The sequence below is a fragment of the Methanomicrobiales archaeon genome (assembly GCA_030019205.1).
Classification (GTDB): Archaea; Halobacteriota; Methanomicrobia; order Methanomicrobiales; family JACTUA01; genus JASEFH01.
In genome coordinates, this window is record JASEFH010000011.1 from 255 (window position 1) to 56,379 (window position 56,125).

The 56,125-nt window shown below is 65.9% G+C and carries 53 protein-coding genes and 1 pseudogene (1 of these 54 running past the window's edge); 24 read left to right on the plus strand and 30 right to left on the minus strand.

What is annotated here, in order from left to right:
• Positions 1 to 223 (minus strand): annotated as a pseudogene (locus tag QMC96_07460) (DEAD/DEAH box helicase family protein).
• 375 nt (positions 224 to 598) lie between these two features.
• Between QMC96_07460 and QMC96_07465 the strand changes: the two are divergent.
• Together QMC96_07465 and QMC96_07470 are read left to right on the plus strand one after the other, a co-directional pair.
• A complete protein-coding gene (locus tag QMC96_07465; protein MDI6876591.1) occupies positions 599 to 2,080 on the plus strand; it encodes a DUF1538 domain-containing protein in 1,482 nt (493 codons plus the stop codon).
• A gap of 20 nt (positions 2,081 to 2,100) precedes the next feature.
• Positions 2,101 to 2,841: a hypothetical protein gene (locus QMC96_07470; protein MDI6876592.1), complete on the plus strand. Its 741-nt coding sequence runs from the start codon at positions 2,101 to 2,103 to the stop codon at positions 2,839 to 2,841.
• 132 nt (positions 2,842 to 2,973) lie between these two features.
• Here QMC96_07470 and uvrC read toward each other — a convergent pair whose 3' ends face one another.
• The 6 genes from uvrC to QMC96_07500 form a co-directional block, all read right to left on the minus strand.
• On the minus strand, positions 2,974 to 4,527 hold the full coding sequence (uvrC, locus tag QMC96_07475; GenBank protein ID MDI6876593.1) for an excinuclease ABC subunit UvrC: 1,554 nt from the start codon (positions 4,525 to 4,527) through the stop codon (positions 2,974 to 2,976).
• The gene (gene uvrA / locus QMC96_07480) at positions 4,524 to 7,328 is read right to left on the minus strand and encodes an excinuclease ABC subunit UvrA (GenBank protein ID MDI6876594.1); all 2,805 of its coding nucleotides are present in this window, start codon (positions 7,326 to 7,328) and stop codon (positions 4,524 to 4,526) included. The genes uvrC and uvrA overlap by 4 nt, the downstream gene beginning before the upstream one ends.
• An 89-nt stretch (positions 7,329 to 7,417) precedes the next feature.
• Positions 7,418 to 9,034 carry a putative manganese-dependent inorganic diphosphatase gene (locus QMC96_07485; protein MDI6876595.1) on the minus strand — a complete coding sequence of 539 codons (1,617 nt, stop codon included), beginning with the start codon at positions 9,032 to 9,034 and terminating at the stop codon, positions 7,418 to 7,420.
• A 135-nt stretch (positions 9,035 to 9,169) separates the two neighbouring features.
• Complete coding sequence (locus tag QMC96_07490; protein MDI6876596.1) at positions 9,170 to 9,322, minus strand: hypothetical protein; 153 nt, start codon at positions 9,320 to 9,322, stop codon at positions 9,170 to 9,172.
• Between the two features lie 546 nt (positions 9,323 to 9,868).
• Positions 9,869 to 10,435 (minus strand): type 1 glutamine amidotransferase domain-containing protein, encoded by a 567-nt coding sequence (locus QMC96_07495; GenBank protein MDI6876597.1) that lies wholly within the window; start codon positions 10,433 to 10,435, stop codon positions 9,869 to 9,871.
• A gap of 416 nt (positions 10,436 to 10,851) precedes the next feature.
• On the minus strand, positions 10,852 to 12,336 hold the full coding sequence (locus QMC96_07500) for a PAS domain-containing protein (GenBank protein MDI6876598.1): 1,485 nt from the start codon (positions 12,334 to 12,336) through the stop codon (positions 10,852 to 10,854).
• Positions 12,337 to 12,820: 484 nt separating this feature from the next.
• On the opposite strand from QMC96_07500, the gene QMC96_07505 reads away from it, so the two are divergent.
• Both QMC96_07505 and QMC96_07510 read left to right on the plus strand, forming a co-directional pair.
• Positions 12,821 to 13,318, plus strand: coding sequence for a metallophosphoesterase (locus tag QMC96_07505; GenBank protein ID MDI6876599.1), 498 nt, complete (start codon positions 12,821 to 12,823; stop codon positions 13,316 to 13,318).
• 168 nt (positions 13,319 to 13,486) lie between these two features.
• On the plus strand, positions 13,487 to 13,735 hold the full coding sequence (locus QMC96_07510) for a hypothetical protein (GenBank protein ID MDI6876600.1): 249 nt from the start codon (positions 13,487 to 13,489) through the stop codon (positions 13,733 to 13,735).
• Here QMC96_07510 and QMC96_07515 read toward each other — a convergent pair.
• On the minus strand, positions 13,732 to 14,220 hold the full coding sequence (locus QMC96_07515) for a hypothetical protein (GenBank protein ID MDI6876601.1): 489 nt from the start codon (positions 14,218 to 14,220) through the stop codon (positions 13,732 to 13,734). The two genes, QMC96_07510 and QMC96_07515, sit on opposite strands and share 4 nt — an antisense overlap.
• 226 nt (positions 14,221 to 14,446) lie before the next feature.
• Between QMC96_07515 and QMC96_07520 the strand changes: the two genes are divergently transcribed.
• Both QMC96_07520 and QMC96_07525 read left to right on the plus strand, forming a co-directional pair.
• The gene (locus QMC96_07520) at positions 14,447 to 15,508 is read left to right on the plus strand and encodes a HEAT repeat domain-containing protein (protein ID MDI6876602.1); all 1,062 of its coding nucleotides are present in this window, start codon (positions 14,447 to 14,449) and stop codon (positions 15,506 to 15,508) included.
• Between the two features lie 248 nt (positions 15,509 to 15,756).
• Complete coding sequence (locus QMC96_07525; protein ID MDI6876603.1) at positions 15,757 to 16,863, plus strand: hypothetical protein; 1,107 nt, start codon at positions 15,757 to 15,759, stop codon at positions 16,861 to 16,863.
• Positions 16,864 to 16,961: 98 nt separating this feature from the next.
• On the opposite strand, the gene QMC96_07530 is transcribed toward QMC96_07525, so the two are convergent.
• The 3 genes from QMC96_07530 to QMC96_07540 form a co-directional block, all read right to left on the minus strand.
• Positions 16,962 to 18,146, minus strand: a complete 1,185-nt coding sequence (locus QMC96_07530; protein ID MDI6876604.1) for a cation:proton antiporter — start codon at positions 18,144 to 18,146, stop codon at positions 16,962 to 16,964.
• 192 nt (positions 18,147 to 18,338) lie between these two features.
• Complete coding sequence (locus QMC96_07535; protein ID MDI6876605.1) at positions 18,339 to 18,707, minus strand: hypothetical protein; 369 nt, start codon at positions 18,705 to 18,707, stop codon at positions 18,339 to 18,341.
• A gap of 250 nt (positions 18,708 to 18,957) precedes the next feature.
• Positions 18,958 to 20,400 carry a sodium-dependent transporter gene (locus QMC96_07540; protein ID MDI6876606.1) on the minus strand — a complete coding sequence of 481 codons (1,443 nt, stop codon included), beginning with the start codon at positions 20,398 to 20,400 and terminating at the stop codon, positions 18,958 to 18,960.
• Positions 20,401 to 20,784: 384 nt separating this feature from the next.
• On the opposite strand from QMC96_07540, the gene QMC96_07545 reads away from it, so the two are divergent.
• The 8 genes from QMC96_07545 to QMC96_07580 all read left to right on the plus strand — a co-directional run bounded on the left by QMC96_07545 (position 20,785) and on the right by QMC96_07580 (position 28,611).
• Entirely contained in the window at positions 20,785 to 20,970 is a 186-nt protein-coding gene (locus tag QMC96_07545; GenBank protein ID MDI6876607.1) for a hypothetical protein, read from the plus strand.
• A 71-nt stretch (positions 20,971 to 21,041) separates the two neighbouring features.
• A complete protein-coding gene (locus tag QMC96_07550; GenBank protein ID MDI6876608.1) occupies positions 21,042 to 21,629 on the plus strand; it encodes a MarC family protein in 588 nt (195 codons plus the stop codon).
• 678 nt (positions 21,630 to 22,307) lie between these two features.
• Complete coding sequence (locus tag QMC96_07555) at positions 22,308 to 23,108, plus strand: FHA domain-containing protein (GenBank protein MDI6876609.1); 801 nt, start codon at positions 22,308 to 22,310, stop codon at positions 23,106 to 23,108.
• A 23-nt stretch (positions 23,109 to 23,131) separates the two neighbouring features.
• Positions 23,132 to 25,528 (plus strand): protein kinase, encoded by a 2,397-nt coding sequence (locus QMC96_07560; GenBank protein MDI6876610.1) that lies wholly within the window; start codon positions 23,132 to 23,134, stop codon positions 25,526 to 25,528.
• A gap of 309 nt (positions 25,529 to 25,837) precedes the next feature.
• On the plus strand, positions 25,838 to 26,017 hold the full coding sequence (locus tag QMC96_07565; GenBank protein ID MDI6876611.1) for a hypothetical protein: 180 nt from the start codon (positions 25,838 to 25,840) through the stop codon (positions 26,015 to 26,017).
• Positions 26,018 to 26,210: 193 nt separating this feature from the next.
• Complete coding sequence (locus tag QMC96_07570; protein MDI6876612.1) at positions 26,211 to 26,591, plus strand: rubredoxin; 381 nt, start codon at positions 26,211 to 26,213, stop codon at positions 26,589 to 26,591.
• Between the two features lie 268 nt (positions 26,592 to 26,859).
• On the plus strand, positions 26,860 to 28,092 hold the full coding sequence (locus QMC96_07575) for a hypothetical protein (protein ID MDI6876613.1): 1,233 nt from the start codon (positions 26,860 to 26,862) through the stop codon (positions 28,090 to 28,092).
• Positions 28,093 to 28,458: 366 nt separating this feature from the next.
• The gene (locus QMC96_07580; GenBank protein MDI6876614.1) at positions 28,459 to 28,611 is read left to right on the plus strand and encodes a hypothetical protein; all 153 of its coding nucleotides are present in this window, start codon (positions 28,459 to 28,461) and stop codon (positions 28,609 to 28,611) included.
• A gap of 110 nt (positions 28,612 to 28,721) precedes the next feature.
• Here the strand turns inward: QMC96_07580 and QMC96_07585 are convergent, their stop codons facing one another.
• The gene (locus tag QMC96_07585; GenBank protein ID MDI6876615.1) at positions 28,722 to 29,231 is read right to left on the minus strand and encodes a hypothetical protein; all 510 of its coding nucleotides are present in this window, start codon (positions 29,229 to 29,231) and stop codon (positions 28,722 to 28,724) included.
• A 427-nt stretch (positions 29,232 to 29,658) separates the two neighbouring features.
• On the opposite strand from QMC96_07585, the gene QMC96_07590 reads away from it, so the two are divergent.
• Positions 29,659 to 30,684: a DUF3821 domain-containing protein gene (locus tag QMC96_07590; protein MDI6876616.1), complete on the plus strand. Its 1,026-nt coding sequence runs from the start codon at positions 29,659 to 29,661 to the stop codon at positions 30,682 to 30,684.
• A gap of 416 nt (positions 30,685 to 31,100) precedes the next feature.
• Here the strand turns inward: QMC96_07590 and QMC96_07595 are convergent, their stop codons facing one another.
• Entirely contained in the window at positions 31,101 to 31,658 is a 558-nt protein-coding gene (locus QMC96_07595) for a HEAT repeat domain-containing protein (GenBank protein ID MDI6876617.1), read from the minus strand.
• Positions 31,659 to 31,803: 145 nt separating this feature from the next.
• On the opposite strand from QMC96_07595, the gene QMC96_07600 reads away from it, so the two are divergent.
• Positions 31,804 to 32,730 carry an AEC family transporter gene (locus QMC96_07600; protein ID MDI6876618.1) on the plus strand — a complete coding sequence of 309 codons (927 nt, stop codon included), beginning with the start codon at positions 31,804 to 31,806 and terminating at the stop codon, positions 32,728 to 32,730.
• Between the two features lie 11 nt (positions 32,731 to 32,741).
• Here QMC96_07600 and QMC96_07605 read toward each other — a convergent pair whose 3' ends face one another.
• From QMC96_07605 to QMC96_07630, 6 genes are all read right to left on the minus strand, one after another.
• Positions 32,742 to 33,932: an ABC transporter permease gene (locus QMC96_07605; protein MDI6876619.1), complete on the minus strand. Its 1,191-nt coding sequence runs from the start codon at positions 33,930 to 33,932 to the stop codon at positions 32,742 to 32,744.
• A 21-nt stretch (positions 33,933 to 33,953) separates the two neighbouring features.
• A complete protein-coding gene (locus QMC96_07610) occupies positions 33,954 to 35,153 on the minus strand; it encodes an ABC transporter permease (protein MDI6876620.1) in 1,200 nt (399 codons plus the stop codon).
• A gap of 275 nt (positions 35,154 to 35,428) precedes the next feature.
• Positions 35,429 to 36,130, minus strand: a complete 702-nt coding sequence (locus QMC96_07615; GenBank protein MDI6876621.1) for an ABC transporter ATP-binding protein — start codon at positions 36,128 to 36,130, stop codon at positions 35,429 to 35,431.
• Complete coding sequence (locus QMC96_07620) at positions 36,123 to 37,283, minus strand: ABC transporter permease (protein MDI6876622.1); 1,161 nt, start codon at positions 37,281 to 37,283, stop codon at positions 36,123 to 36,125. The genes QMC96_07615 and QMC96_07620 overlap by 8 nt, the downstream gene beginning before the upstream one ends.
• A 93-nt stretch (positions 37,284 to 37,376) precedes the next feature.
• Positions 37,377 to 38,501: a hypothetical protein gene (locus QMC96_07625; GenBank protein ID MDI6876623.1), complete on the minus strand. Its 1,125-nt coding sequence runs from the start codon at positions 38,499 to 38,501 to the stop codon at positions 37,377 to 37,379.
• The gene (locus QMC96_07630; GenBank protein ID MDI6876624.1) at positions 38,502 to 39,143 is read right to left on the minus strand and encodes a Yip1 family protein; all 642 of its coding nucleotides are present in this window, start codon (positions 39,141 to 39,143) and stop codon (positions 38,502 to 38,504) included.
• Positions 39,144 to 39,204: 61 nt separating this feature from the next.
• Between QMC96_07630 and QMC96_07635 the strand changes: the two genes are divergently transcribed.
• Complete coding sequence (locus tag QMC96_07635) at positions 39,205 to 39,369, plus strand: hypothetical protein (GenBank protein MDI6876625.1); 165 nt, start codon at positions 39,205 to 39,207, stop codon at positions 39,367 to 39,369.
• Between the two features lie 499 nt (positions 39,370 to 39,868).
• On the opposite strand, the gene QMC96_07640 is transcribed toward QMC96_07635, so the two are convergent.
• Together QMC96_07640 and QMC96_07645 are read right to left on the minus strand one after the other, a co-directional pair.
• Positions 39,869 to 40,315 (minus strand): HEAT repeat domain-containing protein, encoded by a 447-nt coding sequence (locus tag QMC96_07640; GenBank protein ID MDI6876626.1) that lies wholly within the window; start codon positions 40,313 to 40,315, stop codon positions 39,869 to 39,871.
• Positions 40,316 to 40,432: 117 nt separating this feature from the next.
• Positions 40,433 to 42,190, minus strand: coding sequence for a PAS domain S-box protein (locus QMC96_07645; GenBank protein MDI6876627.1), 1,758 nt, complete (start codon positions 42,188 to 42,190; stop codon positions 40,433 to 40,435).
• Positions 42,191 to 42,471: 281 nt separating this feature from the next.
• Between QMC96_07645 and QMC96_07650 the strand changes: the two genes are divergently transcribed.
• Both QMC96_07650 and QMC96_07655 read left to right on the plus strand, forming a co-directional pair.
• Complete coding sequence (locus tag QMC96_07650; protein MDI6876628.1) at positions 42,472 to 42,741, plus strand: hypothetical protein; 270 nt, start codon at positions 42,472 to 42,474, stop codon at positions 42,739 to 42,741.
• A 112-nt stretch (positions 42,742 to 42,853) separates the two neighbouring features.
• Positions 42,854 to 43,183, plus strand: a complete 330-nt coding sequence (locus tag QMC96_07655) for a hypothetical protein (protein ID MDI6876629.1) — start codon at positions 42,854 to 42,856, stop codon at positions 43,181 to 43,183.
• A gap of 398 nt (positions 43,184 to 43,581) precedes the next feature.
• Here the strand turns inward: QMC96_07655 and QMC96_07660 are convergent, their stop codons facing one another.
• Positions 43,582 to 44,682 (minus strand): CorA family divalent cation transporter, encoded by a 1,101-nt coding sequence (locus QMC96_07660; GenBank protein MDI6876630.1) that lies wholly within the window; start codon positions 44,680 to 44,682, stop codon positions 43,582 to 43,584.
• A 1,186-nt stretch (positions 44,683 to 45,868) separates the two neighbouring features.
• Here QMC96_07660 and QMC96_07665 point away from each other — a divergent pair.
• The gene (locus QMC96_07665) at positions 45,869 to 46,993 is read left to right on the plus strand and encodes a KamA family radical SAM protein (GenBank protein MDI6876631.1); all 1,125 of its coding nucleotides are present in this window, start codon (positions 45,869 to 45,871) and stop codon (positions 46,991 to 46,993) included.
• A gap of 39 nt (positions 46,994 to 47,032) precedes the next feature.
• On the opposite strand, the gene QMC96_07670 is transcribed toward QMC96_07665, so the two are convergent.
• The 6 genes from QMC96_07670 to QMC96_07695 form a co-directional block, all read right to left on the minus strand.
• Complete coding sequence (locus QMC96_07670) at positions 47,033 to 48,151, minus strand: DUF1646 family protein (GenBank protein MDI6876632.1); 1,119 nt, start codon at positions 48,149 to 48,151, stop codon at positions 47,033 to 47,035.
• A gap of 116 nt (positions 48,152 to 48,267) precedes the next feature.
• The gene (locus QMC96_07675; protein MDI6876633.1) at positions 48,268 to 49,404 is read right to left on the minus strand and encodes a pyridoxal phosphate-dependent aminotransferase; all 1,137 of its coding nucleotides are present in this window, start codon (positions 49,402 to 49,404) and stop codon (positions 48,268 to 48,270) included.
• Positions 49,401 to 49,808 carry a 6,7-dimethyl-8-ribityllumazine synthase gene (gene ribH, locus QMC96_07680; protein MDI6876634.1) on the minus strand — a complete coding sequence of 136 codons (408 nt, stop codon included), beginning with the start codon at positions 49,806 to 49,808 and terminating at the stop codon, positions 49,401 to 49,403. Before ribH ends, QMC96_07675 begins: the two co-directional genes overlap by 4 nt.
• A 717-nt stretch (positions 49,809 to 50,525) precedes the next feature.
• Positions 50,526 to 51,017: a hypothetical protein gene (locus QMC96_07685; GenBank protein ID MDI6876635.1), complete on the minus strand. Its 492-nt coding sequence runs from the start codon at positions 51,015 to 51,017 to the stop codon at positions 50,526 to 50,528.
• A gap of 151 nt (positions 51,018 to 51,168) precedes the next feature.
• The gene (ribC, locus tag QMC96_07690; protein ID MDI6876636.1) at positions 51,169 to 51,630 is read right to left on the minus strand and encodes a riboflavin synthase; all 462 of its coding nucleotides are present in this window, start codon (positions 51,628 to 51,630) and stop codon (positions 51,169 to 51,171) included.
• The gene (locus QMC96_07695; GenBank protein ID MDI6876637.1) at positions 51,627 to 52,754 is read right to left on the minus strand and encodes an alanine--glyoxylate aminotransferase family protein; all 1,128 of its coding nucleotides are present in this window, start codon (positions 52,752 to 52,754) and stop codon (positions 51,627 to 51,629) included. Before QMC96_07695 ends, ribC begins: the two co-directional genes overlap by 4 nt.
• Positions 52,755 to 52,802: 48 nt before the next feature.
• Between QMC96_07695 and QMC96_07700 the strand changes: the two genes are divergently transcribed.
• The gene (locus QMC96_07700; GenBank protein ID MDI6876638.1) at positions 52,803 to 53,189 is read left to right on the plus strand and encodes a 5-(carboxyamino)imidazole ribonucleotide mutase; all 387 of its coding nucleotides are present in this window, start codon (positions 52,803 to 52,805) and stop codon (positions 53,187 to 53,189) included.
• Positions 53,190 to 53,198: 9 nt separating this feature from the next.
• Here the strand turns inward: QMC96_07700 and thiC are convergent, their stop codons facing one another.
• Complete coding sequence (thiC, locus tag QMC96_07705; GenBank protein MDI6876639.1) at positions 53,199 to 54,482, minus strand: phosphomethylpyrimidine synthase ThiC; 1,284 nt, start codon at positions 54,480 to 54,482, stop codon at positions 53,199 to 53,201.
• A gap of 25 nt (positions 54,483 to 54,507) precedes the next feature.
• On the opposite strand from thiC, the gene QMC96_07710 reads away from it, so the two are divergent.
• Genes QMC96_07710 through QMC96_07720 form a run of 3 tightly spaced genes read left to right on the plus strand, consistent with a single transcriptional unit; the run spans position 54,508 to position 56,106 of the window.
• A complete protein-coding gene (locus QMC96_07710) occupies positions 54,508 to 55,110 on the plus strand; it encodes an MBL fold metallo-hydrolase (protein ID MDI6876640.1) in 603 nt (200 codons plus the stop codon).
• Positions 55,103 to 55,558: a DUF123 domain-containing protein gene (locus QMC96_07715; protein ID MDI6876641.1), complete on the plus strand. Its 456-nt coding sequence runs from the start codon at positions 55,103 to 55,105 to the stop codon at positions 55,556 to 55,558. The genes QMC96_07710 and QMC96_07715 overlap by 8 nt, the downstream gene beginning before the upstream one ends.
• Complete coding sequence (locus tag QMC96_07720) at positions 55,555 to 56,106, plus strand: flavodoxin family protein (GenBank protein ID MDI6876642.1); 552 nt, start codon at positions 55,555 to 55,557, stop codon at positions 56,104 to 56,106. The genes QMC96_07715 and QMC96_07720 overlap by 4 nt, the downstream gene beginning before the upstream one ends.
• Here the strand turns inward: QMC96_07720 and cofH are convergent.
• Positions 56,098 to 56,125 carry the end of a 5-amino-6-(D-ribitylamino)uracil--L-tyrosine 4-hydroxyphenyl transferase CofH gene (gene cofH / locus QMC96_07725; protein MDI6876643.1) on the minus strand. It continues 1,049 nt past the right edge of the window, so the window shows 28 of its 1,077 coding nt (coding positions 1,050–1,077); the start codon falls outside the window, past its right edge; the stop codon is at positions 56,098 to 56,100. The genes QMC96_07720 and cofH overlap by 9 nt on opposite strands.

Below are 56,125 nucleotides of genomic sequence, written 5' to 3' on the forward strand. Positions count from 1 at the left end.
CGTTGTAGAGCTGGGCGGCGAGCGTCTTGTTGTGGGCGACGACGAGCGTCGGCTTCTGGACCGCCTGGATGACGTTCGCCATGGTGAACGTCTTCCCCGACCCCGTGACGCCGAGGAGCGTCTGGAATCGGTGGCCCGCGCGGACCCCGGCGACCAGCTGCTCGATCGCCGCCGGCTGGGAGCCCTTCGGACGGAACTCGGATACGAGGTTGAACTCTTGCACGATGCCTATTATTGGGTGCCGGAGATCTTAACTGCTGGGGTGGCGGGGCAAAAGTGTCGCTGCGGGACGGCTGCGGGGGCGTGTGCCGGGCGGCACCAGGACCCTGTACGCCGAACACCGGGCGCAAATCCTCCCGACCCTGCGCCTGGCATCGGGGACCGCACGGGGCTCGATCGGGTGCCGGAGATCGCGGGGACGCGTGCCGCGCAGCGGCAGCCGGCAGGAGTGCGCCCGACCCGCAATCCCCGGAGAGGGGAGGGCATCGTTGAAGCCGGGCGCCTGCGCCCCAGGATATGCAGCATGGCTATTTTTATGGGATGTCGTTTCATTCGATGCCGGCAGCATCGATGTTCGCGGCATGCGGGGACGGTCTGAATGGTCAGAAATATTCTGGTGAAACTGCGGGAGGCAACGCAGTCGGTGCTGCCTGTCAGCGCCATCGTGCTCGCCCTGCACGCCACCATCGCCCCCATGCCGATCTGGACATTGATCCTCTTTCTGACGGGCGCCATTCTGCTCATTGCGGGCATGAGCGTCTTCACCCTGGGTGCGGACATCGCGATGGTGCCCATCGGCGAATCGTTCGGATCCGCACTGACGAAAACCAGAAAGCTCTGGCTGTTCGTTGCCGGCGGATTCGTCCTGGGCATGGTGCTCACGGTCGCCGAGCCGGATCTGCAGGTGCTGGCCCGGCAGGTGCCGGCAGTTCCGAGTGTGGTCCTGATCGCTGCGGTGGGGCTCGGCGTGGGATTGTTCCTGATCTTCGGGCTGCTGAGGATCCTGTTCCAGTTCCCGCTTCACGTCCTATTCGTCGCATCGTATGCGCTGGTGTTCGCGGTCGCCTCGTTCACAGCTCCAGACTATCTGGCCGTCGGATTCGACTCGGGCGGGGTGACCACCGGCCCGATCACGGTTCCCTTCATCCTCGCGCTGGGTGCCGGCATCTCGGCGGCGATTGGCGGCAGGAATACCGATGAGAACAGTTTCGGCCTCTGCGCACTCTCTTCGATCGGGCCCATCCTGGTCGTGCTGGTGATGGGGATGTTCTTCGATCCGTCGGTCTCCGCGCACGCCTTCGAACCCCCTGCCGGCATCGAGGGCGTCGGGGAGTTCTTCGCGATCCTCGGGAACGGGTTTCTCCAGTTCTCCCGCGAGGTCCTGACCGTCCTTCTCCCCATCGTGGTCATCTTCACGCTGTTCCAGCTCGTGCACCTGAGGCTGTCGAGAACCGCGCTGATACGGATCCTGATCGGTATCGTGTATACGCTCATCGGCCTGGCGGCGATCCTGACCGGTGTAAATCTCGGGTTCATGCCGGCCGGCATCTACATCGGAAACCACATCGCCGCCATGCCCTACCGCTGGGTGCTTCTGCCCCTCGGCGCAATCGTCGGCTTCTTTATCGTCTACGCGGAGCCGGCGGTGCACGTGCTCAACACGCAGGTCGAGAATATCACCATCGGCGCCATATCGAGAAGGATGATGATGGCGGCATTGTCCATAGGCGCGAGTGCCGCTCTGGTCCTCTCGATCTTCCGGGTCCTGAGCGGCATCGAGATCTGGTACTTCCTGGTTCCCGGCTACGCCGTCGCTCTGGCCCTGACATTCTTCACTCCCGCGCTCTTTACGGCGATCGCATTCGACGCCGGCGGGGTGGCATCGGGAACCATGACCGTGGCTTTCCTGCTGCCGTTTGCCGTGGGCATCTGCGAGGCCGTCGGAGGGAACGTGATAACGGATGCCTTTGGCATCGTAGCGATGGTGGCGATGATGCCTCTGATCACCGTGCAGCTCATGGGGCTGATCCACCAGTCGATACGCAGCAGGACCCGGGAGGGTAGCGGTGAGACAGATTGAACCGTATGGAGGGAGACGAATTGTTTGATGATGGAGACGATGCCACCCACTCCAACGGGGGCCGGTCGGGAGGGGTGCCGGTGCAGGATCCAGCGAAATCGGTATTCCTGAGTATTCTGGTCGTCATCGCGGACAGGGGACGGGGCGAGCAGCTCCTGGCGCTTGCCGTGGAAGACGGCGTGCCGTTCAGCCTGCTGACCCGGGGTAGAGGGACCGCGGATACGAAACTCCTCTGCTATCTGGGACTGGGGGAACCGGAGAAAGACATCCTGTACAGTCTCGTACACGCCGGGGCATCACGGAGCATCCTGGAAAAGCTTAACGCCAGGTTGCTTCCTAAAGAGGAGTACAGAGGGATTGCGTTCGCCATGCCGATCACCGCCATGGCGGATACACTACCGGACAAGCCGCTGCAGGAATCGACCTGGGAGCCAGAGATGCCAACGGAACAGCCATACGACCTGATCGTGGCGGTCACCAATCAGGGTTATGCGGATGAGGTCATGGACGTGGCGAGAGCCGCCGGAGCCCGCGGGGGCACGGTGCTGCCCGCACGGAGTATCAGCCCCGAGAAGGTCCGGGAGTTCTTCGGCGTGTCCATCCACCCGGAGAAGGAGATGCTGTTCATCCTTGCGAAGCGAGAGGCCCGCCCGCGGATCATGGCAGCGATCGCCGATAAAAAAGGGCTCCAGACGGATGCGCAGACCGTCGTCTTCTCCCTCCCGGTCAGCGGCGTGGCGGGGCTGCCGCCGGAGGCCTGAAGGTCGCGGATGCACGGCCACGCCGGCACGGTGCCGGGTGCGGGATATATGCGGCCCGATGCTCCTGCAGCGATGCCGGAGAGGGGTACGAGTCACCCAGACCCGTGCTCCTGCCGGCGCGGTCCCCCGGTCTCATCCCGTGAGCTTCTTCGAGCGCAGCAGGCGGTTGTAGGCGACGGCGACCCGGTGCGCCTCGTCCCGGATCTCCTGGAGGAAGAGGGAGGCGCGCTCCTTCTTCTGGACGGGCAGGGGGAAGCGGAGAGCGGGGATGTAGATCTCCTCCTCCCGTTTGGCGAGGGCGATGGCGGGGATGGAGAGCGAGAGCCGTTTCAGCTCGGCGAGCGCCGCGGAGAGCTGCCCCTTCCCGCCGTCGATGACGATCAGGTCGGGCAGCTCGCCCCCCTCCTTCTGCAGGCGGGCGTAGCGCCGCCGCACCACCTCGGCGATGGCGGCGGTGTCGTCCACCCCCTCGACCGAGCGGATGCGGAACCTGCGGTAGTTCCGTTTGTCCGGCTTCCCCTCGCGGAACTGCACCATCGCCCCCACGGTCGAGGTGCCGGAGAGGTGGGAGATGTCGAAGCACTCGATGACGCGCGGCAGGACGGGCAGGTGCAGGCTCTTTTTCAGCGCCTCGAGCTTGATCCGCTCCCCGAAGAACGCCGCCTCGATATTCTTCTGCACCAGCTCCAGCAGCCGTTTCTTCTCCCCCTTTGCAGGGACCGTGATCCGCACCGCCTTCCCCTTGCGGTAGGCGAGGTAATCCTGCAGGGACTCTCCCACCGCCTGCGGGAGGATCAGCTCCGACGGGGGTTCGCGGTCCGCGTAGTAGCGGGCGACGAACTCCTCCAGGAACTCCCCGCCGCCCTCGAAACGGAACCACTCCCTGTCGGTGAGCGTCCCCCGCTGCACCGCAAAGACCATCACCCAGACGCTTCCTTCGGCGGCGACGAAGTTGATGACGTCCTCGTCGTGCTTCTTCTGGCGGGCGACGTGCTGGCGCTCCCCCAGGCGCTCGATCGCCTGGATCTGCCCGCGGAGCTCCAGCGCCTTCTCGAACGCCTCCGCCTCCGCGCACGCCTCCATCTCGGCGCGCAGTGCGGAGAGCAGCTCCGCGCTCCTCCCCCGCAGGACCGCCTCCGCCCGCTTCACGCTCTCGCGGTACTCCTCCTTCCCGATCTTCCCGATGCAGGGGGCGCTGCAGGACTGCATGTGGTAGCGCAGGCACGTCTTCTTCGGGAGCCGCCGGCAGGTCCGCAGGCGGAAGGTCTTTTTCAGCACCTGCAGCACGAAGTCCCGCTCCTGGGCGGAGACGAAGGGCCCGAAGAGGGTGCCGCTCCCGCCGCCGGGCCGGCGCGCCATGCCGATGCGGGGGAACTCCTCGTCGGTGATCTGGATATAGGCGTAGCTCTTCGCGTCTTTCAGGTCGATGTTGTACTTCGGCTGGTGCCGCTTGATCAGGTTGGACTCGAGAATCAGCGCCTCGGTCTCCGTATCGGTGACCATGCAGTCGACGGAGGCGATCCTCTCCACCAGCCGCGCGGTCTTGGGATCGAGCGGCCTCTTCTGGAAGTAGCTCGCCACCCTTTTTTTGAGGTGCTTCGCCTTGCCGATGTAGAGAATCTCCCCGCCACTGTCCCGGAAGAGGTAGCAGCCGGGTTCCGCGGGTAGTTGGTCGAGTTCTATCATGCTGCCAGGATTCGTTTCAGGAACTGCCCCGTGTAGCTCTCATCGCGGTCCGCCACCTCCTCGGGGCTGCCGCAGGCGACGATGGTGCCGCCGCCCTCGCCGCCCTCCGGGCCGAGGTCGATGATGTGGTCGGCGGACTTGATCACGTCCAGGTTGTGCTCGATCACGACCACGGTGTTGCCCATCTTCACCAGGTCGTCGAGGACGCGGATCAGTTTCTTCACGTCGTGGAAGTGGAGGCCGGTGGTGGGTTCGTCCAGAAGGTAGAGAGTCTTTCCGGTCGCCTTCTTGGCCAGCTCACGCGTGAGCTTGATCCGCTGCGCCTCCCCGCCGGAGAGCGTCGTGGAGCTCTGCCCCAGCTTGATGTAGTCCAGCCCCACCCGGCAGAGCGTCTCCAGTTTGGTCCTGATGGCGGGGATGTTCTCGAAGAGGTGCATCGCCTCGAGAACGCTCATGTCCAGCACGTCGGCGATCGACTTCCCCCGGTACTTCACCTCCAGAGTCTCGCGGTTGTAGCGCTTCCCCTTGCACTCCTCGCACTCGATGTAGACGTCGGGGAGGAAGTTCATCTCGATCTTGATCAGCCCCTCCCCCTGGCAGGTCTCGCACCTCCCCCCCTTGAGGTTGAAGGAGAAGCGGCCGGGTCTGTAACCCCTGCGCTTCGCGTCGGTCGTCTCGGCGAAGACCCGGCGGATCTCGTCGAAGACCTTCGTGTAGGTCGCCGGGTTGCTCCGCGGCGTGCGGCCGATGGGGCTCTGGTCGATCACGATCACCTTGTCGATCTCGGAGCCGAAGGAGATCGCGGCGTGGGCGCCCGGCGTCACCCGGGCGTGATGGAGCTCCTTCTGCATCGCCTTGTAGAGGATGTCGTAGACGAGCGTCGACTTCCCGCTGCCCGAGACGCCCGTCACCACGGTGAGCACACCGACCGGGATGTTCACGTCGATCCCCTTCAGGTTGTTCTCCCGGCAGCCGGCGAGGGTGATGAACCGATCGCTCTTCCGCCGCGCCGCGGGGACCTCGATCTCCAGCTTCCGCGCCAGGTACAGGCCGGTCAGGGACTGTTCGTTCCTCTCGATCTCCTCGGGCGAGCCCTCCGCCACCACCTGCCCTCCGTGGATGCCGGCTCCGGGCCCCATGTCGATCACGTAGTCGGCACTGCGGATCGTCTCCTCGTCGTGCTCGACCACGATCAGGGTGTTCCCGAGATCCCGCAGCGTCCGCAGGGTCTCGATCAGCTTGCGGTTGTCCCGCTGGTGGAGCCCGATCGAGGGCTCGTCCAGGACGTAGAGCACGCCCATCAGGTTCGATCCGATCTGGGTGGCGAGGCGGATCCGCTGTGCCTCCCCGCCGGAGAGGGTGCCCGCGCTCCGCGAGAGGGTCAGGTAGCCGAGCCCGACGCGATCCAGGAAATGGAGGCGGGCGTTGATCTCTTTCAGGATCTGGCGTGCGATCTCCATCTCCTTCCGGGAGAGTTCCAGGTTCCGGAAGAACTCGATTGCGCGGGCGATGGAGAGATCCGTCACGTCGACGATCGATTTGCCCTGAACCCTGACGGCGAGCACCTTCTCTTTGAGCCTCCGCCCGCGGCAGACGGGGCAGGGAGAGATCCGCATGAACTTCTCCAGCTCCCGCTTGCGGTACTCCGACTGGGTCTGGCGGTAGAGCCTTTCTGCCTGGGGGACCAGACCCTCCCAGGAGGAGGTCTGGGACCAGTGCATATCCCCGTTCCTCGCCGTCATGGAGAAGCGGATCCGCTCCGGGGAGCCGTACATCAGGGCGCTGTACTGCCGATCGGTCAGGTCCTCGATGGGTGTGAGGGTGTCGAACCCGAAGTGCTTCGCGACCGCGCTCAGGTAGTAGCCGCGGTATGTATCGAAGTAGTTCCTGTAGAGAGCCACCGCGCCTTCGGCGATCGACTTGGTCCTGTCGGGGATGATCAGGTCGGGATCGAAGTCCATCCGGAACCCGAGACCATTGCACTCCTCGCAGGCGCCGAACGGGCTGTTGAAGGAGAACATCCGCGGCTGCAGCTCCTCGAACGCGATCCCGCAGAGCGGGCACGCCATGCGGGAGGAGTAGAGATGCTCCTGATCCTCCCCGTCAAGGACCAGGATCAGCCCGTCGGACCGCGCCAGGGCGTTCTCGCAGGCCTCGACCAGGCGGGAGCGGTCGGCCGGATCCAGGCGGTCGATCACGATCTCGATGTCCTGTTTTTTGTATCGCTCGAGCGGAATCTCCTCGTCGGTGCGGTGGATCACCCCGTTCACCCGCACGCGGGTGTAGCCCTCGGCGTGCAGCTCCCGGATCAGCGCCTGGTAGGTGCCCTTCTTCTGCCGCACGATCGGCGCCAGGATGGTCGCCATCCCGCAGACCTCGGCCGCGATGCGGTCGGCGATCTGCTCGGGGGACTGCGACTCGATGCGGATGTTGTGCTCCGGGCAGTAGGGCACCCCGATCCGCGCGAACAGCAGCCGCAGGTAGTCGTAGATCTCGGTGACGGTGCCCACGGTGGACCGCGGGTTCTTGCTCGTCGTCTTCTGCTCGATGGAGATCGCCGGGGAGAGGCCCTCGATGCTGTCCACGTCGGGTTTGTTCATCAGTCCCAGGAACTGGCGGGCGTAGGCGGAGAGGGACTCCACGTACCGCCTCTGCCCTTCGGCGTAGATGGTGTCGAACGCCAGGGTGGACTTCCCGGAACCGGAGAGACCGGTGATGACGACGAGCTTGTCCCGCGGGATCTCGACGGAGATATTCTGCAGGTTGTGCTCGCGCGCACCTTTGATCCGTATGCTCTTCATGGCTGTGGTGTCTGGATCGACGTGCTGGTGTGTTTATATAGATCGGATCCGAGGGGGCTTAAAACCTGCAGGCGCGGTACAAAAGTGAGTCAGAGAGCCCGGATCATCTGGCCTAACCGGGGCAGGAAATCCTTTTTGCGGGACATAATGCCCTCCATTTCGATCGGCTGCTCCCGCATCCCGAGTCCTGCCAGGCAGGCGTCGTCGGCGGCGGCGAAGACTGCGCTCGCGTTCTCGAAGATGCTGGTGAAGAGCGCCGCGTAGATGTCCACACCCTGGGATGCCCGCAGGCGCGCGAGCTCCGTTCGGATCTCCTCTCTGCGCTCCCGCGGGAACTCGAACGTCGGGACCATCACCTGGGCGACGATCACCTCCCTTCCGAAGAGGGTGTAGCGTTTGGTGTCCTGCATCAGCAGCTCCTCGATCGTGCAGGTGTCGTACTGCATCCCCGCCTGGATCAGGCGGGTGCCGAACTCGACGGGATCCTCGTCGACCCACCGGGCCAGGTAGTCCACTGCCTTGCGGTCCGAGGGCGTCGTCGTCGACAGGCGGAGCGCCATGGTGTCGGAGAGGATCCCCGCCATCAGCAGCCCCGCGGTCGACTCCGAGGGCTCGATCCCGCTCTCTGCGAACCTGCGGGCGATGATCGTGGACGTGGATCCGACAGGATCGTTCAGGAAGCGGATCGGTTTCAGGGTCGAGATGGCGCTCAGGCGGTGGTGGTCGATGATCTCCAGGATGTCCGCGTTCTCGATCCCGTCCACCGCCTGCGCGGGCTCGTTGTGGTCCAGGAGGATGACGGACTTCTGGATGTCCTGCATCAGCGAGGTGCGGGAGAGCATGCCGAGGAACTTCCCCCCGGAATCGACGACGCAGGCGGTGCGGTACCGGGAGGCCGAGATGACCTGTTTGGCGTACTCCAGGGTGTCCTCCATCTGCACGGTGGGGACGTCCGTCTCCATGATCATCCCGGCCGGCAGGGAGAGGTTGATCATCTTTCCCACCCCGAAGGCATCCAGGGTCGTTGTCAGCACCGAGACGCCCCGCTCGCGGGCGGCGCGGACCACCCGCTCCCCGAGGGGCGCCCCGTCGGCGAGGATCAGCCCGGCGATGCCGGCCGAGATGAGCGCCAGCTGGGCGGGCTCGTTGTCCCCCACGATCGCCACGTCCCGGGGGGATATGCGCGAGAGTGTCACGTGCAGGGCATCGATGGCGGTGTAGACCTTCCCCTCCAGCGTCTCTCCCGCGGAGACCGCCACCTCGGCGTTCAGGACCCGCGCCAGCGTCTCCAGACGGATGGGGGCGAACGTCAGCGGCTCGATCTTCTGCCGCCGCACGTAGGCCCGGGCGAGCCCGTACTCGCTGACCAGCCCCACCAGCCGCCCCTCCCGGTCCGTGATGGGCATGTTCCGCATGTCGTAGGCGTCCATCAGGGCGGCGACGTCCACAGTCGGGAGGTCCCGATCCGCGCTCCGCGTGTCCAGGTAGGGGATGTCGGAGACGTTGGGCTCCACGCTCTCGACGTAGAGCGGCGGCTCGCGCCCGAACCTCGAGAGGACGAACTGCGTCTCGGCGTTCACGTCGCCGCAGCGGGCAGGGACGTACCGATCGGGCTCGCCGTGGTTGAGCAGCTCCGCATACGCCAGGACGCTGCAGATGCTGTCCGTATCCGGCTGGCGGTGCCCGATCACGTATACTCTATGCATGCGTCGCCTCCTGCGCTCTACTGCCCCTTCGCCAGGCAGGGCAGCCGACCCCATCCTCTCTTGAACCCATCCGGTGCGGTCTCTCCCATAGGCAACTGTTCGTGATTTTTCATCTGGATACCGGAATAGAGCGCCTCACGCCTTCGCCAGGCGGTGGATGCCGAGTCCCGCAAGGGATGCGGCGGCCAGCACGATGGAAACGAGCGGGTCGAGCATCGCGGAAAACAGCACCAGAAGTGCCGCCATGATGGCAGCGCCCCCCTCTGTTCGGGAATCCAACCGGATCACGTCTCACTATGAATGGATGCCCGGGGGATAAATTCCTTCGCCCCGCCCGTCTGCCCCATAACATCCTTTGGCAGAATGCCAGGAGGGTCAGCCGCTCCGAAAATTGGCGGATCAAAGCGTCGAAGCGATCGCATTCGGGAGAAGATCCGGCGGAGAGTCTGTCGGTTTCATCCCCGGAATCCATCTTCCTGTTCCCGTGCGGGTGGAGTGCACGAGTCCCCGCTTCCCCAATCCAGCCCCCACCCCGCAGGTACGATAGCCTCCAAGGATCCTGAAATATCTCCCCTAACAACCTCACCGCCAGTACGATAGCCTTCTTGGATGTTCGAAGGATAGCCTGGCTCGATCCGGATCTGGTGTCCGACCCGGATCCGATTCGCGCTGACAGCCCCTGTCGTACCAAAGAGATTCCCGCGAGAGCGTCTCACTTCGGATTTTATCGGAACCGGATCGCATCGAAACGCCAGTGCTCTCCCGTCAGCGACCGCGGCATGGGCCGGGAGCGGGCCCGCCCTGCACTCCGCAAAGGATGAGGTCCGAACGTTCCTATCGGGCGGCAGTGCCGCGTTCTGCTGCCGCCATCTGCCCCGGAGACGGTGCCATCTCCTCCAGCTTCTTCAGGGAGGCATCGATGAACGCGGGGAGATCCCCCGGGTTCCGGCTGGACACCAGGCTGCCGTCTTCCACGACGGGAGCATCGACGAACTGCGCCCCCGCGTTCCGGATATCCTGGGCGATGGACTTCCAGCCGGCGACCCGGCGCTCCCGGAGCACGTCGGCGGTGATCAGCAGCTGCGGCCCGTGGCAGATCATGAGCACCGGTTTGCCGCTCTCCACGAAGCGCCGCACGAAGCGGACCGCGTCGTCATCCGCCCGCAGGTTGTCCGGGGAGTGCCCGCCGGGGATGAAGAGCGCATCGAAATCGTCCGCGGATACGTCTCTCACCGCCCGCTCGATCCCGACCGGAGTCGCTTTTTTCTTTCCGCTCACCGTGCTGCCCCGCTCCAGACCGACGTGCACCAGTTTGTGCCCTGCGGCCCGGAACGCATCCGCGGGCTGGATATACTCCACGTCCTCGAACCCCTCTCCAATCAGTACGGCAATCGTTGCCATATCATACCCTCCTTGGGGAATGACCAAACGCCCGGTTCCCGCTCTTCCCGGCGGCGGGGGACCGTGCGTCCGGTCACTCCGGCGATGCGGTGCTCCTCTCTCCCGGACATCCTATAAATACACACCTCCTCGCTCTGGTGCATCCCTGCGCCGCGACGGCGGCCCCTTGAGAGAGTGAAACCCCCCCCCCGCCGCAGGGAGAACGCACCTACTGCAACGTTCGGGGAAGAGAATGGCGAACTCCTCCGCCGGATGGCTCCTTGCAGTATGGGAAGCGGTGAGAGGAGAAGCGATGGGACGGGCGAGATGCAGGTCCAGCCATGTTGTATCCCGCTTCATCCTGCAGGTACGGGAACGCCCCATTCGGGGTGCTTGGAGGGGGCGACCTAAAACTGCGCATGCACCTTTTTCAGCATTCAATGGTCCGGAGCGGCATCCTCACAGGCAACATACCGGGTCCCATCGGAGAGGCTGATCGAGCTGAAGCGGACAGTCTTCTCCGCTCCGTCCTTGCACCGCACCAGGAGCGTGCGGGAGCGGACCGCGCCGGGATCCGCCAGATTCGCCTTCCAGGCAGCAATCGCCCCCTCCTGGTATCCAGGATCGGGAAAGGCGCACTCGAACCATTCCGTTCCCGTGGGGATATCAGAGAGCGTGTACCCGAAGCGTTCCGTGAATGCGCGGTTGAGGAGGGTGCAGCGCCCGTCCGCCTGGACGAGGGCGGTCGGGATCGGGGAAGCATCGAGCACCTCCTGCAGCCGCCGTTCGCTGCGGTGGAGACGGTCCTCGGTCTGCCGCCGGGCAATCGCGATGGAGGCCTGCCGCAGAAAGGACTCGACCACCTGCGTATCCTCGAGCTCCCGGTCGGGCGGGAGGATGATCCCGACATTGCCGAAGAGCCGCTCCCCCCAGACGAGAAAGATGAAGTAGGCCTTTCCGATAGGAAGCGTCCGGCAGATCTCGTCACAGAGCTCCGGCGGGATCTGCCGGAAACTAAGCTCGTAGAACGACATCCCCTCTGGCCCAATCTCCGGCCAGAAGGTGAACTTCCAGGCCTGCCCCTGCAGCAGACTCAGGGGATTTCCGCCCCGAGGATGCGATAGGATCTCGGTCATCGGGACCACCAAGCCCACGGGATCCCGCCCCAGTATCCTGGTCAGCGCACTGCGAATATGGGCATCACGGATAGCCTGTATGGTAAACTGCCGGCTGCCTTCATCGTAGGATATAACCTGGATGAGCGTCTTTGGAACCAGTTCAGAGATCCGATCGGCGATGTACTGGTAGATATCCTGCTCCGGGGGCATATCGACGAGCTCCATCGCGGTTTTGGCCAGGAACTCCATGTTCTGCACATACCGTTTCCGCTCCGTGATATCCTCCAGGACGAGGGTAGCACCCTTCTCCCCGTCCTCGAAGGTGGTGGGGATCACCTGCAGCTGGAAGAAGAGGTCCTTCCCCCCCTCCTGGTACCGAAGGTCGGTAATGATCTGCTCTTTCTCCAGGCTCTCGATAATGGATAGGGCCTCCGGGGTGGAGACGACGGGCAGGTTCGCGGCGGCCAGGGTATAGCCCACCAGGTCCTCCTTGGTCCGTTTCGCCAGTGTGAGGCACCGGTCGTTCACCTGGACGATGCGGTGGGAACTGTCCAGGATCAGGACCAGGTTCTTCGTGAAGCAGAGAAAGGCGGACAAGGGGACCCGCTGGGCCCGGTAGTAGACTTTCGCGGAGCCGAACGCTTTCAACTCCACCTGGCCGTTCACCCGCAATAGCTCCAGCTGCCGTGCTGCGGTGTTGCGGTTAATCCCGGTTGCCGTGGCGATGTCGGCAATGGTCATCCCCCGGGAGCGGTACTTGAGGGCTTTCAGGATCCGGGCGGCGGTCTCCGGCGCGTGCTGCATGCAAGTGACTTGCTCCAGAGGATTACATCAGGTTTTCCATGGAGTAGTGCAGACCGTCGAACCCACGAGCCGGGGCCAGGGATGGGGAGCAGGTATCCTTCCTATCCCGTCCGCTCCCTCATGGGTGATATCGAGGATCGGAACTCCATGGAGCAGGATTTGAACGGCAGGCATTCGGGCCCGAACATGAAGTGGCTCATGTTCCGGTCAGCGAAAGCGGGCCAGGGATCACGCAGACCTTCCCCGCCAGGCTATCGTACCGGGGGTAGGGGACGGGGGGAGGGGGCGCACCCCCTCCCCCTTTGGTGCGATAGGGACTGGTTAAGCGAACAGGATGTCAGCGTTCTCTGCAAGCGGTTCAACAAGAGCCATAATGACCGATGGAGAGGGCCAACGGGAGGAATCCGGAGACGGCCGGTCCCCTGCGGTCCGGGAAATAAAGATTAATGGCAGATCACGCCCACGTCCTCATGCAGGTGAATCGATGCTCATCGGTATCATCTCCGACACCCACGACAACCTCCCCCGGGTGGACGACGCGGTGCGGGTGCTGAACAGGGCGGAGGTCGGGCTGGTGCTCCATGCGGGCGATTATATCGCCCCCTTTGTCCTCCCCCGCCTCGCAGACCTGGACGCCCGGATGATCGGGGTGTTCGGGAACAACGACGGCGAGAGGGCGGGGCTGCACCAGAAGCAGCAGGAGTTCGGCAACATCGATATTCGGGGCCCGTTCGCCCGCGTGGTCGCGGGGGGAATCAAAATCGGGCTTCTCCACGGCCACGACGGGGAGCTGCTGGAGGCCCTGATCGAGGGGCAGGGGTTCGATGCCGTCGTCTGCGGCCATACGCACCGCTATGCGGTCGAACGGCGGGGGAGGAGCCTCGTCGTAAACCCCGGCGAGGTGTGCGGTTACGTCAGCGGACAGTCGACGCTGGCCCTCCTCGACACGGAATCGCGTGATGTCCGCCGGATCCAGCTCTAGCGCCCGGCAAGCGCTGCACCGCAGAGAGGCAGAGGGATGGGCAGCCGGCTGCGTTGAACCCCCGGGTTCAAGAATCGAACCGGTGCCATCACGGGAATATATAGGCAGGGCGAAGAGAAGCAGCTACCGTACAACTCTGGACTTCGGAGACGCGATGCGGGGGCAACCATGGATCCCAACAGAATCCTGAGCGGCGGCATCTTTCGCCTGAAGCGGATCGACGGGGAGGTGCTGATCCAGATGCCCTCGGACGCGGAGCGCTACGGGCGCTTCTGGGAGCGCGTGATGTTCCCGGACGGAACCGTGCTCTTCCGCCCCCGGGATGCGGATCTGAGTGCGAAAGAGAGCGTTCAGGAGTGTTCCCCGCCGCCGCTCGAGCGCTTCAAGGCGTTCTTCAGGACCAAGCATACGCCCTAGCGGGCGCTCAGGGTTGTCTGGCGGCTGGAAGATGCCTTCCTGGCTGGACGCTGCTGTCTTCGGGGGAGTCCAACTTCCAGATAGAAGACGCGATCCGCCAGCTTCGCCAGAAGCCGCGCGGACGCATCCGGTGCGGCGGCATGGCAGACTACGGCTGCGGTTCGGGCTGCCTCCCGCATGGCCGCGGCCAGCGGGGGGATCAGGCTCCGGTCCCCGTAGAAGGCGGGGTCGTGCTCGATCAGGACGAGGGGGTGGTGGACCCCCTGCAGACTCGAGCGGAGCTCGCGGGGGTTGCGGGCGCAGCGGAGATCGAGAGCGGCGCGGCGCACACGGCAGAGGACGGCCGAACGATCTCCGCAGATGTAGAGCGGGCGCGACAGGGCAGGGACGCCGTTCAGGGCGGAGGCGACCGTCTCCGCCGGCGCAAAGGCGACCGCGAACGTTCCCGCGGAGACGACCATGAGGGGATGCAGCGCGAACTCCATGCGAGGCAGGGTGGCTCGGGCGCCGGGATAAGGGCGTGGCATGAGGGGCGCGAAAGTGGAGCGGACCGCCCCCGCGGGGGCGGACTCCGGCGGACAACAATCTATGTAAAGTGTGCGGACGAACCGGATCCCCGGGGGAGAGCAGCGGTGCTGCGCACGAGCGCAACGCTCATATGGGAGCCGGGCCCGTATACCGGAACCTGCTGATAGCACCCCGAGGTTTGCGATGGGATTCCGCGAGGCGATGGAGTTCGGCGTTCCCGATATCCGGAGGGGCTTGAGAGGGCTCTGCAGGATCTTCGAGTGCGGAGATGCGGGCATGCAGAGGGAACTGCAGGCCGCCCTCCGGGATATGGACGAGGCGGCTGTCGAGGTCTTCATTCTGGCGCTGAAGCACAGGAGCCGGAAGATCCGCGCCCTGGCGCTCTCCACGCTCGCGGAGATCCGGGCTGCCCGGGCGGTGAAGCCCATCGTCGAACTGCTCGGCGACGAGGACGCGGAGATGCGGGCCAGGGCAGCGGCAGCGCTCGGGGAGATCGGGGATCCGGCGGCAGCCGCCCCGCTCATGCACGCGCTGCGGGATTCGGATCGGTTCGTGCGGGCGCGGGCGGCGATCGCCCTCGGACGCCTGGGAGGCGGGGTTGCCGAACCGCTGATCGCGGCGCTGTCGTCGGAGCACGAGCCCATCCGGGCGGGTGCGGCGATCGCGCTCGGAGAGCTGCAGGATCCGCGGGCGGCCCCGCATCTCCTGCGGGCGCTGAAGGACCGGGGCCCGGCCGTCCGTGCAGCGGCGGCGATCGCCCTGAAGTATGCCGGCCCTCCGGCGGTCGAGCCCCTGATCGGAGCGCTGCAGGACCCGGATGCGGATGTCCGGGCTGCCGCCGCCATCGCCCTCGGCAGGATCCGGGATCCGCGCTCCGTTCAGCCGCTCCTGCTGGCCCTGAAGGACGCGAGCGACGACGTGCGGGCGGAGGCCGGAGCGGCCCTGGGAGGCATCCGGGATCCGCGCTCGGTCGAGGGGCTCATTGCCGCCCTCACGGAGGACCGCAAGAGCGTCCGCTACTGGGCGGCCTCGGTCCTGGGCGAGATCCGGGATCCGCGCTCCGTCGAGCCGCTGATCGCGGCCATGCAGGACCCCGACGGCGACGTGCGGGAGGCGGTCGTTGAGGCCCTGGGCGAGATCCCCGACCCCCGCGTGATCGAGCCCCTCAAGAAAGCCCTGAAGGACGAGCACAGGCGGGTGCGCAGGACGGCGGCCCGCGTGCTCCGTGGGGACGGGGACCCGTAGCGGCAGGGGGGGGGACGTGTTCTCGGCCATAACCCCGGATACGGGCAGCGCCGCTCGATGAGAGCGGATCGCCGCAGCCCCTGCACGCGGCCGTCCGGCGGGCCCACCGCTCTCTGATCCGTCTCATCCGCCCTTTATCCGGCTCCCCGGCAGCAGCCTGCCGTGGCCGCGGGGCACACGTAGACCACGACGGAATCCGTTACTGCCTGCCCGGTGGGGAGCCCGGGCTGTCTCCCGGGGAGGAGGGCTTGGCTGAAGGAGCGGATGCGGATATCGGGACCGCGGTGATCGCAAACAGCAACGCCATCATTGGCACGAGCGTCTCCGTGCTCCCGAGCATCACCGCCGGGTTCGCAGGGCCGGCCATGGTCGTCTCCTTCCTGGTTGCGGGACTGATCGCGTATGTCGCCGCCCTCACCTCCGCAGAACTCTCCCCGTTTATCAGCGGGAGAGGGTGGCTCCATGCGCAACGGCCGCACCATCTCGCAGCGGGGCGGCTTCCTGATCGGCTGGGTGCAGACCTTCAGTTTCGTTCTCGGTGCGAGCGTGGCGACCTTTGGAACCTGCTCAATGGCACGACCTGTGCCGTGCCCTGGGCGCACATCCTCCTGATCGGGGGCCTGGCCACTCGTCCTGACCATTGCCGGCATCGGCTGGACACCGAGGACTGCCCGTCCGCCCCCGGGGGTGCTGGCGTTCAAACTCAGCCCCCTCGCGGTCTCCGCCATCGTCGGCGGAGCGCTCCTCCTATCCCGGAGGCGACTTCTCCGCCGGCACCCCCGTTTGCATCCCCGGGAGCGGAGGGGATGCTGCGGGGCGCCTCCATGAACTTCCATGCATTCGGGGGGCCAAGCGCGATGTCCATCTTCCCCGACCGGGGAATATCCCCGGAGCCCTCGCGATCTCCCCCGGCGCGGCGGCGATCCATGCCATCTGCGTACCCCTGGCCGCCATCGGTCCCGGGGGACAGGCACATCGGCGGTTATCCGCCTTCCTGCTGGTCGTTCCGGGCGGCGGCAGGCGGAGTCGCGGCAGTGCAGGGGAAATATTTATTAACGAACCTGCCCGTCCGTACTGGCATCATGCAGGTTCAGGACGTGGACCGGATGGCAGGCGACGGCGATCTGGAGGGTCTGATCCGCTCGCTGCAGGATGAGAGAGCCGATGTCCGCCGGAGAGCGGCGGTTCAGCTGGGATTCCTGGCCGAAGGGAGAGCGGCCGAACCCCTCCGGCGGGCGGCTGCCGCCGATCCCGATGCGGGAGTGCGGGAAGCCGCAAAGACCGCGCACGAACGGCTTGTCGAGGCCGCCCGCGCCTCCGAGGCCGCATCGGAGACCTACGTCTGCCGCGAGTAGGGGAGAACCGCAACAGGCAACAGCTGCGGAATCGGCAGAGGCCTCGCGGGATCGATTCCATGCAGGGAGAGCGGACGCGCGTCGCCGAAGGCGGGCCGCTATATCCGGCTCCCGTGCCTTCCGGGCTTGCGGTGCGGCGAGCGCCCTCCGCTGAACGATGCGCTGATCAGGAGAGGCGAGAGCAGGTTGCCCAGCAGGAAGACGCCCACCAGGACGGAGTAGAATGTGCCGTCCAGCACCCCGCCGGCTGCCCCCAGGCCGAGCATCAGCAGGCCGTACTCGGACATCGGCGCCATGCCGGCGGCGACCCGGACGGACTGGCCGAGCGAGTGGCCGCAGAAGAGCGCCGGCACCATCGCCGCCGCGAAGCGGATGGCGGCGAAGACCGCGAGGAGGAAGACGAGCCAGGGGAGATTGAGCAGCAGCGGGAGAACCGTTACGCCGAGCCCCAGGGATGCGAAGAAGACGGGGATGAAGAAGCCCTCGCCTATCTGGCGGATGCTCCGGGAGACGGCCCCGGCCTGCGGTGTCCTGCTGACGAGAATGCCGGCGAGCATCACCCCCAGGTAGGGCGTGAGTCCGATCGCCTCTGTGATCGCCGCCAGGGAGAAGGCCAGGAGCAGCGTCAGGGCCAGCAGGACCTCGTCCAGGCGCAGCGCCTGGACCGATGCCATCATCCGCTGGACGAACCGTTCGCCGAGCCGGCTCGCCACGGCAAACGTCCCCGCGACCATCAGCCCCAGGGAGAGGAGGGGCGCGGCGCTGAACTCGCGGGCCTGCAGCAGGTTGACAACGGAGGCGATCAGGAGGATCTCGACGATGCCGTTCATGACCTGGAACCCGATGATCGTCCGCCCCTCCGGGGAGTTCAGCCTTCCCAGGGCGAAGAGGAATCGCACGGCGATCACCGTGCTCGAGCCGAAGATGGCCGCTCCCACCACCGGCACCAGCCCGGGATCCAGGCCGAGGTGCGCGAAGAGGAGGGCGAGCAGGAGGAAGATGACGGCGGCCGTGCATACCTGGGAGAGGATCAGCCGCTCCAGGTTCCCTTCGATGGTGTCGAGATCGATGGAGAGCATCGTCAGCAGGATGAGGAACATGATCCCGATCTGGGACACAACGCGGATGGTCTCCGAGGCTGCCAGACCGCTGACGACTGCACCGAGAACCGCACCGCCCAGCAGTTCGCCGACGAGGGGCGGCTGGCGAAGGCGGGAGCATGCCATCCCTCCCGCCTTTGCGCACAGAAACAGCAGCGCCAGGTCCCACATCCCGAAACTCAACCTCTCCCCCCGTCCTGCCGCTATATAGCTACGGCCATGGGGATTCTCAAATATTTTCTCATTCCGCCTTCGGAACTCCGCCGGAGATGCCGCCCGATCGATCGGTGCGGCGTCCGGGAGCGGCGGGATCGGTCCGTGCGGACGCTCGGGGAACGAACACGGGAGAATACGGTCAAAAAAGGTATGCGGGGATCAGACGACCCGCCGGAGCAGGTCCCTGTCGATCACCTCGGGCGAGAGGGGTTTGCTCTCGATGCGAAGTGCCTGTTCCACTCTCTGAGCGTAGTGGAACGCGTGCATGAAGTTCGCCGGCAGCCGTTTGCTGCGCCACCCGCGTTCCAGCCAGGAGATGCGGCGGATCCCGTCTGCCGATTCCCTCAGCACCTCGACCCGTGTATCTCCAATCTTTCCCGAAACCGTCTTACCAGAACTGTCGACGTAGGTATACGGCTCCTGCGCCCGGACAGTCTTGATGACGATCGATTTCTTCGGAATCTTTACCGTGCTCAGTACGGCAAAAGAGCTATGAGGCCCAGGATCTCCATCATCAGTGGATTCCATACCGGTTGTTCACTCTCGTGAGGAATGTCCAAGGGTTGATCGCATCCTCATACGATCAACGGGCAAATCCAGCCGGCATGCCGCGCCGCTGCTGGTTTGCTATCCTCTCAGTATTTGCCTTCGTGTTTATGAATCTGATGGTAGAGGGGAGGGCGGCAATGCCCTCTGCGTATCGGAAATGCGAGCAGGAGACCGCAGCCCGTGGGGATGGTTCCGCCTCGCGCACCGCCCGCCTGTCCTGCACCCCCGCTCACCGGAAGTAGCGGAGACCCGGCAGCCGGCAGCTGCGGAGGCGGCAGGCGATGAGAATGAGCGCCAGGAGTGCGGACAGGATCAGGAGGGTGCCGAGACCCTGGGCCAGGTCCCCGATGAAGGGGAGCCCCGGAACGAGCTCCCATCCGAGACTGGTGGTGAGCAGCAGGCGGGCGGCTGTCGTCACGACGAGAACGGCCGGAATCACGTACTTGACCATCGGATAGACCCACCGGGCCAGGTTTCCGCTCCCGGCCAGCTGCACCTCCAGCACCTCTCTCCCGAGGAACCAGGTGAATACGACTGCGGTCAGCACGGCCGTGACGGGAAGGCCGAGCGTTCCCACCGTCTCGTCCATGATATCCAGGATTCTCGCCCCGAATAGGGTCAGCTGGAGCGGGGTGTAGCTCAGCGCCGAGGGCAGCCCGACGAGGATGACCAGCGCCGTCAGGACGGCGCTCACCCTGCCTCGGGAGAGCCCGGTGCTGTCCATGAGCGGCGTCACGCTCACCTCCAGCATGGATATCGCGGACGTGAGCGCGGCGAAGAAGAGAAGAACGAAGAAGGATACGGCGATCCAGCGCCCGCCCGGCAGCAGCTCGAACGCACGGGGCAGGGTGGAGAAGGCGAGCTCCGCTCCGATGGCCGGCTCCAGCCCGAACGTGAAGACGATGGGGAAGATGACCAGCCCCCCGAGCAGTGCGACCGAGAGGTCGGCGAGGGTGATGATGAGGGAGGACCGGGGGATATTGATGCCGCTCTCCACGTACATGCCGTAGGTGAGCAGGATCCCCTGGCCCACCGAGAGGGAGAAGAAGGCCTGCCCGAACGCGGCGCTCCAGAGCAGGGGGTTGGTCAGGACGGAGTAGTCGGGTGTCAGGAAGAATGCCAGCCCGGCGGAGAACCCCGGCAGGGTCGCGGCGAAGAGCGCCATGCCGATCAGGATGACGAACACGAGAGGCATCAGCACGGTCGTGATCCGCTCGATCCCCTGCCGCACGCCGAGGGAGACGATCAGCCCGACGGTGAGGGCGGCGATGACGAAGAATCCCGGGGGAAGGCTGGAGGAGGTGAACGCGGAGAACGAGAGCGGAATGTCCAGCAGCGCGAAGGTGAAGTATGCGAGCGTCCAGCCCGTGACGACCAGGTAGTAGCTCAGGATGAGAAAGACGATGCCGGCGATCAGCCATCCCAGGACGTGGAACCGGGCTCTGACCTGACGGAAGGCGGAGACGACACTGCCCCGGAACTGCCTCCCCATGGCGAGTTCCAGGATCATCATGGGAACCGCGAAGAGGAATACCGCGATCAGGTAGGGGAGGAGGTAGGCGCCTCCTCCGTTCGCGCCCACCACCGACGGAAACCGCCAGATGTTCCCGATCCCTACCGCCGATCCGATTGCCGCCAGGAGAAATCCCAGCCGGGATGACCATCTCTCCATCGCCATTGCTCCGCGACGCCGCAGGTACGTGGGATGGACTGTATACATAAGGGTTACAGAATCGATCCTGCGGTATAGGGGAAAATTTCGCTGCGACGCGGTGCCGCGGCTCCGCGAGGGATCATCGCGGAAAATTCGGTTCGGAAGCAGGAGGGGTGGTGATTACGGATTGCTCTTCTTCTCTCGTCGAACTCTGATCGAGGTGCGGCAACGGGGACATGATGTGTACCATTCCGCCTTGCCCTTATAGTCCCACTGGTAGCCGCACCTCTGGCACTGCAGAATCATTGTATGTATTTATGTATGTAGCACCGTTTAAATAACAGTATCGCGATCGGGCAAGTTTTTATGTATGTATTTATGTATTTACTACCATAGTGGCAGGTGAGAGATCCGATGGTATACTGTGTCGTTTGCGATATCGGGCAGAAAGACCTGATAGTGGACAGTTTTCTCTCGGCAGGTGCAGCCGAACAGTTCGTCCAGACCACCCAGCAGTGGTTTGCCCTTCCGCTCCGGGTGATCAAACTCCTGGATGTGCGGGGCATTCTCCTCGACAAGAAAACCTGACGTTCGTGCTGTTGTAGAACCGGGGGGCATCGCATCTATTATCTCTGGAACGAACGTATTTTCTACCTGGCATGCTGGAGATCATCCCCTCGATCGTCTACGCCTTCGGAGCGCTCTTCATCATCCTCGATCCTCTGCTCTCGGTCCCCATCTTCGTGGACATGACGCGGGACCTCTCACGGAAAGAGGCGAACGAGCAGGCCTGGGTCGCGGTGATCGTGGCAGGTCTCCTGATGTACGTATTTCTCTTCTTCAATTTCCTGATCTTCGATACGCTGGGCATCACCCTTGCCAGCTTCCAGGTGGCCGGCGGCATACTGCTGTTCATCCTGGGCATGCAGGAGGCCCTCGGCATCGAGATCCCGCACGCCCGGAGCTACAAGCACAACGCGGCCGGCGTGGTGATCGGAACGCCCCTGCTCTGCGGCCCGGGCACCATCACCACGGTCCTCCTCCTCTCCTCGGAGTTCGGCCTGTTCGTTCCGTTCGTCGCCATCACGCTCGCCCTCCTGGCCACCTGGCTGATCCTGCGCTACGCCTCCCAGATCCAGAGGCTGATCGGGGAGCTGGCAACGGATATCCTGGCCAAGGTGCTCGGCATGCTGGTGGCCGCCATTGCCATCCAGATCATAACGGAGGGGATCATCGCTCTCGTCTAGGATGGAGGGGGGGGCAGGGCTGCGGAACAACGGAAGTCCGCGTCCCACCCCGCGATACGGGAATCCGGCTGCCTCCATGTGGACGGTCCGGGACTCCACGGAGCCGAAGGAGCCGTCCAGACGGCCCGCAGCGATGCCGACAGCGGTCCACCGGTAACAGGCAGACGCAGAAGGCGGCTGTTCGATCCTCTACGGCATTTCTTCCATCGCAATGAGGGGAGAGTGGGCTCGATGAGGGGGCCCGATCGTGCCCGCTCCCGCCGGCAGGACAGCACGGGGAAGCGGTGCTCGCCATCCCGGGCAGGAGAGGATTTCTCTGCAGCAGCGGTACGATCTGCCCGGCATGCGCAAGGAGCGAAACGATCTCCGCATCCGAGCAGGACCGGATCCTTCCCGCAGGAGCGCACGAGAATGCGTTCGTGGCGGTCTGGCTGCGGGAGGGCGGCATATGCCGTGCCGCCCCGAAGGTCATCCTGCCGGGAGGACGGCGCGAAAGAGCGGGGCATCCGGCCGTTCTCCTGTCCGTGAATCCGGCAGGACACCGTCTCCACCCCATAAAAACCAGAATTTCGGGCCTCAATTCATTTTAACCATAAAAAGTGGATTAAATTCGAGAACGAAATATATAAATATTGTATTAAAAAATATCTATCTACCGGACGGCACAGGGCGATCGCGATGGACGAGCGGAGCGCGGCAGAGACCGTTCTCATCAAGGAGGACCCCGATTTTCTCGAGGAGCTCTCGGAGTACCTCGATGTCCTGAGCAGCAGCGCGAGGCTCAGGATCCTGAAACTGCTGGAGAAGAAGCCCCGGGATGCCCGGTCCCTGTCGCACGAGATCGAGACCAGTTACGAGAACACGAAGAAGCACCTTGACAAACTCCTGAGCATCGGCGTCATCCGCAAGGAGGCGGGGCTGGGGAGACCCACCAGCAAGGGGATCCATCCGGTCTGGGAGTACTCCCTGGTGCCGGGGAGCCTGGAGGCGATCGTTCGGAACCTCGGCCTGTTCAGCAACATCCGGATCACGGCCATCGACCGGGATCTCACCGACCGGTTGCGGCAGGTGCGGGGAAAGGTCTCCGACGAGCTCATGGATCGCTACCCCGCGCTGATGGTGATGGGGGGACCGGAAGACGGGCGGATCTTCCGGATCCGGGGCGATCGCGTGCGTATCGGGCGGATCGATCCCGAAGACCCCGAGAAGCACGAAGAGGATCTGGTCCTCCCGGAGGAATACCGATCCGTGACGCGGATCTCGAAACCGCACGTGCGGATCCTGCAGGTGCAGGGCACCTGGTACGTGGAGGACTGCGGCAGCACCGGAGGCACCTTCCTGAACAACCGGAAGGTGGAGGGAGGGCGGCGGGAGAGTCTGCAGGACGGCGACGTGCTCGAACTCTCACGAGGCGTTCAGGGTGTGCGCCTTCTCCTCACCCTCCCTGCGGACGCCTCGAAGCCCGGCGCGGCAGACTGAAGGGGCCGACGGGGGAAGGGGAGATGGCATCGCTGCAGGGGGGCGGGCGGAGAACTGCGGTTGCCATCCTGGTCTTCTGCCTCCTCCTGCCGCCCACCTCTGCCGCCACGTACACCGTCAACCCCGGAGGCGGGGATTTTGCGAGCATCCAGGCAGCGATCGATCACGCCTCCCGCGGCGACACCATCCTGGTGGAGAGCGGCACCTACGCCGAGAACCTGCGGGTGGACCGGACGATCTCGCTGAAGGGGGCGGATACGGGAGACGGCGCCCCCGCGATCGACGCCGGCGGACGGGCGGCGGCGATGATCCTGCTGGCCGACGGCTGCCGGATCGAGGGGTTCAGCCTCTACGGCGGGGGCGCCTTCGACGGCATCACCGTCTCGTCGTCGGGCAACACGATCGCCGGCAACCGGATCGCGGGCTGCGGGCGGGGCATCGCCCTCGAATCTTCCGGAGGGAACAGCATCGTCGGGAATACGATCTCCGCCTGCCGTGACGCGGGCATCGCCCTCATGCAGTCCCCGGATAACCGGATATCGCAGAACACGGTGCGCGGCAATGCGGGATACGGCCTCGTCCTCGGGGCGGGATCCTCCGGGAACCGCATCTTCCTCAACACCTTCGAGAACGCGCAGAACGCGATCGCCTCCAGCGCCTCGGACTGGAGTTCGGCGGAGGCGCTGGCCTACCCCTGGGGCGGGCGCACGATGACCTCCCCGCTCGGCAACTACTGGAGCGATTACTCGGGCAGGGACGGGGACGGCAATGGCATCGGGGACAGCCCCTACACGATCGAACGGGGAGGGGATGCGATCCCCCGCCTGGCGACGCCGCAGAACCGGAGGGACGCCTACCCCCTGATCCGACCCTGGGAGGCGTACCTGGGCACGGAGGCGGCGCCGTCGCAGACTGCCGCAACGCCGTCCCCCGCCCCGACGACGCCGGTGACCCCTGCAACGACGCCGCCATCCCCGGCGGAGCCCGCGGGGACACCCGCAACACCTTCGGAATCACCCGGGCCACCGGCTCCCGGTCTCGCCCCCGTCCTGGGGACGCTGGGCGCCGCGGCGCTCCTGCTCGCCTCCGTCCTCGTGCGGGACGGCAGGAGCGCCGCTGGCTTCATCGTGGCGGACCTGCGGCCGTCCACCCGTATACTCGCCGCCGGCTTCGGGGCAACGGGCATCGCGCTCCTCCTCCTCTACGCCCTGACCGTGAGCTCCCTCGCCGCCCGCCCTCCGCAGGATGCCGGGTTCGCGGTCGGCCTCGGCACCGCCTTCCTCCTCACCTACCTGGCGCTGTCCGCCCTGGTGCTCTGCTATGCCGCAGCATGCCGCCGCCCCTTCCCGACGGTGGCGCGCATCCACCTCGGGCTCTCCCTGGCCGCCGCCGCAGTGCTGATCCTCCTGGTCCCGGCGGTCAGCGGTGCCTTCTCCTTCCCGGATATCGGCGCGGTGCTCGCATCGGCCCTTCTCTCGTTCTGGCTGCAGGAGAGGACGCAGCCCCGGGGCGCCGACGGGCCGGCACGGGCAGAGGCGCCTGCATCCACGCTCCCGGGCGGGCTGACGATCCTCGATCCCTCGGCGGCGGAAGCCCCCGAACCGCAGAAAGCCCACTTTCCCCCGGACCTGCGGGGCAGGTACGCCAGCGTCGAGTACCTCGGGAAGGGGGGCGTCGCCCGCGTCTTCCGCGCACGTCGGGCGGGCGACGGGCGGGAGGTGGCCGTGAAGATCCCGATCAGTTTCGACGAGCTGACCGGCATCAGCTTCCTGAAGGAGATCAAGGCCTGGGAGGGGCTCCGCCACGAGAACATCGTGGAGCTCTACGAGGCGAACATCCTGCCCGTCCCCTTCTTCGAGATGGAGTACCTGCCGATGACGCTGGAGGCGTGCAGAAAACCCATGCCCGTGAACCGGGCGGTCCGCATCGTCCGTGCGGTTGCCGGAGGGCTCGCCTACGCGCACGCGCGGGGTGTCGTGCACCGCGACCTGAAGCCGCACAACATCCTCCTGTCCCCGGAGGGTCAGCCGAAGATCGCAGACTGGGGGCTCTCCAAGGCGGTTGCCGACGAGCGGGCATCGACCCTGACCGGGTTCTCCCTTCCGTATGCCGCCCCCGAGCAGATTGCGCCCCGGGAGTACGGCAGGACGGACGCGCGCACGGACATCTACCAGCTGGGCGTGCTCTTCTACGAGCTGGTGACGGGGCAGCTCCCCTTCCGGGGAGAGGGGATCGCGGAGATCGCCTCGTCCATCCTGCACGACCGCCCTGCACCGCCCTCCCGCCTCAATCCCGAGGCTGAGCGCGTCGAGGCGGTCATCCTGCGGTGCCTGGAGAAGGATCCCGCGCAGCGCTACCCGTCGGCAGAGGATCTCCTGAGGGATCTGGAGGGCTGCGTCCGCGATGCGGAGGGTGCGTAGCCGGGCGATGCAGGGACGCCGCGCTATCCCGCCCGGGACCCGTCCGCCGGAACGGGGATGCACGGGAGGCGCATCCCGTGCGGCATGGATAACATGACCGCGCCGGAGAGGATCGGGTCCCGCCGATCTCTCCGACGGCGCATGCAGGGGGAGCTCCCCGCTGTGTTTGCCTGCGGTTGCCGCCTTCGTGAATCGAAAAAAGTCCCGTTTTGCATTCGGAAAAATCAGGGGAGGCAGGAAAGAGGTGGATTTCCCGAAAGAGGTAAAATAAAGTATTTATATAGGCAGATTGACGGAATAATGATGGGTATGGTGTCCAAGGTGTCCAGGAAAGCCCTGGAGAGGGAGAGAACGATCGTGATGGTCATGCAGCTCGCGGATATGGCCACGGCAGCGCATGAGCGGGGGGATTTCCGCCAGCGCGATGCTGCGCTGGGGAAGATCAAGGAGCTGAGAGAGGGGATCAGCAGACAGCGAGCCAGCGCCTGATCGCGGCAGGCGCTCTTTTTTCCGGGAGGGGGAGCGCGTACAGGGAAACCCCTGACCCGTCCCGACGGGCAGGCTCCCGCCGTCGATGGCGGAGAGGGCGCAGAGGGGGCCCTGCTGCCGCCTTCCGCAACGTATATGATACCGTGCGCCGAACCAGCCCCCTGCACGAAGCAAGAGTCAGCGAGGATCGACGATGGAAGCCTTGAGATACAAGTGCAGGGTCTGCAACTACATCTACTCGCCCCTCCGGGGCGAGCCGCATAACGGCATCCCGCCCGGGACGCGCTTTGAGGATCTGCCGGAAGATTACGTCTGCCCGGTCTGCGGTCAGCAGGGGAAGGGCAGAGTCGGCGCATGGGGTTTCGATCCCTGGGTCCCCACGCGGTACATCTGCGACGTCTGCGGCTACATCTACGACGAGAGCCGCGGCGAGCCGCATAACGGCATTCCCCGCGGCACGAAGTTCGAGGACCTGCCCCGGGATTACACCTGCCCGGTCTGCGGCCTGGATCCCAAAATCACCGGGTTCTATGGCAAGGTTGGCAAGGAGTACTTCAAACCGCTCGACGTGTAGGTCCGCCGGAAGCAGGGCTCGATGCGGAGAACCGCCGGATCTCCCCCCGCCGGAATGGCCAGCCCGGCCGCCTTCCCGATCTCTGCGCCCGGGATCCCGATGGCGGACCCGATCGCACCGCCCGTCCCCGGGAGAGCCCGGTTCCCCCTTCCCCCGCTCCAGAAATGCATAAGTACTGTCAGACCTGAGTATATAAACAGGCAGTTTTGGACGGGAAGAGCCTCCATGACGGGAGAGATGCGGTTTTGATCCGGATTCTGGTAGCACCATGCTGAAAATGGTCGAATGGCTGGAGAATAACTTTCAGAGCATCCAGCCGGACCGCGACATCACGCTGCGGGCGGCACGGCATCTGTCCAAGCCGGAGAGGAGGAAGCTCTTCTCGGCCGACGTCGAACCCATGCGTACGGCCGAGGGGCGGTGGTACGAGGCGATCGTCTACGAGATGGTGCTTAAACTCGCCCTCCAGAGCGACCTGATCAAAGGTGTCGTGCGCAAGGGGGCCGACGCCCGGCACATCCGCCAGAAGGTGGAGCTGGGGCAGAACGGGCTCTTCTACTCCCGTCTGGGCGACATCAATATCCGGGGCAACGGCCAGGATCTGGCGGAGTTCGACCTGATGCTCATCGACCGGAACGATCGCATCGCCTTCGGCGAGATCGTCACCTCCCCCCTGGACATGAAGGAGTTCGGGGACGAGATCCGCTACAAAAAGAGGCTGCTCGGCTACCTGTTCGGGCAGGAGACGGTCCCGTTCATCCTGATATCGTCCGTCGACATCTCCCGCATCGTCGCGGTCCGCCGCCTCATGAAGGAGGCGGACAACATCCTGATCCACACCCAGTCCTGCGGGGAGATCAAGACCTGCTTCCGCCCGTTCGAGATCCGCAACATTCCCCGCAAGCCGGCGCATCACCCCAAACTGGTGTCGGTGCACGAGATCGGGCCGCTGCGGCAGTTCGACTACAAACGGCTCCACGATATCGAGCGTGAGCGTGTGCTCCGGACCATCGCAAAATCGGGTTCCCCGCAGCTGCCGGAGAATGCGGATCCCGCGGGGCTCCTCGTGAAGAAGATCCTCTTCGGAGCCCTGTACCCCTCTGCGATCCGCATGCTGGACCAGGAGTACGAGATCCTGATCCGGGGGAGAGACTGCAACCTGGACTGCCTCAGCAACGAGTTCTCCAAGGTCGTCCTGGCGGCGGATCTCCCCGGTTTCGACCCGATCATCTACCTGCGCTCGAAGAAGGATAAGGAGTACCTCAAGATGGTGAAGTCGAAGGGCGGCACCTTCAAGTTCGAGCGCTACACCCCGAACAAGGTGGGGTTCTTCCTCTGGCTGGAGTCGCTCCGCCCGAACCTGGGTGCACGCATCACGAAGGACCTCCTGGACGCGTTTGTCGGGTTCCAGGAGGCGCAGTCCGGGGATGCACGCGGCGCGAAGGAGGCGGCAGCGATTCCCGCTGCTGCTCCGCAACGGGCGAAGCGGAAGCGCCGGTAACAATTTAAAATCAATAAAATCCTGTTTCTTATCTGTATCTACAAATAGTAAAATATAAATAATATAAAGTTCAATCAGGGATCGGGATTGGGACCACCTCCCCCAACGCACGAGGGCCCTGCCACTACTGCCGTAAGTGTTTTGCGAGTGTGGTCAAGTCCCTTACACCATCGGACACATCTCTATACCCTACCGTAAGAACCCCCCGTACCCCCCCCTCAACCTTCTTCTGGGGGGATTCTTACAACCCCCACCGGCGGGAAGAGGAATCTTTCGGATGACGAAGACGGCGCGCAGACGCCCGATCAGGGGAAGGATTGTATATGCCGAAAGGAAACGTATAGTATCCACCGTTGGGGGCGGATCATGGCAACGCGATCGATTCTCGACGACGAACAGACGTTCCTCCTGATCATGCAGCTGGCGGATATCGCCGCGGCGGCGCACGAAGCGGGAGATTATGCCAAGAGGGACGCCGCCCTCGAAAAGATACGGGAGTTGCGATCCCTGTTCCGGTAGGATTGCCCTTTTCTCCGCCCATAATCCTGGACGCAGACCACTGATTTTCGTCCTCCTTCGATCCTGCCTCCTCCGGGACCCGCAGGACGCCCGGGTTGCCCCTCCCTTCGCTACGGGAGCATCACCTGGCACGCCACGCAGCCGGCGAGGAAGGCCAGTCCCAGGACGTAGAAGCAGAAGGCGGGGATCACGATCAGCGCGCTTGCTACGGCGATGCGGTGCGCCTTCCACCAGAGCGCCACCGCACCGTCCAGGGCGGCGTAGGCATCGTGGTAGAGGCCCCGCACGCTCCGCTGGCGCCGGAGGAAGGATCGGTCCTGCACCCGATCGACGGAGCCGACCGCCCCCTCCAGCAGAACCTGGACGATGAACAGGGTGGCCCGGTATATGGCAAAGAGCATCGCCGACAGGGAGAAGAACGCGATCACCAGAAGAAACAGGGAGAGATTGGCCGATCCGGGGGAGATCGCCCCCGTGCAGAGCCATGCGAACGCCCACAGGAGGGAGCCGAGCGAGATGGCCAGCATCCAGTCCACGTCCCGGGCAAGCCGTTCCCTGAAGAGGCTGAAGCCGTCGTAGCCTTTGAGCAGGCCGATGAAGTGATCCGTGCGCTCGCGCAAGGTTCGGCCGGATGATGCGTCTGCCCGAAGCCCCATGGTTGTACGTACATTTACCCGAACCCTTATTAGTCATTTTCGAATTATCGTTATGATGGCAGGAAGAGTGTTCCATATCCTGACCGATATCCGGGTTCATAGCGAGAAAAACAATGGCCTGAAAAGAATTCCGGGTCCGGCGGATCGCCGTTCGCGTCCGCCTCCCGCGGCGAGGGCGCGCCTGCCCTTCGGACCCGCACGGATTGCTCCCCGTGCCGGGCGGGGGGCCGCATTGTTTCTCCTCGTCGCAATCCGTCGATGGCGAAAATCTTAAATTATTTCACGCAGAAGTGCCTTCGAAACCGTGAGGGGGAGATCGTACATGGCAGGCATTCCACCGGGTCCCCGATCGAGGGGAAGGATCGGATCAGGGCGGAGAGGAGGGCGGCGCGTGCCCGAGGGGGGATGGACGCCGGATGCGCGGGGGATCCGCACGGGCTGCGTCGCACTGGCAGTCCTGCTCGCCGTCGTGGTCCTGGTTCTGCCGGCAGCGGCACGGGGACCGACGATAAAGGACATCCAGCCGGGGGATACCGTATTCGTGCACGAGAGAGGGCTGAACCTCGCCGCACTCGGCGGCGCGGGCGACGATCTCGCCTCCCTCGTCCACTACAGAGACTTTTCGCGGCAGGTTATCGACAGGACGATCCCGGTGGACGATCCGGGCGACTTCGAACTGCTGGAGTTCGAGGTGGACGGCACGTACGGGATCTACTACGCCTGGAACCGATCCGGGCTCATTCGCAGCGGGGACGGGGTCCCGGTCCACGTGGACATCCAGGAGCCCCGCCTTGCCCTGGACGTCGTCCTCGCCGCTCCGTACCACCAGGACTCCGTGCAGGGGCTCACCATCTCGAGCGGGACCCTGATCGCCTTCGAGATCACCTCCCCGAGGGTCGGAACCCAGTACCGGATCGATAACACCTATCCGGCGCAGGTGGACATCGTATTCCTGCGGCCCGGGGGCGCCGAGACCACGGTGATCGGGGGCAGGGATATGAGCGGCCTGAATGTCAGCGCCTCGCGGTTCTACACCGACGATCCCGGCAGGGCGGGTGCGGTATCGCTCTCCGGCCTCGAACCGGGCACGTACACCTTCCAGGCGCGCTGGAGGGCCCCGCAGGAGTTCGCCGACTATGCGCAGGACTCCAACGTCGTGAACTTTACGGTGCGGGGCCGCCCGGGCGTCACCATCACCGTGAGTCCGACGACGCCGACGGAGACCGCTCCGCCGCCGACCACGGAGCCCACGACTCCGCCGGCGACGCTGCCGACGACAGCCGAAACCACGCCGCCGACGACGCCTCCCGCGACCGAGACGACCGTCCCCCCCACCACGCAGGCGCCGCTCATGCCGCTCCTGGGCGTCATCGGCGTCTGCGCGGCCATGATCTGGGCTGCGCTGAAGAGGCGGTGAAAGCGGGGCAGACGCGATACCCCCGGCAGGACTCCGGCTGACGGCGTCCTGGATCCCTGCAGGCGGAGCCAAACCCGACCGGAGACCCCCGGTCCACCGGTGAGCATCCGGGCTGATCGCGCCTGTCGGGGCGGGGGTGCACTCCCCCTCCCCCCGCTGATACCATCTCTCGCCGGCGCCCTCTTCCGTTCCATCCGGTCGCCTGCAGATCACCTGCTCCCCGCATTTGCATCCCGTCGCCTTCGGGCAGGGTCGAACGGGGAGACGTAGAAGCGCCTCATCGCACACCCTCCCGGCACGGGAAGACAGGACGCCCTCGAGAGCGGGACCGGCGAACCTGCCCGCCATCTGCAGCGAAAAAAGGATGCATCACCGCAGCGATGCCTCCCGCGCACGATCCGCCTGCAGGACGGGGACTACCACTCCTCCTGCTCCGTGATCTTGCGCAGGGCGCCCCGGGCCGCGCTCCGCACCTCGTACTCGTCGTCCTCGAGAGCGCGGATCAGGGCGCTCACCGCCTCCTCGGTATCCGGGCGGACCCCCTGCTCGTCCAGGATCTTCCCGATCGCGTCGGCTGCGGCAACCCGCACGTCCTTCTTCGGATCCTCCAGCAGGGCGACCAGATCCGGCACCGCCCGCTGATCCCCGATCTCACCCAGCGCCCCGGCTGCCCCCTGCCGCACCCAGCGCTCCTCGTCTTTCAGGGCGCGGATGAGAGGCTCCACGGCCCGCCTGTCCCGGAGCCTGCCCAGCGCCACGGTGGTCACGTAACGCACCTCGTTCGAGGGATCCTCCAGGAGCGCGATGAGCGGCACCACACCCCGCTCGTCGCCGATCCGCCCGAGAGCCTCCGCCGCCTTCACCCGGTAGGGGATATGCTCATGGCCGAGCTGCCTGACGATCTTCTCGAAGTTCTCCTCCCTCCTCTTCTCCCGATCCACCATGATCACGGGCGGTGGAGCCTCTTCACCCATGGTGCCACCTCAGACATCGGTGGGTATGCGCCGCACCCTACAAAAGGGTTTCCGTCCCTCACACGGAGGACGCCGGCAGGGGCGGTGCGCATCCCTTCTTCAGGATGCACACCCAACCGGATAGGGATCGGGAGGGCGAGTGCGGATGCTGACGGAGTTCCTGGTAGTGGCCGACCGGATCTTCGCCCTGATCCTCCTGATCACGGCGGGTTATGCCGCCTACAGCCTGAAGATCCTGGATCTGAACGCGACGCGGCGGATCTCCAGCTTCCTCCTCAACATCGCCATTCCGGCGCTGATCATCGCCTCGATGCAGGTCCCCCGATCCGCGGCGCTCCTCGCCGGCGCCGGCGAACTCCTCCTCCTCACCGGGATCCTGTACCTTATCTCCTCAGGCATCGCCGGGCTCGCTGCCGCCGCCCTCCCCGCCACCCGCACCGAGCGGGGCGTCTTCCAGTTCGCCATCGTCTTCGGCAACGTGGGATTCATGGGATTTCCGGTCGTCCAGGCCCTCTACGGCGGCGATACCCTCTTCTACGCGGCTATATTCAACCTCGTCTTCAACGTGCTCGTCTTCTCCCTCGGGATCGCGCTGCTGACGCGGGGGAGGGAGCAGGGGTTCGACCCCCGCCTCCTGGCCAATCCCGGCATCCTCGCCTCCGTCGCGGGCCTGATCCTCTTCCTGGAGTCCGTGCAGATCCCGCCGCCGTTCATCGACGCGATCGGGCTCCTGGGAAATGTGACCGCCCCGCTCGCCATGATCGTCGTCGGAGCCCTGCTGGCGACGTTCCCCCTCCGGGAGATGATCGGGGACTGGCGGGTTCTGCTGGCGTCCGCCGTCCGCCTCCTGGCCATCCCGCTCGCCGCGGCGGTGCTGCTGCGGCCCCTGGCGGCGGATCCTCTCGCATTCAGCGTGCTTGTCACCCTCGCGGCGATGCCGGCCGCCGCGAACACGGTCATTTTCGCCGAGCAGTACGGCTCCGACGCCCGCCTGGCGTCCCGGACCGTGTTCGTCTCCACCCTGGCGTCCCTGGCGACCATCCCGCTGGTGACCTCCGTTCTCCTGGCCTGAAAGGGGCCCCCTCACTCGTAGCGCAGCGCCTCGATGGGATTGAGCTGCGCCGCCTTCCAGGCCGGGTAGAGCCCGGCGACGATGCTGGCGGCGATGCCGAAGGCGACGCCGGATGCGATGTGGCCGATGGCGGTCAGGTCCAGGACGGCCGCCCCCTCCACGGGGATGAAGTCGGCCAGGAGCCCCGCGACGGACGCGCTGACGTAGAAGCCGACGATTGCGCTGGCCGCCCCGCCGGCGAAGCTCCCCGCGATCCCGAGAACCAGGCTCTCGTAGAGGAATATGGCCATCACCTCCCGCCGCTTCGCCCCGATGCTCCGCATCAGCCCGATCTCGCGGGTCCGCTCGGTGACGGAGATGATCATCACGTTCAGGATGCTCACGCTTGCGACGAAGAGCGACACCAGACCGATGCCCAGGAGGAAGACGTTGATGGCGTCGACAGTCTGGTAGTAGATCTCCAGGATCTCGCGCGAGTCCAGGATGTCCACGGTCTCCCGGCGGCGGTTGACCTGCTGATCGATGGCGGCTTTCACCCCCGCGATCTCCGCGGGATCCCGCACCTTCACCACCACCTGGCTTGCCTCCTGCTCGCCGTGCCGCGCGGCGTACCACTCGTCGGTGACGATGACGGCGTAGTCCGGGTTGATGTCGATCCCCATCCCCCGCTCGGCGGCGACGCCGACGACGCGGACGCTCTCGCCCCCGACCTCGATGCGGCTGCCGGCGTGCAGGCCGAACTCGTCGGCGAGCAGCGCACCCACCATCACCCCCGAGGACCGCTGCGGGTAGAGGCCGGACGAGCGCTCCAGCAGGAGGGGGATGTCGTCCGCAGCCAGCACGTAGAGCAGGGTGTAGCCGCTCCGCTCCCCGACGCCGATCCGCTCCGAGGTGCGGATCATGGGGATGACGCGGTTCTGGGCGGCAGCCTTCTCGATCAGCGCCACGTCGCGGTCCGCGATCCGCGCGGCGAGCGTGTTCCGTGGGTCGAACGGATCCCCGCTGGATGCCGCCAGGTGGGGGGTGACGAGAATGGTGTCGCCCACGTCCGAGACCAGCCCCCCGAAGAGCACCGAGAGGCTGCTGCCCATGATGCCGAGCGATGCAAGGGCGATCACCCCGATGACGATCCCGACCGTGGCGAGCCCCGAGCGGACCGCGTGCCGCTTCAGGTTCCGCACCGCGAGGCTGAAGAGGATCATGCCGCATCCCGCCTTTGCCGTTCAGTCATGGCGCATCGCCTCGATCGGCTGCATGTGCGCGGCTCTATACGCCGGGTAGAACCCGGCGGCGACGCTCGTTCCGACACCGAACAGCATCCCGAAGACGATGTAGGCGGCGGACGCCAGGTTGAAGACCGTGAAGTTCTCGCCGAACGTGGTTCCGGCCGTGAACACCTCGATGGCGGCGACGCTGATGAAGTAGCCGCCGATGGCGCTGAACGCCCCGCCGGCGACGCTTCCGATCAGGCCCAGGATCAGGGCTTCGTACAGGAACATGCGGAGCACTTCGCGGCGGAGGACGCCGATGCTCCGCAGGATACCAACCTCGCGGATGCGCTCCGTCACCGATATGTACATGACGTTGAGGATGTTAACGGCGGCGATGACGAGGGAGATCGCCCCGATGCCGACGAGAAAGATCGTGATCTGCTGGTAGATCTCCCGGTACTGCGCCAGCATCTCCCGGGAGTCGAAGATGTCCACCGTCTCCTCGCGGCGGTTCAGGCGGGCGTTCACCGCCTCTTTCACCGCATCGATCGCCTGCATGTCGCCGACGCGGACGATGACCATGGCGTACGCGTCCGCCGTGCCGAAGTGCCTGCCGTACCATGCGTGCGGCACGACGATCGCGAAGTCCGGGTTGATGTCCGCCGCAAATCCGCGTTCGCGGAGCGTTCCGGTGACACGCAGCGTCTCGCCGCCGATCGCGATCCGTGAGCCGGGCGCGAGATCGTACTCCTGTGCGAGGTAGGTCCCGACGAGCGCACCCGGCTGGTTCGGGCGGAGGTTCTGCCCCTCCTCGATATCGAGCAGGACCGCGGCGTCTTCGGGATCGAGCCCGATGATCTGGGTGTAACCGCTCCTGCCGCCGCCGAACTCCACCTCGTCCGCACCCTGCAGCACGGGGATTACGCGGTGCGGGCTGACCGCCCGGCGGATCTCGTCCACCTGACGGGCGGGGATCGCGGCATCCACCGCGGTCCGCGGATCGCCGGCGAACGTGGTCCCGATCGCCGTATGCGGGGTGATCACGACGGTGTCGCCGACGTCGCTGATGAGGTTGGCGACCAGGAGGTTGATGCTGTTGCCCATGATCCCCAGGGAGGCGATCGCGATCACCCCGATGACGATCCCGATGATCGAGAGGGAGGAGCGGATCCAGTGCCGCCGCAGGTTCCGCACGGCGAAGCTGAGGAACATCACGCCCGCCTGCCTGTGGCGACCCGTGGGCGGGGGCGGACGCCGTCGGGCGGGCCGCCGGCTGCCCTCGCCGTTCCGGGCGGCGCGGTCCCGATCGCCGCCTCCGCCCGCAGGATCCTGCAGGTCCGCCGCGAAGGCGGATCGCTGCATCGTTCACGGGTGCGCTCCCGCCGCCCCATCGCACGACCTCTTCCGGCGGTAGCGTTGCCGTTCCTGCCTCATAGCCATTTGGATTCCTGCGGTCGCACAGGGTCCCGTCGGGTAACCCCGGGGGACTACGCGATCTGGCCGTCGACGAGGTGTATGCGGCGGGTCGCGTAGTCCGCGACCCGCGGATCGTGGGTAACCATGACGATCGTCTTTCCCTTCCGGTTCATCTCGGCCAGGAGCTCCATGATGCCGGTACCCGTCTTCGTGTCCAGGTTTCCCGTGGGCTCGTCGCAGAGCAGGATCTCCGGGTCGTTCACCAGCGCCCGCGCGATCGCCACCCGCTGCTGCTGCCCTCCGGACAGTTCCGCCGGTTTGTGGCTGAAGAGCGGCTCGTCGAGCCCCACCGACCGCAGCACGCTGCGGGAGCGATCCCGGCACGCCCCCCGCCCCTTCCCATCCCCCTCTTTCAGCGTGCAGGGGAACTCCACGTTCTCGAGCGCCGTCAGGAGCGGGATCAGGTTGAACTGCTGGAAGACGAACCCGATGCTGTCCCGCCGCAGCCGTGTCAGGTCGTCGTCGGAGAGGTCCCTGACGTTGCGCCCCCGGATGAAGAGATCGCCGGAAGTCGGGACGTCCAGGCAGCCGATGAGGTTCAGCAGCGTGGACTTGCCCGAACCCGAGGGGCCCATGATGGCGATGAAGTCTCCGGACTCGATCTCGAGGGATACCCGGTTCAGCGCCACCACGTCCCCTCCCGGCAGCGGATAGATCTTCGTCACGTCCCTGAGCTGCATGACAGCGGTACCGCGCAGACGATCGTCACTCATGCCGCAACGCCTCCACAGGATTCAGATTGGATGCCTTGTAGGCCGGGTAGAAGCCCGAGAGCACGCTCGTCGCGATCCCGACCGCCATGCCGAAGGGGATGTAGACCAGCGTCGAGGGCACGAAGAGGTAGGACGTGTTCTGCACCATCAGGAAGAGCAGCACGTATCCTCCGCCCAGGCTCAGCACGCCCCCGATCAGGCTTCCGATGAGCCCCAGGAGGAGTGACTCGTAGACGAACATCCTCAGCACTTCGGTCCTCCGGGTGCCGATGCTGCGCAGCACGCCGATCTCCCGCGTCCGCTCGGAGACGGACATCATCATCACGTTCAGGATGCTCACCCCCGCCACGACCAGCGAGATGCCCCCGATGGCGAGGGTAAACGTCGTGATCTGCCCGAAGACGTCGAAGATCGCCTCGAGGATCACCCGGGTCTCGAGGACGTTCAGCACGGGCTCCCGGCGGTTGAACTTCGCCTCGATCCTCTCTTTGACGGGGGTGATGTCGTCGAGGTTCCGCACCTTCACGATCACCTGGTCCCAGTCCGCCTCCCCGTACAGGGTGGAGAAGATACGGTCGGAGACGATGACCGCATAGTCCGGGTTGATGTCGAACCCCGCTCCCCGGGACTTGAGGATTCCCACGACCCGCACGCTCTCCCCGTCGCTTCCGATGCTGATGCGGCTGCCGGGCGCGATATTGAACCGTTCGGCCAGCTGGCTCCCCACCATCGCGCCGGAGGCCCCCCGCGGGTAGATGCCCCTGTCTATCTCCAGGAGCAGGGGGATGTCGTCCTCCCGCATCCCGTAGATGGTCGCAGCCCCGATCTCGCTTCCGAGGGCAATCCGATCGCCGCCGACATGGAGCGGGATCACGGCGTTGGGCGCGGCGATCCGCTGGATCTCCTCCACGTCGCGGGGCGAGATCTTCTGCGCCGTCTGCCCGCCCCCCATCCCGAACCCCCCGGCCCCCGGGGTGATCACGAGGGTGTCGCCGACGTCGGTCAGGGACTCCGAGACCGAGAGGACCAGGCTGTTGCCCAGGATCCCCAGCGAGGAGATCGCCAGCACGCCGATCACGATCCCGATGACCGCCAGGAGAGAGCGGAACCAGTGCAGGCGGATATTCCGCCTGGCAAACTCGAAGAAGATCAATCGCTCCGCCTCATGCCATCGATGCCGCCCTGCCCGCAGGGGCGGGGCGGCTGCAGCCGGAGGAGCCGCCAGGGGGGTGCGGCGTCCCCGTGATCATGCACGTCTCCAGGAGTAGACGATGGCGGCAGCGACCCCGAGCACCAGCAGCCCCACGAGCGCGTAGGCATAGAGCGGTATCTCCGTCTCCGGGCCCTTCAGCGGCTGCGCTGCGATGTCGGCGCCCGTCGTCGAGGTGAAGAGGGTGCCGTCGTCGTCCTTGAACTCGACGATCAGCGGCACGCGTTCCAGACCCTCCCCGCGGAACGTGAGTTCGAAGCTGGCGAAGTCGTCGGGATCCAGGGTCCCCACCACGTAGTTCTCGAAGGGGGGCACGGGACCCGCCGAGGCGTCCGCGCGGAGCACGACCGCGTATGCGGTCTCGAGCCCGGCGTTGGTGATGTCCCCGCTGAGACGGTAGTAGCCGCCTGCCGCCTGGACTTCGATGTTGGTCAGGATCAGGTCCGCGCCCCGCAGGTTCTGCTCGGTCGTCAGCGGGAGAGCGAGCTCCGTGCGGTGCTCGTTCACGCCGTTCCTGTAGGTGACGACGAACGTGACGTTCGTGGAGCGGGCCGGGGTGATGTTGAACGATACCGTCGCGGACTGATCCGGCGCGAGAGTGCCGATGAAGGCGCTGGAGGGCGCCGCCTCAAAGCCCTCGCCCGTCGGCGTCACGCGGACCCCGTTCACCGCACTGTCGCGGGGATTTCCCACGAGGAGTGTGTAATCGCCCCTCTTTCCCTCCACGATGTACGTCGGCTTCGCCGTCAGCGAGAGCGGGAGTTCCGTGCTCTCCACGCGGATCGGGATCGGGTACCGCAGCTGGCCCGCATCCCGGAAGTCGAGCAGGAATACGGGGTAGTAGATGCCGTCGGCTGCATCCGCGCGGACCGTGAAGGTGAAGGTCTTGCTGGTGCCGGGCCCGAGCAGCCCGCCCGTGGTGTACGGGTCCGCGGTGGCGCGGATCTCCGTGCCGAAGAGCTTCGCCCATCGGTAGGCGACGCTCTCGGTTCCCGTGTTCGTCACGGTGACGGCGACGGTGCCCACGTCCCCCCGCATCAGGCTGACAGGCTCCACCCGGTGTTCGGAGACAGTCACCTGCGATGCGCTCTGTTCGCTCGCGGAGACTCCGGCGACGAGTGCGCCCAGCAGAAGGATTACGAGCAGCAGGGAACTTCGCATCTAGAACAACCCCAGAGTGAGCAGCGAGAAGGCGATGTATACGGCAACGGGCAGGATCACGGTGATCGCCGCGTTCCGGGTGGTCAGGCTGCGGGCGTGCTGGACGGCGAAGATCCAGATGTTGGCGCTCCACGCCAGAAACAGGATGCCGACGAGCGACGAGAGGAGAAGGAGCGGGGACTGCATCAGCTGTCCCACCGCCCTCTGCACCTCCAGCGGGTCGGTTACCGGCGCGACCTGGACGCCGGAGACAAAGGAAAATATCAGGATGAGCGATACTATCCCCCCGATGATCTGGGGGACGAAGCCGTACCCGACGAACTCCAGCGTTCTCCTGAAGCTGCCCTGGCCCCCGAAGAACGCTGATATTCCGAAAAATACCGCAGCGATCACAGCCCAGGTCAGGAATGCAGCAATCAGAGCGCCAGCTGCTCCTGCAGCACCCGCAATAGCGGCAAAGGACTGCATATCCCCGGGGAGCAGCTGCATGGTCAGGCCTGCCATGAGGTAGGCGGCAGCGGCCGATACGGCTCCCAGCACCAGCACGATCAGTACCGGAACTCTCAAACTCTCCTGTTCAACCTTCTTTTCCGAATAAAACCGGGCAGGCTTGACCAGCACCCGGGCAATGGATGTCGCCATGGTATACTCCTTCTGTACTTATGCATCCCATGACCCCTTTATCTTTGCCAATTGATGGACTGTGCCGTTCGGGCATTTCGAGGTCTCCCGCCTGAAGATCGCTGCTCGGGGGAGCGGCAACCGCATCAATACCCCGCCCGTGGAGATTGCCGTGGGGCTACAGCGCACGACGGGGACCAAGGTGAAAACCCGGGAACCGGTTCAGCTGACAGGGAATGGCGGCTGAAGGGACCGATTCTCCGGCACCCGTTCGGGAACAGAGCATGATGGCGAAGACCAACCTGCCAGCCCTCCCGACGCGGGGGCGCTCATCCCCCTCCTGGAGATGTACATCTCGTCGCCGGGGAAGAGAGGTCGGTTTGCAGGCTGTTGCAGGGGATCAGCCTTCTTCCCATGCCCCCGTGACCCGGTCAACGCTGACGAGAGGTGCCTTTATAAAGAGATCTGCGGCCATTGGATAAGCCCTGGACGAGCGGGGGTTCTGTACGCACACAATATCTGTCCGTCCTGCCCCTCCCCTGCAGGCGAGGGCCGACCCGGACAGAGCATCCCGAATACCCCTTCAGGGTCTCCCGGACCGTATGGCCAAACGTGACCGCGGGATCGAAGCGTACCCGCATCGAGGAGGAGAGTCTCCACCGCAGATGAGAGCGCTCGGTGTCTATTGCTCCACCCGAACGGGTCACCCGCGAACACGGGCATCCCGAGGTGCGCAAATCTGAATGCTATTCTCTCCTTTTCTCTCTCCCTTCGATGCGCCGCAGCGCCTCCTCCACCTCGCCCTCGGCCTTCGATCCCTTCAGCGCCTGCCGGAGCGGCTCCTTCGCCCCGATCTCGACGAGCGCCTGGAGCGCCCGCAGCCGCACGCCCCGGTCCCGGTCTTCCAGAGCCCGTATCAGGGCCGGCACCGCCCTCTCGTCCCCGATGCTGCCCAGGGCCTCTGCCGCCTCCTCGCGGACGGAGAAGTGGTCGCTGCTCTCGAGAACCCGCAGGAGCGGCTCCACCGCCCGGGGATCCTGCCGCCTCCCGAGAGCGATCGCCGCCCTCCAGCGGATGCTCACGTAGTCCGGATCCTGGAGCGCCTGCACCAGGAGCTCGGTCGCCCGATCGCCGGGCATGCCCTCGAGAGCCAGGACGGCATCCCAGCGCATCTTGGATGTCGGGTGCCGCAGAACCCTGGCGAGGCGTTCCAGTTCGCGAGCCCTGTCCGTGGATCCCGGTCCGCCGTCGATGCAGACCCCGCCCTAACAGGGGGCGGAAGGGGATAAAAAGGCTTCGGCGACCCCCGCTCACTCTTCCCGCCCGTACTGGCGGCGCAGGAACTCCCGCACCTTCTCCGACTCGATCCAGCCCCTGTCCAGCTGGTCGATGATGCGGTCGATCTCCCAGGCCTGCTCCAGGATCTTCCGGGAGTGTTCGCCGTCCTCCATATCCGCCAGTCCGATGATCACGGCGAGCGGGTTGCGGATGTGGTCGCCCAGGATGGCGAACTGTTCGATGTTCTGCTCGATCTGCTCGAACGCCCTCCGCTTCAGGGTCTCCATCTGCACCCGCTCGGTGATGTCCCGGGCCGCCCCCTGGATGGAGACGATCGTGCCGTCCACCACCACGGGCGAGGTGCTCACCTCGACGATCGCCTGTGCGCCGTCCTTTCTGCGCAGGGCGGTCTCGAACTCGTCCTGCTGCCCGCCGTCGAGCAGCCTTCTGCGGGCGCGGTGGATGCGGGCGGGATCCACGGCAAGATCGTGCAGGTGCCTTCCGACGACCTCGTCCGGGGTGTATCCCGTTATCCTCTCGACGGCCGGAGAGGCGTAGGTGATCCGCCCGTCCGTGTCCGTCAGGTAGATCATCTCGAAGCTGCGCTGCGCGATGCCCCGGAACTTCTCTTCGCTCGCCCGCAGCGCCTCCTCCATCCGCCGGCGGTGCGTGATGTTGACCAGCAGGATCAGGATGACGCTCATGAGCGCGACGGTGCCGGCGATCGTGCCCCAGACCACGTACTTGGGTATCGCGTAGAACGGGTCGGGCAGGTTGATCACGGTGCTCTCCGGCGGGAGATCGGACATGCCGATGCCGAAGGCGCGCATCATCCGGTAGTCGAACATGTAGCGGCTCCCGCTCCCCCGGTCGACGGGCAGATCGGTGACGTTTCCCCCCCGGAGGATGGAAAGGGCCATCTCACCGGCCTTCCTCCCCTGCTCGGTGCCGTCGCTCAGCTTCCCGCCCACGATGCCGTGGCCCAGATAGACATTCCAGAGGCTGTAGACCGGGGCGCTGCTCCGGCTGATGAGGGCGATGCTCTCGTCGTTATCCAGCACCCGCCCGGTGCTGTCGCGGTTGAAGGAGAGGAAGAGCACGATCCGGTCGGCGGGAAGCTGCTGCAGCTCGCGTTCCAGCTCCCGTACGGTCAGGTTGTCCAGGAAGAGAAAACTCACCCTGCCGGTGTACTCGGGGACGATCTCCTCCAGCGCCTTCTGGTTCGCGATACCGGTGTCCGTGCGGTCGTTCACCACCACCACCTCGCGCGTGGAGGGGTGCAGGGAGAGGGCCACATCCAGCGTCTCGCGGATGGCGAGATTCTCCACGACTCCCGTGTACTTCGTTCTGTCCGCCAGCACCGCGTCGTCGAGGTGGTTGAGGCCGCAGAAGATGACGGGCGTGCTCGGGAAGAGGTTCTTCCGGTGCAGGAGCAGGAACTGGAACGCGGTGTCGTCCGAGCAGATGACGGCGTCGAACCGTATGCCCGCATATTTCAGCCTGTAGAGCTCGTACAGCTTCTGGAAGTAGCCCTTCTCGTCGATCCGGCTGGAGTCCATGTGCTCGAAGTAGATCTTGGCGTTCTGCCCTTCCAGCGCGGACTTGATGCCCTCCGTGATCTGCTCCGTCCAGGGATCGCCCTGGTGGTACGAGGAGATCACGAGCACCGTCTTCTCCGGTCCCTGGGCCGCTGCGGGGATGGCGGCTCCGGCTAGCGCAAGCAGCACCAGAACGGACGCGGCAAACCGGATCAGCCTGGACCTCGCGGCATTCGTTTCTCGAGTGCGCAAACCCGACACCTGCAATCGAAAATTCGGGAATTCTTCCTGTATTCTGTGTACTATTTGCGTCTCATGTTATTTGAATAAATAGACCCGGCGGAGAATCCTCCTCCGCTCGGGCTGAAGGGCCTGGAGGGGGTTCGCACACGCGGCGGGTTTGCGGATCCGATGCCCGCTGCAGTCCGTCCGCCGCCCCGGTTGCGCCGGCCCCGGGTTCCGGCGGGATAGCGCCCGCCGGCTGCCGCGGAATTGCAAACCCTGATATACGATGTTCTGCTAACCGAACCGGCATGTATGTCCTGAAGTGCAGGCGGTGCGGCGGGAGCGGTCTCGTCCCGAACGATGCCTACGCGCTCTGCAGACTGGTCAAGTCCGAGGAGGCCAGGAGATACTTCGGGATGACGGCAGATGCCGAGGATCCTGCTGCGGAATGGGTGCGGACGCAGTGCGGTCCGGAGGAGACGGTGATCTGCGGAACGTGCAACGGGGCGGGGACGATCGAGTTCGACGACGAGGACTGGGAACTGATCGTGGTGCCGGCGGAGGACGGGGAGGAGTAGCCCCCATCCCCGACGGGGGTTCGACCGACGGATCGGGCATCGCCCGCGATGCTGCGGTTCACTCTCGCCCTGCCCTTCCAAGGTTTATATAGCTCCCCGCCCAGTCTCCTCCGTGGAGTTCAGAGACGCCGGATACGTCCAGAAGAGCGGCGACCACCTGATCGTCCGCATCCCTCGCCGCGGCACCTACGTCATCCACCTGCAGGAGGTCTCCGGGGTGCTGAACCGCGGGGAGACCGCCCCGCTGGTCGCCCGCTCGCGGACGATGGAGGGGGAGGACCGGCAGTGCTGGTTCGAGGCGGGCAGGATGCGGCTGTCCCGCTCGAAGAAGGCACTCCTGATCTCCCTGGGGGAGTGCCGCTATCTGCTCGCCATCCAGAGCCTCGCGCGGCTCCTCTCCAATACCGTCTCCTACGCCGCCGTCCGCGAGATGGCTCCGTAGAGGGCATTCGTGAACCCGTGACCCGGATTGTGCACAGCGGTCGACGGGGCGGACCGGGCCTGGATCGGGGATGCGCCGGGAGGAGAGGGCTTCTCCTCGCAGAGGATCTCCTGGCATCGCGGCTCCCGCACGGTCGGGGATACGGCATGGCGGTTAGACGCGTCAACGGATCCCTCCCTCTTCCTGCATCCATCGCAGGCTGCGGGGAGCCTTTCCGCCAGCCCTGTCAGGGGTTCGGGACGTCAGGAGTGCCGAACCCTCACGGTTCAGGTCTCTTGAAGGGGGGGTGCACCCCCCGATTGCCCCCACCCCGCCTGCGATAAGGCCTGTTCCGGGTGACGGCCGAGAGCCTTTTCTATACCGCCTCCGCCGGAGCGAACGGGGGCGGTGCCGCGCGGTCAGTCCGGGCTGTTCGGCAGCAGGCCCATCCGCTTCACCGCCCACCAGGAGAATCCCGTCGCCAGCAGGGTGGAGACGAGCAGGAGGGCCATGTAGGAGGGGGCGTCCGGCGGCCTCAGATCGAAGACGGTGTTGCTCGCCACCGTCGCGATGGTGTTCGGCACCAGGAGCGCCGTGCCGATGATGGTCAGGTAGGCGACGAGCATCGCCAGGCGGTTGTTCAGGATCTGGAGCTGGTTGTTGTAGATGGACTGGAGCACCTCGAGCCCGCTGGCCAGCACCTCGCTCATGTGCTCTGCCAGCCCGATCTGGGAGTTGACCTCTCCGATCAGGGCGTTGATCCGGTTCAGGATCTTGGGATCGTCCGTCATCAGATCCGCATCACCGTATCGGAGCGCGTTGAGCGTATCCACCGTGGCCCAGAGCCCGCCCAGGTAGATGATCAGGGCGTGCTTCATGTCGTAGATCTTGGGGCCGATGATCGTGCGGGATACCCGGGGATCGGCGAGGTCCTTGGAGAGGCGGTCCCCGGCCTCCTCGATCTCCCGCAGATAGTCGAAGTTCTTGGAGTTGTTCTCATCCAGAATGCGGATCAGCAGGAGCGATATCTTGTCCTTCTGGAGCTTCCTGTTCGGGATCTTGCGGAGCAGCGTCTCCGCGTACCGGCGCACCCGGAAGAACCGCCGCACCTCCGTCGTATGGATGGTCACGATCAGCCGCTCGCGGATCAGGATGAGCAGCGTGTTGAGCCGCACGTCGAACCCGTCCATGGAGATCGCCGGTACCAGGATCCCCACCTCGTTCCCGAGATCCTCGTATCCCCCTTTCGGAGTCTTCAGCAGGTTCCGCACCAGCAGTTCGCTGAACCCCAGCGTCTTCGCCGCGCTGAAGACCTCCCCCTCGAAGTTCTCGACCACGAAATCGATCCAGGCGACCTGGGCGGCGTCGACCATGTCAAGGAAGTCGCCCACGCTCCGGGAGGCCCGCCTCCTCGTCTCCCCTCCGCCCGACATCGCGACGCAGAAGCCCTTCTCGTGCACCGAGATCGCATCCCCGCCCCCCTCGGAGAGCTCCCGCGCCGCCGCGGACGCATCCTGCATATCCACATCATCTGTTCCCCGCGATATCAGGATTGTGTTTCGCCTCTTCCGCCGCCGGACGCCGGCGGGGCCCCCTCCTGCGCGTGCCGCAGGGTCCCGCTGCGGCACGGGACTGCTGTGCCTGGTTCCGGCCACTGCGGTCACCGCCAGCCGACGTTCACCCGCACCTCGCGGATCCTGCCCTCCTTCACCGGAGATCCGCCCGATGCCGGAGAAGGGTCATTCGGCATTCCACCGCAATCCATCGGCGATGTCCCGTGCCCGGACCACGTATCCCGGCCCTTTCGGTCGCGGACGCACGCGGTCGGACAGGGTGGCCCGCTGGACCGGGCCGGGGCATTCTCCCGCGTCTCGATCCCGGTTCCGGTGCTCCCCGCAGGTCGCGATCGCATCGCTGCGGCCGCCGGGACCGGCTCGTGACCTCCAGGCTGCGGATAGGGGGTCCCGGCGGCGGTCACGACGGGGCATCGATCCCGCCGCGCCGGACATGGCACGACTCCCGCATCCATTCGCCCCGGTTCGCGACTTTGATCCCCGGTGCTGCCGGAACGATGATGACATCGTCGGCGGGCGTTCCGGGAGCGCCCTCCAGGGGGAGATACCCCGGTGCTGGATCCGGCGGAAGAGAGCGGTGGAATCTGCGGGGGCGAGGCGGGGATCCAGGTCGAGAGCTTCCGGAGATATCCCCCGGCAGGGCATCCGGAGGAAGAGGCGAACGCAGGCCATCCGGGCAGTGAACGGTTCCGGATTGAGACGCGGCCGTCCACGCGTGGCGGCGTTCATCCGGGAGAGCGGATCGTCGGGCCGATGAAATCCCGGGAGAGAGGAAACTCTCCTCTCCGGACCCGGCGCTCATGCTATGCACTCCCCCGCGGGCATCCCTCTGCGGGCGTCCCCATCGTTGGCAGGGAGGGGCGTCCGGGATCTTCTCCGGGTCGGGGGGCGGGGTCGTCCGCCGCAGCACGGGGGACAGAAAAGTTATATATGAACATTGTTACTGATACGTGCCCGCAGGAGATGGGCAAATTACTTAATGGATGAATCCCATAGTAATTGATGCCGAATCTGGCTCCCCCTGATGGTTTGGGCTCAGAAGTCGCAGTCCGACACCTTTTCAGGCGCACCTTGCCCCAAACGGCATACTTTCAGGAGGACCGTGAAGATTCGCGTGCTAGAGGGGATCGCCATGATATCGAAGTACTGTACACGGGTCGAAGACCTGGAGCGCCTGACCGAAGAGGAGAGGGGGGGCATCCAGATGGTTGCCGACGTCTACCCCCTCCGTGTCAGCGAATACTATGCATCCCTCATCGACTGGGAGGACCCGCTCGACCCCCTCCGGCGGATCGTGATCCCCGATCCCGGCGAGCTGGAGCCCTGGGGCAGGATGGATCCCTCCTCCGAGAGTTCGTTCACGGTGGCGCCCGGTCTGCAGCACAAGTACAGGGAGACCGCCCTCCTCCTGGTGAGCGACGCCTGCGGGGGGCAATGCCGCTTCTGCTTCCGCAAGCGGATCTTCATCGGGGAGAGACGGGAGAGCGTGAGGGACCTGCCGCATGCTCTCGAGTACATCCGCAGGCACACGGAGATCACGAACGTCCTCCTCACCGGCGGGGATCCCCTCATGCTGGACACGGACAGGCTGGAATCGATCGTCCGCCGCATCCGAGAGATCGAGCATGTCCATATCATCCGCATCGGCAGCAAGCTGCCGGCCTACGATCCCGGGAGGATCCTGGACGATCCCCGCCTCCTGGAGATGTTCGAGCGCCACAGCACCGCGGAGAAGCGGATCTACGTCATGTCGCACTTCAACCACCCGCGGGAGCTCTCGGATGCGGCCCTGGAAGCGCTGGCTCTCCTCCAGAAGAGTGGCGCCATCGTGACCAACCAGACCCCTCTCCTGCGGGGCATCAACGACGATCCCGACGTGCTCGCCGCGCTCTTCAAGCGGCTCTCGTTCATCGGCGTGCCGCCCTACTACGTCTTCCAGTGCCGGCCGGCCGTCGGGAACCGCATCTTCTGCGTCCCTCTGGAGGAGGGCTACACCATCTTCGAGCGGGCGCGGATGTCCTGCTCCGGGCTCGCCAAGCGGGCGCGGTTCGTCATGTCGCACGCCAGCGGCAAGATCGAGGTGGTCGGCGTGACCGGGGAGCATACGTTCATGAAGTACCACCAGGCGGCCGATCCCGATAACCTCGGACGCTTCATGGTCTTCCGTGCCAATCCCGCCGCCTACTGGTTCGACGACTACCTGAACCCGGTCCACGACGCCCCGCCGTTCCCCTCCGGCTTCCCCGTGAGCGGATGACGCGGCCCGCCCTGTCTTCCATCGGCCGAAACGTTCGGTTCAGAATCCCAGGTATTGCGGGATGAAGAGGATCGCGAAATAGATCCCGAGGGCCGCGATTCCGATGGGCACCCCCACCCGCGCCCACTCCTTGCTGGTGATCCGCAGTTTGCCGGCGGCGATGATATTGGGGATGTTGCCCGGGATCAGCATGCCGCCTGCGACGACGAGCGCCATCAGCAGGGCGCGGATCTGGAAGATGGACAGATAGGGTCCGATCTCCGCCGCGGTCAGCGTGGCGTTGTCCAGGATGGCGGAGACCGTGTTGATCCAGTAGAGCAGCTCCGCCGGCACCAGGGCGATGTACTTCAGGATGATCGGCTTGAACCCCTCCCCCAGGAGGACCAGCGCCGCGATGAAGACGTACACCCGCGCGGCCCGAAGGATCACGTCCCGGAGCGTCTCGGTGTAGGGCTCACAGGCAACCCTGGCACTCGTGCCCAGGGACTGGACGCGGTACATGCCCAGCAGGGCGAACGCGACGATGCCCGGGACGATATAGATGCCGAGCAGGTCGATCAGGAAGAAGAAGTCGGCGAAGTAGGGCGGACCCGAGAGCTTGGATACGGCGATCGTGGACAGGGGCTCGCCGAGGGGGGTCAGCGCCGCCCCGAGCCCGATGGCGAAGCAGGCGATCACCGTCAGCTCGACCCGCGGCCGCCGCTCGATGGGCAGGACGCAGAGCACCTCCACCAGGATGATGGCGGCGATGATGGCGGAGACGATGCTGGATATCAGGCCAAGGACCAGGATGAGCAGGGCGACCGTGACGCGGAGCGAGAGGATCTCTGCCATCCTCCCGATGGCGGCGTGGATGGGGCCGTGCCAGCGGTAGATGATCAGCCCGACGAGGAGCACGATCTGGAAGATGCCGATCGGAACCCCCAGGATCTCCGTGATGTGCAGGGGCGAGGTCAGCGCCTCTTCCACGATCGCGAGGGTCCAGCCCGTCGTCTCGCCGGGGATCACGGCAAATCCCGCGATGGTCAGGGCGATGATGCCCATCAGGAGGAGGAAGGGTTCGAGGTTATGCTCGATCGCCCGCACCCGGAACGGGCCGACGAGAACGACGAGGAATATTGCAAAAAGCCCTATTGTGACCAGTATCTCCGATACCATTGCCCATAATGTCTCTCGTTTAACCTACATATACCATTCAGTCCTGCTTCCCCCTGCCCCGGTGCCTGCGGGGGGCATGCCCTGCCGCAAAAGAGGAGGAGCAGACCGTGAAACGGTCAGCCCCTCAGGATCCGGATGCGCCGCATCGCTTCCTGCAGCTGGGGGAGGGACGCGGCGTAGGAGAGCCGGATCCAGCCCGGCGCGTAGAACGCGGCCCCCGGCGTGACCGCCACGTGGGCCTCCTGCAGCCAGCGGCGGGCGATCGCGGTGTCGTCCCCCTCGACCCTGACGAAGGCATAGAAGGCGCCCTCGGGGGGCGCCATGGCGAACTTCATGTCGGTCAGTGCATCGACCAGGTACTCCCGCCGCCGATCGAACTCCTCCCGCATCGCCTGCACCGCCCCCTGATCGCCCTGGAGGGCGGCAACCCCTCCCCACATCACGAACGTGGCGGGATGGCTCACCGAGTGCTGCTGGATTGTCAGCATCCGGCGGATGATCCCGGCGGGCGCCACCGCATAGCCGAGCCGCCAGCCGGTCATCGCGTAGGCCTTGGAGAAGCCGTTGACGGTGATGGTCCTCTCCTGCATGCCGTCCAGGGAGGCGAGGGAGACGTGCTCCCGCCCGTAGATCAGCTTCTCGTAGATCTCGTCCGACAGGGCAAAGAGGTCGTAGTCCTGGCAGAGATCGGCCACCAGCTGCAGGGACCGGCGGTTGAGAACCGTTCCCGTGGGGTTGGAGGGGGTGTTGACCACGATCATCTTGGTCCGCTGGGTGATCCGCTCTCCCAGGGTGTCGTCGATCTGGAAGGTCTTCATGTTCAGGGGATGGTGCACCGCCCGCCCCCCCGCCAGCTGGATGCACGGCTCGTAGGAGACCCAGGCCGGATCGATCAGGATCACCTCGTCCTGGGGATTGAGGACCGCTTCCATCGCCTCGCGGATCGCGTCCTTGGCGCCGCAGGTGGCGATCACCTCCTCGGGCCGGCAGTCGATGCGGTTCTCGGTGCGGATCTTCTCCGCGATCGCGTGGAGCAGCTCCGGGATGCCGTTGCTCGGGGCGTAGTGGGTCTCCCCCCGTGCGAGCGCCGCGCAGCAGGCGTCCTTGATGTGCTGCGGGGTGTCGAAGTCCGGCTCGCCGATGGAGAGGGAGACGACGTCGATCCCCTTCCGCTTCATTCGCTTGGCCTCGTCCGAGATCTCGATCGTGGCGGACGGGGCGATGCCGGCAACCTTCTCGGAGAGGGATCTCATCGCAATCGCTGGACCAGTTTTACCGCCGATTCGACCGCGCGGCGGGCGTAGTCGATCCGCTCCTGCGCCTCCAGGCGGGTCATGCCGGGCCCGGATATACCGAGGGTGACCGGTTTGCCGTACTCCAGCCCCAGGTCCATGATCTTGCGGGCGGCGTGCTGCAGCACGATCTCGTCGTGCTGGGTGGCGCCCTCGATCACCGCGCCGAGGGTGACCACCGCGTCCACCTCGCCCGCCTCGAGCATCTTCTTCACCGCGATGGGGACGTCGTAGGCGCCCGGCACGTACAGGGTATCGACGACGTCGGCGCCCAGGAACTTCGCGTGCTCCCGCCCCTCGATCTCCATCAGGTAGGTGATGTCCCGGTTGAACTCCGAGACCACAAATCCCAGCTTTATCGTCATTCCGATCCTCCTTCTAAGATTCTCACCAGGTCTATTTTAAGGCGGCTCATGCACGCTGCGGGGGGCGGGCGCCGGGGCCGCTGCCCGATTCCGAGCCCCCCGCGGACGTGCACGCCCATCCGGCGCAGGCCTCCGGCGGTATCCAGCACGTGCGGCCTCTCTCGCGCCGGCAGGGCGAAGAGCGGGGCGGCGAGTTCGCTGCACTATCCTCGGGCCCGATCATCTGGACGGGGCGATGGCAGGTAGAATTTTTCAGGCAGGGCGGCGCCCGATATCGCCTCGCTCTCGAGAGAGACCTCCGGGGATGCAGGGCCCATCGCTTCGGATGAACCTCCAGATCGGGTTGGGCGGGATTCCTCCTGCCAGGCAGTGTTCCACCCCGCTGGTACGATACTCTCCAAGGGAGGCAGATCCGGGAGCGCCACGTCACCGTCCCTCCACCGCTGCCAGTACGATATCCATGCATGCGGGAGCCGGGAGGAGAGGATGGATGGGAGAACCCGGTTCCGCCCGGGATTGCGAATACGTCAACCCTGTATGCCGCCCGCCCAGAGCGGCGCCCAATCCTGCGCATGGCCGCGGCATAGAAGGCGGCGCTGACAAGCCGTGCCCGCACGCCCCGTGCGGGCCCTGCCGGGCGAGAGGCGAGGGATCGGGGAGGTTTGCTCCCCGGCGGGGGGGAGCCCGAGACGCATCGACCGCACCGGAGACGGGATCTCAGGCCCGCTTCCGCAGGATGACCATCTCGCAGAAGAGGGAGCCGCTGCACATCGTGTCGTGGATCTCGATCCCGTACTCCGGATTGAGCGCCTCTATCGCGGCACGCACGTAGGACGCACAGAGGATGCCGGCGTCCTCCTCGCGGAGCCCCCGCTCCCGCGCCAGGGTGCACATCGGGCACGCCGCGAAGCGGATGACGGTCTCCTCGGGAACGCCCTCGATCAGCGGCGTCTCGAACCCGGAGCCGAAGAGGACGACGGAGAGCGTCCCGAGGGTCTGGACGAGCCCCGCTGCATCCTCTCTGGGCATCCCGTACTCGTCTGCGATGCGGCGGAGCTCCTGGCCGACGTCGCGGAAGACGGCGTCGATCCTGCCTTCCCTCCCGCCGGGCTCTGCGAACCTCCGGAGAAAGAGGAACGGCATGTAGGTCAGGATGCGCGACGCGATCTCCCATCGCGCCCGCATCGGAATATCCCTGATCGTTACCATGCGGCATCCCCTCCGCTGCCGGGGACCGACACCGCCCCGTCCCCCCCGACGGCACACCGTATGCAATCCTCGAACGCCATTGCCGGTAAGATGCCCGGGGTAATATATGAAGTTGCCCCATTCGCACCGCCCGGCGGACCGGGCGGCTCCCTCAGCGGCGGGCCGGACCGACGTCGGGAAATCCCTGGCGCTGCCCGGTCCCCGCCTCCTTCTCCAGGTCCCGGGGGTAGAGGAGGAGCTTTACCGCGTTGACCGCATGCTCCCGGGTGCGCTGCTCGGCGAGCCAGGCGAGCTCCCGCTCGTCCCGGGCCTCGTCCTCGTGCACGAAGACCTCGATGATGTGCTTGTTGGTCATCAGCTGGGCGCGGATGAGGCCCTGGGAGGCCTCGTGGGCGCACATGCGGTCCTTCTCGGCGGGGCCCGGCATGCCGAGCGCCATCGCCAGATCGCAGCCGCGCTCCTCCAGGAGTATCTTGCAGGCGACGGGCAGATCCTTGATGCCGGGCACGGTGTAGCGTTCGATCGAGAGACTGGCGTGCCTTTTCAGCTCGTCGATCGCGATCCTGCCCATGTTCACCCGCGCAAAGGTCGTATCCGCCACCCCGATCTTCATCGCAGCACCCCGCCGGCCGCCTCCACGCCGTCGCCCTCGATCCTGTATCCGAGCGCCTGCAGGGAGGTCTGCACGGCGGCGACCGTCGCCATGATCTCCGCCGCCCCCACGGCGCCCATGTGACCGATGCGGAAAATCCTGCCCTTCAGGTGGTCCTGCCCCCCCGCGATCTCCACCCCGAGACTCCGCACGTTCGCCCGCAGATCCCTGTCGGAGACACCGTCCGGGTAGGAGATCGCCGTGACGGTGTTGGAGCAGGCGTGGAGCGCGTCTGTGGCGGGGAAGAGGGAGAGCCCCCAGGCGTCCGCCGCGGCGCGGACCGCGTCCGCCATGCGGCGGTGGCGGGCGATGCGGCGCTCGAGCCCCTCCTCCTCGATCATGCGGAGCGCCTCGCGGAGCGCCAGGAAGAGCGGGACCGCCGGCGTGTACGGCGTCTCCAGCGTGGCGGCGCTCTTGCGGTACGCGGCCAGATCCAGGTAGAACGGCCGCTTCTCGCAGAGCACCTCCCAGGCCCGCGGCCCGACGGAGATGGCGGAGAGCCCCGCCGGGGCCGCCAGGCACTTCTGGGACCCGACGAAGGCGACATCGACGCCCCAGCGGTCCGCCTCCACGGCATCCCCGCCGATGGAGGTGATTCCGTCCATCAGGAGAAGCGCCCCGTGCTTGCGGGCGAGCCTCCCCACCGCCTCGGCCGGGTTGCGGATCCCCGCAGAGGTCTCGTTGTGCACCATCGTCACGACCTCCGCCCCCGCCTCCAGGCTCTCCTCCAGCGCCCCGAGGTCGAGAGGTGTGCCCCAGGCGGACGGGATCTCCGTCGCCGTCCCGTAGCGCTGCGCGATCTTGTACATCCGCTCCCCGAACTTCCCGTTGACCAGGGAGACAATGCGGCGGTCGCGCCCGAAGTTGGCGACCGCCGCCTCCATGGCGGCGGTCCCGGATCCGCTCAGCACGTACAGGTCGTTCGCGGTCCCGAAGAGCTGCTTCAGCGTCTTCACGCAGGCGGCGTAGATGTCGCCGAACTCTTTGCCCCGATGGTTGATTGCCTGCCGGACCATGGCGGAGCGGACACGCTCCGGAACGGGCACCGGCCCTGGCAGCATCAGCAGTGGTGGCTCATTCTCCATAGAATACCACATACTAATAAGGGGGGATTCGATATAAGCTTGAATGGCATGGTCGACGTTTCGGTCATCTCCGGCTCTCCATCGGACGCCCCGGTCGTGGAGAGGGTCTGCAGGACGCTGGACGAACAGGGGCTCTCCTACGAGCGCCAGGTCATCTCCGCCCACCGCCAGCCGGAGCAGCTGGACGCCTACATCCGGGGGGACCCGTGCCGGGTCTACATCGCGATCGCCGGCATGTCCGCCGCGCTGCCCGGCGCGATCGCCTCCCGCACCGCCCGTCCGGTGATCGGGGTGCCGGTCTCCGCCAGCCTGATGGGGCTCGACGCCCTCCTCTCCATCGCCCAGATGCCGAAGGGGGTGCCGGTCGCCTGCGTGGGGATCGACGCCGCGGAGAACGCCGCCCTGCTCGCCGCCCGCATCCTGCAGGCCCGTTAGAGCTGTTTTTCAGTCCTCTCCCGCCTTTTCGTCCCCGAAGACCTCCCGCACCATCCGCACGGCGCAGAGGTCCCCGCACATGGAGCAGGTGTCCATCATCCCGTCGCGGTCGTGGATCATCCGGGCCAGATCGCCGAAGAGCGCCAGCCGGAACTGCTCCTCCCAGTCCAGGCGGCGGCGGGCGTCTGCCATCGCCCGCTCCCGCCGCCGGGATCCCTCGACACGCAGGGTATCCCCGATGTGGGCGGCGATTTTCGTCACCCGCGTCCCCTCCTCGATATCCTCCACCGACGGCAGGGCCAGATGCTCGCTCGGGGAGACCATGCAGAGGAAGTCCGCCCCGTGCATGCAGGCGATCGCGCTGCCGATGGCGGCGGCCACGTGGTCGTAGCCGGCGGCGATGTCGGTCGGGAGCGGCCCGAGCAGGTAGAGGGGGGCTCCGCCCGTCATCTCTTTCAGGGCCCGCACGTTGTAACCGATCTCGTCCAGGGGGATGTGGCCGGGCCCTTCGACGAGGCGCTGCACCCCGGCGGCGAGCGCCCGCCGGGACAGGCGACCGAGCGTGGCGTACTCCGCCGATTTCGCGAGCCGCCGGGAGTCGCAGACGCTCCCCGGGCGCATTCCGTCCCCCAGGCTCGCGACCACGTCGTACTCCTTCAGGATCTCGAGAAGGTAGTCGAACTCGGCGTAGAGAGGGTTCTCCTCGTCGCGGTAGACCATCATCGCCGTATGGAACGCCCCGCCCCGGCTGACCACGCTCAGGATGCGGGGATCGGCGCGGAGCGCCGCGAGCGCCTCGCGGTTCACGCCGCAGTGGAGGGTGAGGAAGTCCACCCCCTGCTGGCAGTGCTCGCGGATCACGCGGAAGAGGAGGTCGGCATCGACGTCCGCTGCGCTGCCGGCGCGCCGCACCGCCTCGTAGATCGGTACCGTTCCCACCGGCACGTCGAGCGCCAGGATCTTCCGCCGCATGCGCGGCAGGTCGCCCCCCGTGGAGAGGTCCATGAGGGTGTCGGCGCCGCTCCCGATCGCTGCCAGACCCTTCTCCACCTCGAGCGTCTCGTTGCAGCGGCTCGCCGAGGTGCCCACGTTCACGTTCACCTTCACGCGGCACCCGGCGCCGATGGCGCAGAGGCGGTGCTTCCGCCGGGGGTTGGCCGGTACCGTGACTTGCCCTTCCGCGATGGCCCGCGCCATCCGCTCCGGAGGCATCTGCTCACCCTCTGCCAGTTCCTCCACCAGGGGAGGGATCCCGTTCCGGCACTCTGCGATCAGGGCATGCATAACACACATGTACTTCCCCTCCTTATTATGGTACATGCCAGTCCGATGGATCGCCGGGAGCGGCGGGCTCGCCAACGCCTACCTGTTCGGCCCGGTCCTGGTGGACGCCGGGGTGCTCCCGATGGACGTCGCGCTCTACAGGGAGCAGATCCGCGTGATCGTCCTCACCCACGGCCACTACGATCATACCGCCCACGTGAACGAGATCCGCCGCATGTGCGGCGCACGGGTCTGCATTCACCCCCTGGATGCACCGGCTCTTGCGGACGACCGCCGCAGCGTGGCGATGCTCTTCGGGGCCCGCCCTCCCGGGGCGGCCGCCGACTTCACCGTGGAGGAGGGGGACACCGTGGCGGGGCTCGAAGTTCTGCACACCCCCGGCCACACCCCGGGCGGGATCTGCCTCTACCACGCGGGGGAGCGGATCCTCTTCTCGGGGGACACGGTCTTCACCCACGGCTCGTTCGGGCGGTACGATCTCCCCGGCGGCGATCTCGCCCTCCTGCAGCGGTCGATAGAGCGCCTCGCGGGCCTGGACGTGGAGGGGCTCTTCCCCGGCCACGAGGCGCCGGTGCTGCAGGGGGGGCGGCGGCACATCCTGGCGGCGCACACGATCGTGCAGGGTCTGCATGGATAAGGGGATCTACTGCCTGATCCTGGAGAACGCCGCCTGCACGCTCCCCGTCGGCGGCCTGGGAGAGGTCCCCTTCCGGGCGGGATGGCACGTCTACGTCGGCTCCGCCCTCGGCCCGGGCGGGCTCTCCCGCGTGCGGCGGCACCTCCGCCTCGCCGCCCGCCGCGATGCACCCCCCCGCTGGCACATCGACCGCCTCCTCCTCTCCCCCCGGTTCCGCGTGCGGTACGCGGTCTGCGCCCCGACAGCGCTCCGTCTCGAGTGCCGCCTGGCAGCGGCGCTCGGGAGCGGCGGCGTCGCGGGGTTCGGCGCGAGCGACTGCTCCTGCCGGTCGCACCTCTTCTACCGCTCCGCCGATCCGCTCCCGGAGGCGGAGCGCGCTTTCCGCAACCTGGGTCTCTCCTGCACCAGCAAAAGAATAAAAGAGTCCGCGGACAAGGGTAGAGTATGAAGGTGCTGGGCATCTCCGGGAGCATGCGGAAGGAGGGGAACACGGCCCTGCTGGTCCAGGCGATCCTGGACCGCTGCAGGGAGGAGGGCATCGAGACCGAGTTCCTCTCTCTTGCCGGGAAGACGATCAAACCCTGCCTGGGTTGCGAGGACTGCAAGCGGAACCTGACGTGCGCCGTCCGGAACGATGACTGGCACGCGATCGCCGAGAAGGTGATCGCGTGCGAGGTGCTGGTGCTGGGGTCGCCCACCTACTACTACGACGTGAACGGCCACACCAAGAACTTCATCGACCGCACCTACTCGCTCTACCACAACCGCGTGCTGGCGGGGCGGAGGGCCGTCGGGGTCGCCGTCTGCGCCGATAAGGGGGGAAGCCGGGCGCTCCAGACGATAGAGGGGTTCTTCAGCTCCCACGAGTTCTCCTACCTGGGCGGGGTGCAGGGGCGGGGATACCTCGCCGGCGAGGTGCTGAAGGACGCGGACGCCATGCGGCGGGCGCGGGAGATCGGGGACAAGATCGTCCGCCTGCTGATGCCCTCAGACTAGGGAGTAGAGGGTCGTCCGC

What these genes read in the sequence shown, in the direction of transcription:
- QMC96_07630 (MDI6876624.1), bottom strand. Translation starts at nt 39,143, where the DNA reads ATGGCGACATCCATTGCCCGGGTGCTGGTCAAGCCTGCCCGGTTTTAT.
- QMC96_07580 (MDI6876614.1), top strand. Translation starts at nt 28,459, where the DNA reads ATGGCAACGCGATCGATTCTCGACGACGAACAGACGTTCCTCCTGATC.
- QMC96_07505 (MDI6876599.1), top strand. Translation starts at nt 12,821, where the DNA reads ATGCTCATCGGTATCATCTCCGACACCCACGACAACCTCCCCCGGGTG.
- QMC96_07575 (MDI6876613.1), top strand. Translation starts at nt 26,860, where the DNA reads ATGCTGAAAATGGTCGAATGGCTGGAGAATAACTTTCAGAGCATCCAG.
- QMC96_07495 (MDI6876597.1), bottom strand. Translation starts at nt 10,435, where the DNA reads ATGGCAACGATTGCCGTACTGATTGGAGAGGGGTTCGAGGACGTGGAG.
- QMC96_07600 (MDI6876618.1), top strand. Translation starts at nt 31,804, where the DNA reads ATGCTGACGGAGTTCCTGGTAGTGGCCGACCGGATCTTCGCCCTGATC.
- QMC96_07650 (MDI6876628.1), top strand. Translation starts at nt 42,472, where the DNA reads ATGTATGTCCTGAAGTGCAGGCGGTGCGGCGGGAGCGGTCTCGTCCCG.
- QMC96_07595 (MDI6876617.1), bottom strand. Translation starts at nt 31,658, where the DNA reads ATGGGTGAAGAGGCTCCACCGCCCGTGATCATGGTGGATCGGGAGAAG.
- QMC96_07605 (MDI6876619.1), bottom strand. Translation starts at nt 33,932, where the DNA reads ATGATCCTCTTCAGCCTCGCGGTGCGGAACCTGAAGCGGCACGCGGTC.
- ribC (MDI6876636.1), bottom strand. Translation starts at nt 51,630, where the DNA reads ATGAAGATCGGGGTGGCGGATACGACCTTTGCGCGGGTGAACATGGGC.
- QMC96_07535 (MDI6876605.1), bottom strand. Translation starts at nt 18,707, where the DNA reads ATGGAATCCACTGATGATGGAGATCCTGGGCCTCATAGCTCTTTTGCC.
- QMC96_07615 (MDI6876621.1), bottom strand. Translation starts at nt 36,130, where the DNA reads ATGAGTGACGATCGTCTGCGCGGTACCGCTGTCATGCAGCTCAGGGAC.
- QMC96_07695 (MDI6876637.1), bottom strand. Translation starts at nt 52,754, where the DNA reads ATGGAGAATGAGCCACCACTGCTGATGCTGCCAGGGCCGGTGCCCGTT.
- uvrC (MDI6876593.1), bottom strand. Translation starts at nt 4,527, where the DNA reads ATGATAGAACTCGACCAACTACCCGCGGAACCCGGCTGCTACCTCTTC.
- QMC96_07565 (MDI6876611.1), top strand. Translation starts at nt 25,838, where the DNA reads ATGGTGTCCAAGGTGTCCAGGAAAGCCCTGGAGAGGGAGAGAACGATC.
- QMC96_07540 (MDI6876606.1), bottom strand. Translation starts at nt 20,400, where the DNA reads ATGGAGAGATGGTCATCCCGGCTGGGATTTCTCCTGGCGGCAATCGGA.
- QMC96_07550 (MDI6876608.1), top strand. Translation starts at nt 21,042, where the DNA reads ATGCTGGAGATCATCCCCTCGATCGTCTACGCCTTCGGAGCGCTCTTC.
- QMC96_07485 (MDI6876595.1), bottom strand. Translation starts at nt 9,034, where the DNA reads ATGCATAGAGTATACGTGATCGGGCACCGCCAGCCGGATACGGACAGC.
- QMC96_07515 (MDI6876601.1), bottom strand. Translation starts at nt 14,220, where the DNA reads ATGGAGTTCGCGCTGCATCCCCTCATGGTCGTCTCCGCGGGAACGTTC.
- QMC96_07555 (MDI6876609.1), top strand. Translation starts at nt 22,308, where the DNA reads ATGGACGAGCGGAGCGCGGCAGAGACCGTTCTCATCAAGGAGGACCCC.
- QMC96_07675 (MDI6876633.1), bottom strand. Translation starts at nt 49,404, where the DNA reads ATGAGATCCCTCTCCGAGAAGGTTGCCGGCATCGCCCCGTCCGCCACG.
- ribH (MDI6876634.1), bottom strand. Translation starts at nt 49,808, where the DNA reads ATGACGATAAAGCTGGGATTTGTGGTCTCGGAGTTCAACCGGGACATC.
- QMC96_07510 (MDI6876600.1), top strand. Translation starts at nt 13,487, where the DNA reads ATGGATCCCAACAGAATCCTGAGCGGCGGCATCTTTCGCCTGAAGCGG.
- QMC96_07660 (MDI6876630.1), bottom strand. Translation starts at nt 44,682, where the DNA reads ATGCAGGATGCGTCCGCGGCGGCGCGGGAGCTCTCCGAGGGGGGCGGG.
- QMC96_07715 (MDI6876641.1), top strand. Translation starts at nt 55,103, where the DNA reads ATGGATAAGGGGATCTACTGCCTGATCCTGGAGAACGCCGCCTGCACG.
- QMC96_07720 (MDI6876642.1), top strand. Translation starts at nt 55,555, where the DNA reads ATGAAGGTGCTGGGCATCTCCGGGAGCATGCGGAAGGAGGGGAACACG.
- QMC96_07685 (MDI6876635.1), bottom strand. Translation starts at nt 51,017, where the DNA reads ATGGTAACGATCAGGGATATTCCGATGCGGGCGCGATGGGAGATCGCG.
- QMC96_07665 (MDI6876631.1), top strand. Translation starts at nt 45,869, where the DNA reads ATGATATCGAAGTACTGTACACGGGTCGAAGACCTGGAGCGCCTGACC.
- QMC96_07710 (MDI6876640.1), top strand. Translation starts at nt 54,508, where the DNA reads ATGCCAGTCCGATGGATCGCCGGGAGCGGCGGGCTCGCCAACGCCTAC.
- QMC96_07670 (MDI6876632.1), bottom strand. Translation starts at nt 48,151, where the DNA reads ATGGTATCGGAGATACTGGTCACAATAGGGCTTTTTGCAATATTCCTC.
- QMC96_07610 (MDI6876620.1), bottom strand. Translation starts at nt 35,153, where the DNA reads ATGTTCCTCAGCTTCGCCGTGCGGAACCTGCGGCGGCACTGGATCCGC.
- QMC96_07625 (MDI6876623.1), bottom strand. Translation starts at nt 38,501, where the DNA reads ATGCGAAGTTCCCTGCTGCTCGTAATCCTTCTGCTGGGCGCACTCGTC.
- QMC96_07465 (MDI6876591.1), top strand. Translation starts at nt 599, where the DNA reads ATGGTCAGAAATATTCTGGTGAAACTGCGGGAGGCAACGCAGTCGGTG.
- QMC96_07500 (MDI6876598.1), bottom strand. Translation starts at nt 12,336, where the DNA reads ATGCAGCACGCGCCGGAGACCGCCGCCCGGATCCTGAAAGCCCTCAAG.
- QMC96_07560 (MDI6876610.1), top strand. Translation starts at nt 23,132, where the DNA reads ATGGCATCGCTGCAGGGGGGCGGGCGGAGAACTGCGGTTGCCATCCTG.
- QMC96_07570 (MDI6876612.1), top strand. Translation starts at nt 26,211, where the DNA reads ATGGAAGCCTTGAGATACAAGTGCAGGGTCTGCAACTACATCTACTCG.
- thiC (MDI6876639.1), bottom strand. Translation starts at nt 54,482, where the DNA reads ATGTGTGTTATGCATGCCCTGATCGCAGAGTGCCGGAACGGGATCCCT.
- QMC96_07520 (MDI6876602.1), top strand. Translation starts at nt 14,447, where the DNA reads ATGGGATTCCGCGAGGCGATGGAGTTCGGCGTTCCCGATATCCGGAGG.
- uvrA (MDI6876594.1), bottom strand. Translation starts at nt 7,328, where the DNA reads ATGAAGAGCATACGGATCAAAGGTGCGCGCGAGCACAACCTGCAGAAT.
- QMC96_07700 (MDI6876638.1), top strand. Translation starts at nt 52,803, where the DNA reads ATGGTCGACGTTTCGGTCATCTCCGGCTCTCCATCGGACGCCCCGGTC.